Origin of the sequence: Collinsella intestinalis DSM 13280, assembly GCF_000156175.1 — a bacterium.
GTDB classification, from domain to species: Bacteria; Actinomycetota; Coriobacteriia; order Coriobacteriales; family Coriobacteriaceae; genus Collinsella; species Collinsella intestinalis.
The window spans coordinates 856,778-914,045 of record NZ_GG692710.1 but is presented as its reverse complement, the minus strand read 5'-3'; the positions used below and the strand labels follow the sequence as shown (position 1 = coordinate 914,045).

52 protein-coding genes and 8 tRNA genes (1 of these 60 only partly in view) are annotated in these 57,268 nt (G+C 62.9%); 50 read left to right on the top strand and 10 right to left on the bottom strand.

Translation table 11 applies throughout. The features are described 5' to 3' along the window. Nucleotides 1-2,729, top strand: partial view of an AfsR/SARP family transcriptional regulator gene (locus COLINT_RS04260; RefSeq protein ID WP_169302868.1) — the 3' portion only. The gene continues 283 nt to the left of window position 1, outside the view; 2,729 of the gene's 3,012 nt are visible here — the last part of the coding sequence; the start codon falls outside the window, past its left edge; it ends in the stop codon at nt 2,727-2,729. A gap of 99 nt (nt 2,730-2,828) precedes the next feature. Here the strand turns inward: COLINT_RS04260 and yhbY are convergent, their stop codons facing one another. Beyond that, a complete protein-coding gene (gene yhbY / locus COLINT_RS04255; protein ID WP_006723142.1) occupies nt 2,829-3,128 on the bottom strand; it encodes a ribosome assembly RNA-binding protein YhbY in 300 nt (99 codons plus the stop codon). Between the two features lie 259 nt (nt 3,129-3,387). Here yhbY and COLINT_RS04250 point away from each other — a divergent pair, with 259 nt between their 5' ends. From COLINT_RS04250 to COLINT_RS04235, 4 genes are all read left to right on the top strand, one after another. Next, the gene (locus COLINT_RS04250) at nt 3,388-4,752 is read left to right on the top strand and encodes a PFL family protein (RefSeq protein WP_039910347.1); all 1,365 of its coding nucleotides are present in this window, start codon (nt 3,388-3,390) and stop codon (nt 4,750-4,752) included. Between the two features lie 101 nt (nt 4,753-4,853). Further along, a complete protein-coding gene (locus COLINT_RS04245; protein ID WP_039910346.1) occupies nt 4,854-6,944 on the top strand; it encodes a glutamine synthetase III family protein in 2,091 nt (696 codons plus the stop codon). A 25-nt stretch (nt 6,945-6,969) separates the two neighbouring features. After that, a tRNA-Glu gene (locus COLINT_RS04240) sits at nt 6,970-7,046 on the top strand. 64 nt (nt 7,047-7,110) lie between these two features. Further along, complete coding sequence (locus tag COLINT_RS04235) at nt 7,111-7,635, top strand: biotin transporter BioY (protein ID WP_006723139.1); 525 nt, start codon at nt 7,111-7,113, stop codon at nt 7,633-7,635. Between the two features lie 107 nt (nt 7,636-7,742). Here the strand turns inward: COLINT_RS04235 and COLINT_RS04230 are convergent, their stop codons facing one another. From COLINT_RS04230 to COLINT_RS04205, 6 genes are all read right to left on the bottom strand, one after another. After that, a complete protein-coding gene (locus tag COLINT_RS04230; RefSeq protein WP_006723138.1) occupies nt 7,743-9,950 on the bottom strand; it encodes a MurT ligase domain-containing protein in 2,208 nt (735 codons plus the stop codon). Between the two features lie 23 nt (nt 9,951-9,973). Then, nucleotides 9,974-10,771: a 4Fe-4S binding protein gene (locus COLINT_RS04225; protein WP_006723137.1), complete on the bottom strand. Its 798-nt coding sequence runs from the start codon at nt 10,769-10,771 to the stop codon at nt 9,974-9,976. Between the two features lies 1 nt (nt 10,772). Further along, the gene (locus tag COLINT_RS04220; RefSeq protein WP_039910345.1) at nt 10,773-11,225 is read right to left on the bottom strand and encodes an FKBP-type peptidyl-prolyl cis-trans isomerase; all 453 of its coding nucleotides are present in this window, start codon (nt 11,223-11,225) and stop codon (nt 10,773-10,775) included. Nucleotides 11,226-11,279: 54 nt separating this feature from the next. Continuing rightward, the gene (locus tag COLINT_RS04215) at nt 11,280-12,305 is read right to left on the bottom strand and encodes a hypothetical protein (protein WP_006723135.1); all 1,026 of its coding nucleotides are present in this window, start codon (nt 12,303-12,305) and stop codon (nt 11,280-11,282) included. After that, nucleotides 12,305-13,387 (bottom strand): hypothetical protein, encoded by a 1,083-nt coding sequence (locus COLINT_RS04210; RefSeq protein WP_006723134.1) that lies wholly within the window; start codon nt 13,385-13,387, stop codon nt 12,305-12,307. The genes COLINT_RS04215 and COLINT_RS04210 overlap by 1 nt, the downstream gene beginning before the upstream one ends. Before the next feature lie 150 nt (nt 13,388-13,537). Further along, entirely contained in the window at nt 13,538-13,954 is a 417-nt protein-coding gene (locus COLINT_RS04205) for a NusG domain II-containing protein (protein WP_006723133.1), read from the bottom strand. Nucleotides 13,955-14,226: 272 nt separating this feature from the next. Between COLINT_RS04205 and COLINT_RS04200 the strand changes: the two genes are divergently transcribed. The 36 genes from COLINT_RS04200 (at nt 14,227) to COLINT_RS04025 (ending at nt 43,967) form a co-directional block, all read left to right on the top strand. Continuing rightward, complete coding sequence (locus COLINT_RS04200) at nt 14,227-15,441, top strand: iron-containing alcohol dehydrogenase (protein WP_006723131.1); 1,215 nt, start codon at nt 14,227-14,229, stop codon at nt 15,439-15,441. A gap of 301 nt (nt 15,442-15,742) precedes the next feature. Further along, nucleotides 15,743-15,818 (top strand) — tRNA-Val (locus tag COLINT_RS04195). A gap of 240 nt (nt 15,819-16,058) precedes the next feature. After that, the gene (locus COLINT_RS04190) at nt 16,059-16,634 is read left to right on the top strand and encodes a hypothetical protein (RefSeq protein ID WP_006723130.1); all 576 of its coding nucleotides are present in this window, start codon (nt 16,059-16,061) and stop codon (nt 16,632-16,634) included. Between the two features lie 6 nt (nt 16,635-16,640). Further along, nucleotides 16,641-17,324, top strand: coding sequence for a hypothetical protein (locus COLINT_RS04185; protein WP_006723129.1), 684 nt, complete (start codon nt 16,641-16,643; stop codon nt 17,322-17,324). 51 nt (nt 17,325-17,375) lie between these two features. Continuing rightward, on the top strand, nt 17,376-18,299 hold the full coding sequence (locus COLINT_RS04180) for an HAD family hydrolase (protein ID WP_006723128.1): 924 nt from the start codon (nt 17,376-17,378) through the stop codon (nt 18,297-18,299). 27 nt (nt 18,300-18,326) lie between these two features. Continuing rightward, the gene (gene murI, locus COLINT_RS04175) at nt 18,327-19,205 is read left to right on the top strand and encodes a glutamate racemase (protein ID WP_156780322.1); all 879 of its coding nucleotides are present in this window, start codon (nt 18,327-18,329) and stop codon (nt 19,203-19,205) included. 134 nt (nt 19,206-19,339) lie between these two features. After that, the gene (gene rph, locus COLINT_RS04170) at nt 19,340-20,074 is read left to right on the top strand and encodes a ribonuclease PH (RefSeq protein ID WP_006723126.1); all 735 of its coding nucleotides are present in this window, start codon (nt 19,340-19,342) and stop codon (nt 20,072-20,074) included. Between the two features lie 138 nt (nt 20,075-20,212). Continuing rightward, complete coding sequence (rdgB, locus tag COLINT_RS04165; RefSeq protein WP_006723125.1) at nt 20,213-20,875, top strand: RdgB/HAM1 family non-canonical purine NTP pyrophosphatase; 663 nt, start codon at nt 20,213-20,215, stop codon at nt 20,873-20,875. 3 nt (nt 20,876-20,878) lie between these two features. Beyond that, nucleotides 20,879-21,325, top strand: a complete 447-nt coding sequence (gene dtd / locus COLINT_RS04160) for a D-aminoacyl-tRNA deacylase (protein WP_006723124.1) — start codon at nt 20,879-20,881, stop codon at nt 21,323-21,325. A gap of 346 nt (nt 21,326-21,671) precedes the next feature. Further along, nucleotides 21,672-21,968: a Veg family protein gene (locus COLINT_RS04155; RefSeq protein WP_039910343.1), complete on the top strand. Its 297-nt coding sequence runs from the start codon at nt 21,672-21,674 to the stop codon at nt 21,966-21,968. Further along, nucleotides 21,969-22,922, top strand: coding sequence for a 4-(cytidine 5'-diphospho)-2-C-methyl-D-erythritol kinase (ispE, locus tag COLINT_RS04150; RefSeq protein WP_006723122.1), 954 nt, complete (start codon nt 21,969-21,971; stop codon nt 22,920-22,922). A 36-nt stretch (nt 22,923-22,958) separates the two neighbouring features. Further along, nucleotides 22,959-23,035 (top strand) — tRNA-Pro (locus tag COLINT_RS04145). 200 nt (nt 23,036-23,235) lie between these two features. Beyond that, nucleotides 23,236-23,493 carry a twin-arginine translocase TatA/TatE family subunit gene (tatA, locus tag COLINT_RS04140; protein WP_006723121.1) on the top strand — a complete coding sequence of 86 codons (258 nt, stop codon included), beginning with the start codon at nt 23,236-23,238 and terminating at the stop codon, nt 23,491-23,493. 100 nt (nt 23,494-23,593) lie between these two features. After that, complete coding sequence (gene greA, locus COLINT_RS04135; protein ID WP_006723120.1) at nt 23,594-24,064, top strand: transcription elongation factor GreA; 471 nt, start codon at nt 23,594-23,596, stop codon at nt 24,062-24,064. Nucleotides 24,065-24,222: 158 nt separating this feature from the next. Beyond that, nucleotides 24,223-26,208 (top strand): lysine--tRNA ligase, encoded by a 1,986-nt coding sequence (lysS, locus tag COLINT_RS04130; RefSeq protein WP_006723119.1) that lies wholly within the window; start codon nt 24,223-24,225, stop codon nt 26,206-26,208. Between the two features lie 331 nt (nt 26,209-26,539). Next, nucleotides 26,540-27,997: an aminoacyl-histidine dipeptidase gene (locus COLINT_RS04125; RefSeq protein ID WP_006723118.1), complete on the top strand. Its 1,458-nt coding sequence runs from the start codon at nt 26,540-26,542 to the stop codon at nt 27,995-27,997. 218 nt (nt 27,998-28,215) lie between these two features. Beyond that, nucleotides 28,216-30,846, top strand: coding sequence for an ATP-dependent Clp protease ATP-binding subunit (locus tag COLINT_RS04120; RefSeq protein ID WP_006723117.1), 2,631 nt, complete (start codon nt 28,216-28,218; stop codon nt 30,844-30,846). A 227-nt stretch (nt 30,847-31,073) separates the two neighbouring features. Then, nucleotides 31,074-32,138: a DNA integrity scanning diadenylate cyclase DisA gene (disA, locus tag COLINT_RS04115; RefSeq protein WP_006723116.1), complete on the top strand. Its 1,065-nt coding sequence runs from the start codon at nt 31,074-31,076 to the stop codon at nt 32,136-32,138. Nucleotides 32,139-32,263: 125 nt separating this feature from the next. Beyond that, nucleotides 32,264-33,088 (top strand): IspD/TarI family cytidylyltransferase, encoded by an 825-nt coding sequence (locus tag COLINT_RS04110; RefSeq protein ID WP_039910342.1) that lies wholly within the window; start codon nt 32,264-32,266, stop codon nt 33,086-33,088. A 314-nt stretch (nt 33,089-33,402) separates the two neighbouring features. Further along, a complete protein-coding gene (ispF, locus tag COLINT_RS04105; RefSeq protein WP_006723113.1) occupies nt 33,403-33,891 on the top strand; it encodes a 2-C-methyl-D-erythritol 2,4-cyclodiphosphate synthase in 489 nt (162 codons plus the stop codon). Nucleotides 33,892-34,148: 257 nt separating this feature from the next. Next, nucleotides 34,149-35,615, top strand: a complete 1,467-nt coding sequence (gene cysS, locus COLINT_RS04100; protein WP_039910340.1) for a cysteine--tRNA ligase — start codon at nt 34,149-34,151, stop codon at nt 35,613-35,615. A gap of 215 nt (nt 35,616-35,830) precedes the next feature. Next, entirely contained in the window at nt 35,831-36,757 is a 927-nt protein-coding gene (rlmB, locus tag COLINT_RS04095) for a 23S rRNA (guanosine(2251)-2'-O)-methyltransferase RlmB (protein ID WP_006723111.1), read from the top strand. Nucleotides 36,758-36,829: 72 nt separating this feature from the next. Next, entirely contained in the window at nt 36,830-37,519 is a 690-nt protein-coding gene (locus COLINT_RS04090) for an NYN domain-containing protein (RefSeq protein WP_006723110.1), read from the top strand. Nucleotides 37,520-37,566: 47 nt separating this feature from the next. Then, nucleotides 37,567-37,641: transfer RNA gene (locus COLINT_RS04085), tRNA-Thr, on the top strand. Nucleotides 37,642-37,966: 325 nt separating this feature from the next. After that, nucleotides 37,967-38,050, top strand: a tRNA-Tyr gene (locus COLINT_RS04080). A 5-nt stretch (nt 38,051-38,055) separates the two neighbouring features. Next, a tRNA-Thr gene (locus tag COLINT_RS04075) sits at nt 38,056-38,131 on the top strand. Between the two features lie 3 nt (nt 38,132-38,134). Continuing rightward, nucleotides 38,135-38,211, top strand: a tRNA-Met gene (locus COLINT_RS04070). A gap of 96 nt (nt 38,212-38,307) precedes the next feature. Next, nucleotides 38,308-39,498 carry an elongation factor Tu gene (tuf, locus tag COLINT_RS04065; protein WP_006723109.1) on the top strand — a complete coding sequence of 397 codons (1,191 nt, stop codon included), beginning with the start codon at nt 38,308-38,310 and terminating at the stop codon, nt 39,496-39,498. Nucleotides 39,499-39,777: 279 nt separating this feature from the next. Continuing rightward, on the top strand, nt 39,778-39,927 hold the full coding sequence (gene rpmG, locus COLINT_RS04060) for a 50S ribosomal protein L33 (protein WP_039910339.1): 150 nt from the start codon (nt 39,778-39,780) through the stop codon (nt 39,925-39,927). Nucleotides 39,928-39,940: 13 nt separating this feature from the next. Next, nucleotides 39,941-40,016, top strand: a tRNA-Trp gene (locus COLINT_RS04055). A 75-nt stretch (nt 40,017-40,091) separates the two neighbouring features. Further along, nucleotides 40,092-40,346: a preprotein translocase subunit SecE gene (secE, locus tag COLINT_RS04050; protein ID WP_006723106.1), complete on the top strand. Its 255-nt coding sequence runs from the start codon at nt 40,092-40,094 to the stop codon at nt 40,344-40,346. A 4-nt stretch (nt 40,347-40,350) separates the two neighbouring features. Beyond that, a complete protein-coding gene (nusG, locus tag COLINT_RS04045; protein WP_006723105.1) occupies nt 40,351-40,890 on the top strand; it encodes a transcription termination/antitermination protein NusG in 540 nt (179 codons plus the stop codon). Nucleotides 40,891-41,013: 123 nt separating this feature from the next. After that, nucleotides 41,014-41,442 (top strand): 50S ribosomal protein L11, encoded by a 429-nt coding sequence (gene rplK / locus COLINT_RS04040; protein ID WP_006723104.1) that lies wholly within the window; start codon nt 41,014-41,016, stop codon nt 41,440-41,442. A 94-nt stretch (nt 41,443-41,536) separates the two neighbouring features. Then, a complete protein-coding gene (gene rplA, locus COLINT_RS04035) occupies nt 41,537-42,247 on the top strand; it encodes a 50S ribosomal protein L1 (protein ID WP_006723103.1) in 711 nt (236 codons plus the stop codon). A gap of 233 nt (nt 42,248-42,480) precedes the next feature. Further along, a complete protein-coding gene (locus COLINT_RS04030) occupies nt 42,481-42,831 on the top strand; it encodes a PadR family transcriptional regulator (RefSeq protein ID WP_006723102.1) in 351 nt (116 codons plus the stop codon). Next, a complete protein-coding gene (locus tag COLINT_RS04025) occupies nt 42,828-43,967 on the top strand; it encodes a permease prefix domain 1-containing protein (protein ID WP_006723101.1) in 1,140 nt (379 codons plus the stop codon). The genes COLINT_RS04030 and COLINT_RS04025 overlap by 4 nt, the downstream gene beginning before the upstream one ends. Before the next feature lie 198 nt (nt 43,968-44,165). Here the strand turns inward: COLINT_RS04025 and COLINT_RS04020 are convergent, their stop codons facing one another. Both COLINT_RS04020 and COLINT_RS04015 read right to left on the bottom strand, forming a co-directional pair. After that, nucleotides 44,166-44,936 carry a mechanosensitive ion channel family protein gene (locus tag COLINT_RS04020; RefSeq protein ID WP_006723100.1) on the bottom strand — a complete coding sequence of 257 codons (771 nt, stop codon included), beginning with the start codon at nt 44,934-44,936 and terminating at the stop codon, nt 44,166-44,168. Nucleotides 44,937-45,094: 158 nt separating this feature from the next. Further along, complete coding sequence (locus tag COLINT_RS04015; RefSeq protein WP_006723099.1) at nt 45,095-45,946, bottom strand: MerR family transcriptional regulator; 852 nt, start codon at nt 45,944-45,946, stop codon at nt 45,095-45,097. A 291-nt stretch (nt 45,947-46,237) separates the two neighbouring features. On the opposite strand from COLINT_RS04015, the gene COLINT_RS04010 reads away from it, so the two are divergent. After that, nucleotides 46,238-46,930 carry a response regulator transcription factor gene (locus tag COLINT_RS04010; protein ID WP_039910579.1) on the top strand — a complete coding sequence of 231 codons (693 nt, stop codon included), beginning with the start codon at nt 46,238-46,240 and terminating at the stop codon, nt 46,928-46,930. 23 nt (nt 46,931-46,953) lie between these two features. Then, nucleotides 46,954-48,039 carry a histidine kinase dimerization/phospho-acceptor domain-containing protein gene (locus tag COLINT_RS04005; protein WP_006723096.1) on the top strand — a complete coding sequence of 362 codons (1,086 nt, stop codon included), beginning with the start codon at nt 46,954-46,956 and terminating at the stop codon, nt 48,037-48,039. 228 nt (nt 48,040-48,267) lie between these two features. On the opposite strand, the gene COLINT_RS04000 is transcribed toward COLINT_RS04005, so the two are convergent. Further along, nucleotides 48,268-49,080: a tyrosine-protein phosphatase gene (locus tag COLINT_RS04000; RefSeq protein ID WP_039910338.1), complete on the bottom strand. Its 813-nt coding sequence runs from the start codon at nt 49,078-49,080 to the stop codon at nt 48,268-48,270. Nucleotides 49,081-49,216: 136 nt separating this feature from the next. Here COLINT_RS04000 and asnS point away from each other — a divergent pair, with 136 nt between their 5' ends. From asnS to COLINT_RS03965, 7 genes are all read left to right on the top strand, one after another. Beyond that, nucleotides 49,217-50,620, top strand: coding sequence for an asparagine--tRNA ligase (gene asnS / locus COLINT_RS03995; protein WP_006723093.1), 1,404 nt, complete (start codon nt 49,217-49,219; stop codon nt 50,618-50,620). Nucleotides 50,621-50,966: 346 nt separating this feature from the next. Beyond that, nucleotides 50,967-51,971 carry an ABC transporter substrate-binding protein gene (locus COLINT_RS03990; RefSeq protein ID WP_039910578.1) on the top strand — a complete coding sequence of 335 codons (1,005 nt, stop codon included), beginning with the start codon at nt 50,967-50,969 and terminating at the stop codon, nt 51,969-51,971. Between the two features lie 100 nt (nt 51,972-52,071). Then, nucleotides 52,072-53,106 carry an ABC transporter substrate-binding protein gene (locus COLINT_RS03985; RefSeq protein WP_039910336.1) on the top strand — a complete coding sequence of 345 codons (1,035 nt, stop codon included), beginning with the start codon at nt 52,072-52,074 and terminating at the stop codon, nt 53,104-53,106. A gap of 160 nt (nt 53,107-53,266) precedes the next feature. Then, the gene (locus COLINT_RS03980) at nt 53,267-54,187 is read left to right on the top strand and encodes an ABC transporter permease (protein WP_006723090.1); all 921 of its coding nucleotides are present in this window, start codon (nt 53,267-53,269) and stop codon (nt 54,185-54,187) included. Then, on the top strand, nt 54,180-54,974 hold the full coding sequence (locus tag COLINT_RS03975) for an ABC transporter ATP-binding protein (protein WP_006723089.1): 795 nt from the start codon (nt 54,180-54,182) through the stop codon (nt 54,972-54,974). Before COLINT_RS03980 ends, COLINT_RS03975 begins: the two co-directional genes overlap by 8 nt. Nucleotides 54,975-55,162: 188 nt before the next feature. Continuing rightward, complete coding sequence (locus COLINT_RS03970) at nt 55,163-56,428, top strand: MFS transporter (RefSeq protein WP_006723088.1); 1,266 nt, start codon at nt 55,163-55,165, stop codon at nt 56,426-56,428. A 70-nt stretch (nt 56,429-56,498) separates the two neighbouring features. Continuing rightward, nucleotides 56,499-57,002, top strand: a complete 504-nt coding sequence (locus COLINT_RS03965) for an LURP-one-related/scramblase family protein (protein ID WP_006723087.1) — start codon at nt 56,499-56,501, stop codon at nt 57,000-57,002. Nucleotides 57,003-57,268 lie beyond the last annotated feature (266 nt).

The window sequence follows — 57,268 nt, the reverse complement described above, 5'->3', positions numbered from 1 at the left end:
CGATCAAGCGACTGTCGGAGGATCTCGATCCCCGCATGAGGCCGCTTATCGCGCTCGACAACCTGACGACACTGCAAGAACACGGCATCGAGGCGATGGTCGGCCTGCTGCGCTCCATGAGGGGTGAAGGCTTCGAAATAGTGGTGACCTGCCGACCGAGCAACAGGGCGTTTGTGGCGGCCATGGGGGATTCGTACAAGATTACGGCCCAGTCGCTGTTGGTGAAACCCCGTGAATATCCGGCGTGGGCACGCAAGCTTTCGATTGCGAGCGGGTTGGATGTGTACGGGCTGACTCAGGGGGTCCCGCGTCTTGTGGCGATGTTGGGAGATGCGACGTCGATCGACGAGATGTCGGTTGCCTTTGAAAACGCGACAGTCGAGTTGTATCGAGGCGTCGTATGCGAATTGAGGAGGAGCAGGGATTCCCTGTATCGGACCGTGTGCCTGCTCATCATGAGCGGTTTTGGCAGCATTCGAGATTTCGATCGCGCAGGCATGCGTGTGCGTAAGGACAGTTGGCTTCGCCTGGCTCGGGAGTATCCGATTTTCGGGTTCGATGCGAAGGGAGACGCGTACCGATGCATGTCAAACCGCGGAGTCCCGTTTTCTGAGCTGAAATGTGAGCTCGTGCACGCACGTCCGCTGTATGCGGTCCGCGCGGCGAAGATGATGTTGGAAGTGGGCAATATCGACGGAGCCGTTGCGTTGATGCGCATGTTCGAGCGAGAGGGGGATGCGACGGCGCTCATCGCCGAATATCCCACAGCGTGTGCGTTGAGCGGCAATGGGGCGTTTCTGACCGCGTTGGTGGAACGTATGGGCGGCGCTGCGGTTTGTTCGATTCAAATAGGCGTTGTTCTGGCCCTGTACCTGTGCGCGCTGGAGCGCGGGGATTACCGGGCTGCCCGAATTATGGCGGCGGAGCTGCGCAGACGCTCGTCGGAGATTCTGGATGAGGTGAGCCCGAGTGCTTGGCGTGAGTCAACGGCTATGGCCGCAGTCTGGAGCGATTGCTCGGGAGTGGCGCTTCCTGACCTGAATCATGGGAAGGGGCATGATTGCGAGACGGTGGCCTCGCGACAACTGGAGCTCCATGTCCGTGTGCAGAAGCGCATCATGGCCGGAGACGGGGCGGTGAGCATCGATGAGGGCATGGGAATCAATGAGGCTTCCCTCGGCGCGAAGGGTATCTCGATACCAGGAGTCCTCCTCGCGTGCGATCGAATTCTTCTCGACGCATTCAAAGGCGATGTGGGAGATGCTCGCGCGCTCGATAACCATCTGCAGGAAGTGGCCCGGTTGTTGACGGGGCGGCATCTCGACCCAATTGCGTCATATGTCCGCGTGGTTGGCTCGACCTGTCGTCTGATGGCAGGTTTGCCCGTGGTGGACGAGCGCGCGTTCGTTGACGGGGGCACGGCTTCCGTTCGATGCTCCGATTTCGCCATGCAGCTGTATTGCCTGGTCGGTGAGGGGTGGCAAGATCTGGCGGTCGGGCAGATCGTGAGTGCTCAGTTCCGCGCCCAACAGGTGAAGAAGCTCGCGTCCCCCGATCAAGGCTTTGTCCTGGCCTGGGCGAGCTTCTTGGAGTGCGCCGCACATTTGCTCAATTCCTCGCATGTCGTGCTTAACGAGGAGGCTGACGAGCTCGATGCGGGGGAGGGCGAGTGCACGGTCGTGGATGCTTGGACCGTCGCAATGCTGCTCTCGGCGACTTCTCGACTTCCCGAGCTATCGGCATGGTGCTCCCTGCGTCGTCCGCTTCTGCTTGATGAGGGGATTCGCGCGCGGGCACGTCAGCTCATCAGGGCGGTCGGGGAGCGTGCGATGCCCGTGGCGCGTATGCTGCCCGAGAGTTTCAGTGAGGCCGCGCCGGAAGGGAAGCGCTCAGATGCGGGGGCGCCGGCCCTGTTCGACGTGGCGTCGGTCGAATCAGGCCAACGGTTGGGCCGGGTAACGATCAGCTTGTTCGGTGGATTTCAGGCGATGCGCAACGGGCATACGCTCACCGATGCGCTATGGCGAAGGAAGAAGGCGTGCGTGATCGCAGCACGTCTCGCGCTTGCTGGGGGCAATTTCGTGGGTCGCCAGGTGATCATGGAAGAGATGTGGCCGGATAAGGACTACAAGCATGCGCGGGAGTCCATGTATTCCTCGCTGAGCTCGCTTCGCGCTGCGTTTGGGCAGCATGCGGATGGGCCGCAATATGTTCTCACGCAGGGCGAGGGGGTTGCGTTGAACATGGAATACGTTGTGTCGGATACCGCGTGCTTCGACGCGCTCGCCCGCGACGTGCTTCTGAGGAGGACGGGAACCTCATCGCGTGAGATTATCGAGACATGTCTGAAGATCGAAGAGATATATAAAGGCCCCCTTTATGTGCCGGAGAGCGGAAACACATCGTATTACCTGCGAGTTCGTCGCGTCTATCAGATGAAGTTCGCGGATTGCATGGTGCGCGGAATCGAGGCCGCCCTTGAGATGGACGATCTGCCGTCGGCATCCTGGCTCGTGGAGGCGGCGCTGCGACAGGCACCCTTGCGCGAGGACGTTATCAGGTGCGCCATGAGGATTTACGACAAGACGGGAAGGCGCAGGGAGATCGTGGAGCTTTACAACAGCCATCTGCATCTGCTCGAGCAGGAGCTTGGATCGATACCTGAGGAAGAGACGAGGATGACCTATGAGTCGATCATCGGTCGATCGGGGATGCAGACCATGCTTTGATTGCGATGGGAAAAAAGGAGGCGCACCCGATGGTGCGCCTCCTGGTGAGTGAGAGATGGCGAAGGCGGGGCGTTTGTGCGGCCCGCCACCGGCAGCGCTTTAATCGAGCTTGATGTGCTCGATGTCCTTACGGCTGCTCGCACGATACAGGGAGAAACGGTGGCCGATAACCTGGACGACCTCGGCACCCACAAGCTCGGCGAGCTGGTCGGCCGCCTCACGGCAGGAGAGCAGGCTGCCGTCCTGGACGGAGCACTTGATGAGCTCGTGGGCGTCGAGCGCTTCCTCGGCCTGCTTGGCGATGGCGTCGGTCACGTCGGCTTTGCCGATATGGACGACGGGGTTGAGGTGGTGCGCGAGGGCGCGGAGCTGGCGGACCTGCTTGCCGGTGAGAGCCATGTATTCGCTCGCTTTCTGCGGAGGTAATGATTTCAGCAGGTAAACGATAGCGCAGTGGAGGCACGTCGGCAAGCGCGCACGGTACCGGGGAGATACGCCTCCACGAGGCTCTCACGCCGGTGACCGGGGAGGGGGCAAGGACCGCATGAAGGCTCATGTCACTTCTTATGTTTCGTGAGGTATGGGGGCGGCATGGTGGGTTCGGGAACGCTAGAATGGTTGAACACGTGCAAGCATGATATTCGCCAAAGGAGCCGCCATGTCCATCACGCCCCAGGAGATAGCCGAGACGCGCGGTATGGTCTCAGAGCACAATTTGGACATCCGCACGATCACCATGGGCATCTCGCTCATGGGCTGTGCGGATGATAACTTGGAGCGCATGTGCACGAAGGTGTACGACCATGTGACGCGTACTGCCGAGCACCTTGTCGAGACTGCAGAGGGGCTTGAGCGCGAATACGGTATTCCGATCGTCAACAAGCGCGTGGCGGTTACTCCGGTTGCCCAGATCGCATCCGCCTGTTCTGACGAGGACCTCGTCCCGCTTGCCCATGCTCTCGATCGAGCCGCGGAGACGCTTGGCATCGATTATCTCGGGGGCTACTCGGCGCTGGTGCACAAGGGCATCGGCGATGCGGATCGTCGTCTCATGAAGTGCATCCCGCGCGCCCTCGCCGAGACGAGCCGCGTGTGCTCGAGCGTCAATGTGGCGACGCTGCGTGCTGGCATCAATATGGATGCGGTCTTCATGGCCGCCCAGACCATCGTCGACGCGGCTAAGCTCACCGCCGACCGCGAGTGCGTGGGCGCTTCCAAATTCGTCTGCTTTGCGAACATGGTCGAGGACTCGCCGTTCATGGCGGGCGCCGTGCACGGATCCGGTGAGGCCGACGCCGTGATCAACGTCGGTGTTTCGGGACCGGGCGTTATGGCCGCCGCGCTTGAGGAGCTGCCGGCCGATGCCGATATGATGCAGGTCGCGGAGCGTATCAAGCAGACCGCCTTCAAGATTACCCGTGCTGGTGAACTCATGAGCCGCGAGGCCTCGCGTCGCCTGGGTGTCGAGAAGGGCATCGTCGATCTGTCACTTGCCCCCACGCCCGCTGTGGGAGATTCCGTGGCCCGCATTCTCGAGATCATCGGCGTGGGCCAGTGCGGCGGTCCCGGTACGACCGCTGCCCTCGCCCTGCTGAACGACTGCGTGAAGAAGGGCGGCGTCATGGCGAGCTCCAGCGTGGGCGGCCTGTCCGGCGCCTTCATCCCGGTGTCCGAGGACGCCGGCATGATCGAGGCCGCCGAGGCCGGTGCCCTTTCCCTCGAAAAGCTCGAGGCGATGACGTGCGTCTGCTCGGTGGGCCTCGACATGATCGCGGTTCCCGGCGACACGGACGTGGAGACCATCGCCGGCATCATCGCCGACGAGATGGCCATCGGTGTCATCAATAACAAGACCACCGCCGTGCGTATCATTCCGGCGATCGGCAAGGGCGTCGGTGAGTCCGTCGATTACGGCGGACTGTTCGGCCGTGCGCCTGTCATGCCGGTGAACAGCCATGCCGGCACGGTGTTCGCGCACCGCGGCGGTCGTTTCCCCGCCCCCATGAACTCTTTGAAGAACTAGCGCTTTCACCGTCACGTGGTCGCGTCCGACAATCGGCGCGACCTGCGGGCGGACCCCAGGACCCGGCGCCTCGACCGCGCCTTGTATGCGAAAGGATGCACATGGCCGACCTTACCGAACGCTTCGGCACGATGGTTTTCTCCGAAGACGTCATGAAGAAGTGGCTCCCCAAGGACGTGTACAAAAAACTCGCCGCCACCATCGAAGGCGGTGAGCCGCTTGATTTGGACGTGGCGAACGCCGTGGCCCACGCCATGAAGGAGTGGGCAATCTCCAAGGGCGCCACCCACTACGCCCACTGGTTCCAGCCGCTTTCGGGTATCACGAGCGAGAAGCACGACAGCTTCCTCGAGCCCAACCACGACGGCACCGCCATTACCAAGTTTTCCGGCAAAGCCCTGATCAAGGGCGAGTCCGACGCGTCGAGCTTCCCCAACGGCGGCCTGCGCGCCACGTTCGAGGCCCGCGGCTACACCGCCTGGGACGCCACGAGCCCGGCGTTCATCAAGGACGACGTCCTGTGCATCCCCACCGCGTTTTGCTCCTACACGGGCGAGGCGCTCGACAAGAAGACCCCGCTGCTGCGCTCGATGACGGCGCTGGACGAGCAGGCCAAGCGCGTGCTCGCCCTCTTCGGCAAGCATCCGAAGCGCGTGGTGCCTTATGTGGGTGACGAGCAGGAGTACTTCCTCATCAAGAAGGACGCATATCGGAAGCGTCGCGACCTGGTCATTTGCGGCAGGACGTTGTTCGGCGCCGCCCCCGCCAAGGGGCAGGAGCTCGAGGAACACTACTTCGGCGCCATCCGCCCCACCGTCTCGGCCTACATGAAGGACCTCGACGACGAACTGTGGTCATTGGGCATTCCGTCCAAGACCAAGCACAACGAGGTCGCGCCCTGTCAGCATGAGCTCGCGCCCGTATACTCTGAGCTCAACGCCTCGGTGGATAACAACCTCCTCATGATGGAGAAGATGAAGCTCATCGCCAGCCGCCACGACCTCGTGTGCCTGCTGCACGAGAAGCCGTTCGAGGGCATCAACGGAAGCGGCAAGCACAACAACTGGTCGCTCGGCACCGCCGACGAGAACCTGCTCGAGCCCGGCGACACGCCGCTGGAGAACCTGCAGTTCATCGTCTTCCTCACCGCCGTGATCGAGGCCGTGGACAAGTACCAGGACCTCCTGCGCGCCAGTACCGCGAGCTGCGGCAACGATCATCGCCTGGGCGCCAACGAGGCCCCGCCGGCGATCGTGTCCATCTTCCTGGGCGACCAGCTCACCGAGGTCGTCGAGATGATCATGGACGGCGAGGCGAGCGTTCACGCCACCACCGACACGCTCACTTTCGGCACGGTCATCCTGCCCAACCTTGAGCAGGACAACACCGACCGTAACCGTACGAGCCCCTTCGCCTTCACGAACAACAAGTTCGAGTTCCGCGCCGTGGGATCGGAGGCCAACGTCTCCGATGCGAACACTGTGCTCGATACGGCGGTTGCCGAATCTCTGCGCGATTTCGCCGATGCGCTCGAGGGCACGCCCGCCGATGAGTTCCAGGAGGCCGCGCTGGCCTACTGCGCCGAGCACCTGCGCGCGCATCGCCGCATCCTGTTCTCGGGCGACGGGTATTCCGAGGCATGGGAGCAGGAGGCCGAGCGCCGCGGTCTGTGCAACTACCGCACAACCGCCGACGCGCTGCCCTCGTTCGTCGCCGAGAAGAACATCAAGCTCTTCAGCGAGATGGGTGTGCTCACCGAGGCCGAGGCTGTCTGCCGCTACGAGGTGAAGCTCGAGAAGTACAACAAGCTCATGAACATCGAGGCGACCACCATGGTCCGCGAGGCGCGCCGCACGTACCGCCCGGTCATCACCGCGTACGCCACCAAGGTCGCCAAGGGCCTCGAGGCCATCCGCGCTGCGGGGGCCGAGGCCGCCATGGCTTATGAGCAGGCGACGCTGAACGACCTGTGCGACGGTATCACCGCCATCAATGAGTCCATCGCCCGCCTCGATGAGGTTCACGCCAAGGCCGAGGCCATCGCCGATGGTCAGTTGCAGGCAAATTGCTATGCGCACGAGGTCGCTCCCGTCATGGCCGACCTGCGCGCCGCGGTGGACGCCATGGAGGAGATTGTGGCGGCTGATTATTGGCCGGTCCCGACCTACGATGACATCTTGTTCTACGTCTAAGGTCTCTGCTATACTCTAGCGCGCTGTCCCCATCGTCTAGCGGCCTAGGACGCCACCCTTTCAAGGTGGATATCACGGGTTCGAATCCCGTTGGGGGCACCATTGCTGTGTCCGGACCCGCTCGGCTTCGCGCCGGGCGGGTCCTTTTCATAGGAGGGGTCCCGGGATGGAAACGAAGCGCATTGCCCGTGCGGGCGTTATGACGGCGTTGCTGGCGGTGTCTGCTCAGGTGATGCTGCCGCTCGGTCCCGTGCCCTTTACGCTGCAGACGTTGGTGCTCGCCATGGTGCCGGCCGTGCTCGACCCGGCGACCTCGGTGTTCACGGTGCTGGCCTATGTCGTGCTCGGTGCGGTGGGCCTGCCTGTTTTCGCGGGCTTCAACGGCGGCATCGGCGCGCTCGCCGGTCCGACGGGCGGGTTTTTGTGGGGCTTTGTCCTGGGCTGCGCGCTGGCGGGCGCGTTGGCAAAAGTGCTTGATGGCAGGATCGGGGCGTATCCGCGTGCGCTCGTGTGCGCGGCCGCGCTTGTGCTCGTTTCATATGTGTGCGGAACTGTCCAGCTCATGGCGCTCATGAACCTCGACCTTGCGGGGGCGCTCGCCATCGCGGTGATCCCCTTTGTGGTTCCCGACGCGGTTAAGGTCGCAGTCGGAGCGAGCTTGGGCTGCGCTGTGGCGCGCGTGGTGAAATAAGAGCGCCCATCACGTGATCGATATGAATGAAATCGGCCCCCATGGTTGCATGGGGGCCGATTGCGTTCATATCGAGGCATCGCGCGGGCGGTGGTGCCGAGCGTCTCTTAGGGCAGCAGCTTCATTGCGGCCGCGCGGGCCGAGAGCTCGCGATCGTCATTGAGCGGGGACAGCGGCAACAGGGCTTCTGCCTGTGCGTCGCCGGCGGAGTGGCGGCGTTCGAGCGCTCGTTCGATGAGCCAGTCGGCGAGGTCGGGGTTCTTGGAGAGCGCGGGACCGTGCAGGTAGGTACCGATCAGGTTGCGATGCAGGCAGCCTTCGAGCCCGTCCTTGCCGTTGTTGCCCGTACCGGGAACCGTCGAGACGCCCAGCGTGTGCTCGCACTCGTCGAGGAACGTGCGGCCGCCGTGGTTTTCAAAGCCGACGAATGGGTCGCTCGAAAGCTCGGTTTTGACCGCGACGTTGCCGGTCAGGCGCCCGTCGCCGCGGACGGTGTCGGCTGCGATGATGCCCAGGCCTTCGATCTTGTCATCACCCATGTAGTAGGAGCGGCCGAGGAGTTGGTAGCTACCGCAGATGGCGAGCATGACGCCGTCGTCCTCGACGTAGGCGCTGAGCTCGTCGCGCCGCGAACGCAGCTCATGGGCGACGGCGAGCTGGTCGCGGTCGGCGCCGCCGCCGATCAAGATGATGTCGGCGGTTGCGAGGTCGAGCTCATCGCCCATGTGAACGTTGTCGATTTTGGCGGGGATGCCGCGCCATGCGCAGCGCCGTTCGACGACCATGGCATTGCCGCCATCTCCATACAGGTTCAGGGCATCTGGGTAGAGGTGGACGATGCGAAGCGGTCGGTCGAGGACGGCGGGTGCGGGAAGCTCATCGCCTGTGGCAACCGCTGCCTGCTCGCCGTGCGCGGTCTGGTCGGCCTGGGGCGCCGTGATGCCCGTATCTTCCGAGCTCAGGCGTTTGAGGTCGGCTACAACAGGCGGGAACGCCGTGTAGTTGGCGACAGCGAAGAGAACATCTCCGGCGGGTTCGTCGGTGACGGATGCGAGTGCCTGTTCGACGCTTTCCACAATCTGGGTGTCAATGTCGGCGTATTTGAGGCGGACCTGTAGGTCGTTGGCACGCGAGCCGCCCACAAAGGCGCGAATCCCCGGAGTTTCGGCGAGACACTCGAAGTCGACGTCCCAAATCCAGGAGACATCGCGACCGTCGGCTTCGGCATCGTTCAGGAAAAAGGCCATGAGACGGCCGTTCGAGGCTTTGATCTGCTGAATTTGGCGGTCGAAGCCGACCGGGTTCTTGGCGAGATCGCTCGCCGCCGTGCGGCCCATGGCCCGCCAACGCGTCATGCGCCCGCCCGTGGGGACGTAGGCATCGAGCACGTCCTGGAAGCGCGAGGGGTCGGCGCCCAGGGCGCAGGCAGCGGTGCAGGCGGCCATGATGTTGTACACCATGTACAAGCCGTTGTAGGCGGTGGTAAGGGCGAGCTCACGGGCGGGGTCCGCCGTGTTGCCCGGCAGATGCAGGCAGAACGAGTAGCCGTCTCCGGAGAGGGTGACGTCGTGCGTCCACGCCTCGAGTTCGGGGCGCTCCCAGCCGCATGCGGGGCATCGGTAGGCGCCGAGCTGGCCATACTGCAGGTATTCGTATTCGAGCGCCGCATTGCACTTGGCACAAAAGCGCGACTCGGCCATACGTGATGTCTCAGTTCCTGTGGCTCCCTGGATGCCGAACGCCACGCGTGGGTTGGGCACGCGGTCGGCGATGGCGGTGCACAGGGGATCGTCGGCGTTGAAGATGAGGATGGTCTCGGGCGAGGAGGCCAGGGCGCTGGCGATCGCGTCTTGCGTGTGGTCGATCTCGCCGTAGCGGTCAAGCTGGTCGCGGAACAGGTTGAGCAGTACGAAGTGCGTGGGCTTGAGGCGCGGGAGCACGCGGACCGTGTAGAGCTCGTCGCATTCGAACACGCCTACGCGCACGGTGCCCGCAGTGCGACGGCGCTCGGAGCTGGCCTCGAGCAGCGCGCCCGTGATGCCGGTCTCCATGTTGTTTCCCGCGCGGTTGCACACGCAGGTGAGGCCGCTTGCGGCAACGGTGTCGGCGATGAGGTTGGTCGTGGTGGTCTTTCCGTTGGTGCCGGTGACGACGACGCTCGCGTCGAGCAGGTCGGCGAGGTGGGCGATGAGCTCCGGATCGATCGCCAGGCCGATTTTGCCGGGCAGGGCGCCGCCGCTGCGGTGCAGGACGGAGCGGAGGCCCCAGCGGGCGATGCCGGCGGCCGTGGTGGCGATGTTGGAGGTGATGCTCATGGGAGCTCCTGTCGTGATGGTGCCTATTGCTGGTTGGCGGCGGCGTAGCGTGCGCGGCTGCGCTGCTCGGGCGTCATGCGGCTGCGCGGGGAGTAGATGACGTTGGTGCGGCAGTATTCGACGCACAGGTCGCATCCGGCGCAGGCATCGCGGTCGATGCGGAAGATCGGCGGCGTGAACGCGATGGCGGGGCAGCCGGTGATTTGCTGACAGCGATGGCAGCTCGTGCATGCGTACTGGTCGATCTCGACGGGCTCGGCCTGGAACTCGCCGCGCTGCAGCTGGGCACAGGGGGAGGCGAACACGACGGCATGGACGCCGGGCCGCGCAAGGGCCCCATGGAGCACGTCCGAGCTCTTCTGGCTGTCAAAGGGGTCGACGATCGCCGCGTCGTCGCATCCGAGTTCGAGGGCGCGTGCGGCGAGCGCTTCAAGCGCATCGACCGTGAGGAACTCTGCGCTCGAGGCGAGCACGGCGAGGACGGTGACGTGTCCCTCGGCAGGCAGCGCGTGAAGCGCTTCGGCGGCGTTCTCCGCCGCAAGGTCGACATCGGGGATGAAATGGATGACCGCCTCGCACGCCGGTTCCTCCGACGTCCCGCCTGTCGGCACCGCGACCTTGTAACGGTCGAGCAGCGCCTCCTCGCCGCCGGGACAGGCGGTGGCGGCGGGGTGCATGGGGCCGACGTTTGCGCAGCCGGCGTTGCCGCAGATGACTCGCCCGCGACCGCGACCCAGGGTCTCCTTGCAGGCGACGTAGGCGGCGCGGTGCGGACAGCCGGGGCAGGACACGCCGTGCAGGGTCTGGTTCTCCGTGCTCATCCTATGCCTCCTCGCCGGTGTAGGGCTCGCGGCTCAGCAGCTCGAGCTCGAAGGTGAGCGTGTGGCCGGCCATGGGGTGGTTGAAGTCGAACAGTGTGTCGGCATCGTCCGCCACGCGGATCACGCGGGCGAGTTGTTGGTAGCCCTCGTCGTTCATGAGGTAGATGAGCTGGCCCGGGATGAGGTCCTCGTAGTTGGGGATCTCGATGGTGGGCATCGTATAGAGCAGACGCGGGTCGTGCTCGCCGTAGGCGTCCTTGGGCTCGAGGCGCACGGTCTTCTTCTCGCCCGGCTCCATGCCGAGTACGGCGATCTCGAATCCGGGCACGACCTCGTGGTTGCCCTCCACGTAGGTGAGGGGGGTGCGGCCGATGGTGGTGTCAAACACCTCACCGTCCTCAAAGGAGCCGGTGTAGTGCACCGTCACGCGGTGCTTGAGGGAGAAGTCGGTCACGGTGATCCTTTCAGGGTCGATGGTCACGAGGCAAGCCTATCATGCGCTTGCGATCTAAAAGCCATAGCGGCGGGCGAAGTCGTCGGCTGCGGCGCGCACGCCGTCGACGCCTTCCGCCCACAGGGTGAAATCGGGTGTGTCGGCGATGATGCCGTCGGCCTCCCACACGGCCTGGTGGGCAAGATCCCACGTCTCGCGCGCGGGCGGTCGCACGGGCAGGTACGGGTCGTGGTAGGTGGGGTTCAGCAGGAAGAAGGCGCCGCCATCGCAGCGCGTGGCGAAATCCCTGAGGGCGCGACGAGCGCTGCGGGTCTGACCGAGCTTGTAGAGCAGCAACGTGCGGCCGAGGCCGAACCAGGGGAGATCTTCGACGTCCGGACCCGCCTCCTGCACGGCTTGGAAGAACGCGTCCTCGTCCTCAAGGCGTGCGAGGACGAGCAGCAACGTGCCAACGGCGTAATTGGGAAAGCCCTTTGCGCGCATGACGGTTCGGGCATAATTGGCAGCCGACCGGTAGCGGGCGGTGAAGATGGATCCCTGGGCGAGCGCCTCCAGGATGTGGAGCCAGCCGATCAGGTCGGGGTCGGAGGCGGTGAGCTCGCTCGCGCTCGTTCCGTCTGCCAGCGCCTCAGGTGCCCAGAGACCGTCGACGTCCGGATCGAAGCCGGGATGCGTTGAGATGATCATCTCGCGTGCCTCGCGCTCGAGCTTGAGCATGTCGGAGAGGCAGGCGTCGAGGGGGACTTCGGCGAGCTGGATGGAGACGAGTCGGGCGTCCAGGCAGGTGGGGTCCTCGGCGATGATGTTGGCGAGCTGCTCGCGCGCTTGGGAGAACAGCTCGCCACGGCCGTGCTCGAACTCGTCGTCGGGGAGGCCCTCCATGCGCAGGAGCCCGTCGGTGAGTTCTCCGTGTACGCGGGAGTAGGACAGCAGCGCCTGCGCATGCACGTTTGCGGCGTAGCGCTCGGGTTCGGCGGCGATTTGCTCGCGCACGAGCTCGCGTGCGCCCTCCGTCAAGCCGGGGTGTTCTTGGATATAGAGTCGTTCCAGGTATGCGGGAACATAGATACGCGGGTCCATCAGCGTGTACCTCCGATTGGGCCGCCGCCCTCGGCCTGGGCGATCATGGCGCGATCTTGGTCGGTGAGTGCGGCCTGAACCAGCTCATGCTCGGCGACCCAGATGGCGAAGCTGGCGGCGTCGGGCGTGCCCATGCCTTCTTGGAGCAGGGGCGTCGCTTCAGAGAGGGCAAGTATCAGCTCGTCGTCGCTGCCGGGCTGCACGTGCACGCGCGAAAACACACCGTCGGGGAACTCGGCCTGGAGGTAGAGTGCTTGGGCGGGATGGGGGTAGGAGCGCATGAGGGCCTGAAGCAGCGCGGTGGCACGGTCGAAGTCGAAGGCGCGGTAGGCGAGGCTCATCTCGGTGATGAGGGACCATGCGTCGGGCCGATGGCCGCCGAGGCGCCCCGTGCGGGAGGATGCACGGTCTTGGTAGGCTGCGGCGTGGCGTGAGCGAAAGCGCCTGAGCTCATCGGCCTCGACCTCGAGCTTGCCCAGTGCGAGCATACCGGTGTGCCGCGCGCCAGCCAGGTCGAGCGGATTGGCCTCGAGGGCGCGTTCGGCATAGGAGAGCGCCATGCGATAACGGCCGGCGATGAGCAGGCGCGAGGCGAGCGCGGCGAGCCAGCGCTGATGCGCGCGGCGACCGAGGTCGTGGGCGAATTCCTGCTCATAGGGGTTAGCAGCACTTTCGATGAGCGTTTTCAGGTCATCCTCAACGGCGGGGAGGTTTTCGATGAGATAGTCGATGAGCGCATCGTCGGAGATGGAGCGCATGGTTGCGAGCATGCGCTGCGCGTCCCAATTCCGAGGGTCGAGCTCGACGGCCTCGCGCAGGTAATCCTCAGCTTGGGAGAACAGCTGCTCGGCCTCTGCCTCGGAGGGGGCGAAGGGTGCGCGGTAATCTGCGAGCTCGGTCGCCATGGCGACGAGGTGGAACGATCGGTCCCGATCGGTATGGATGAGGGTTGCCGGGTCGAGGCGGTAGGCCTCGCTGGCGCGCTCGATGAAAGCGGCGTCGCTCGCGGGGTCGGCGCCTTCGCGCTCCATGGCGGCGAGGATGAGCCGCAGGCAGTCCTCTTGGACGGGGTCGAATGCCATGTCGCTCCTAGTCGATACGGTATGAATGCGCGCCCGAGGGCGCGTCGATGCAGGTGGTTCGGCGGCGTGTCGCCGCGTGATGAGGCGGCCGCGATCGTTGCGCGGCGCGTCTCGATGACCTTTTAGTTTACCGATTGAAGGGCGGGGAGACTACCGTAGGGCGGCGGCGTCCGATTCTTCCGCAACAACTTCAACGACCAGCCCGTGGGGAAGACATACGATCTGCTCGCCGGCCTGTGAGATGGGCGCGTGCTCGACGCAGACCTGGTTGCCGCAGTTGGCGCTTTTCACCTCGGCGCGACCCTCCGAGATCGAGATGACGTTCTCGCCGCCGTCGGCATCTCGCCCGCTGCCGGCGCCGTTCGTCTCGACGGTGAAGGTAGCGTCGCGCGCGAGCTCGTCGACGCGGCGGAAGCCGTCTTTGGATTGGGTGACGACGACCAGTCCGTTCGCCGACGTATTCCTACCGTTCGCGTAGTTTATGAGCCACCATGCGCCCCCGCCCACAAGAGCGAGCAAAAGCGCGGCTATCAGGCATAAATCGCCGGTTTTGAGGCGGTGTTTCACGTGTTCTTCTTCCGGGTCGCGTAGTCCAGTCACCCATGGTACCAGGTCTTTTGATTGGCTGCGCCCGAGATGGCCCACACGGGTGAGTGCGGTTGACCGGGGCGCGGAGCGATACAATATGCACGTCTGCGGGTACGTTGCCACCCGATGATAAAACGATACATCATCGAAGGCCGAGCAATCCGCCCGCACCCGAATACGGTCCTTACGCGGAGCCAAAAAGGGGGTTCCGCGCGTGAATGCGGGGTGACCCGCGACTTGGGAGGTACGCAATGGGACGTTTTACCAATCCGCGTGATCTGTACTTCGGTGAGGGTGCCCGTCATGAGGTCAAGAACCTCAAGGGCGAGCGCGCCATGATCGTGACCGGTGGCGGCTCGATGCGCCGCGGCGGTTTCCTGCAGGACGTTGAGGCCGACCTCAAGGAGGCTGGTTTCGAGGTTGAAATCTTTGAGGGCGTTGAGTCCGACCCGTCCGTCGAGACGGTTATGAAGGGCGCCAAGGCCATGGAGGCCTTCCAGCCCGATTGGATCATCGGCATCGGCGGCGGCTCGCCCATCGACGCCGCCAAGGCCATGTGGCTGTTCTACGAGTATCCCGAGGAGACCTTCGAGCAGGCCGTCGTACCCTTCTCCTTCCCGGAGCTCCGCCGCAAGGCCCACTTCTGCGCCATCGCCTCTACCTCCGGCACTGCGACCGAGGTCACCGCGTTCTCCGTCATCACCGACTACGAGAAGGGCATCAAGTACCCGCTGGCCGACTTCAACATCACGCCCGACGTCGCCATCGTCGACCCCGAGCTCACCTACACCATGCCCGCTAAGCTCTGCGCTCACACCGGTATGGACGCGCTGACCCACGCCATCGAGGCCTACGTCTCCACCGCCGGCTCCATGTACACCGACGGCAACGCGCTGCATGCCATCCGCGAGATCGTCGAGTGGCTGCCCAAGTCCTATCAGGGCGACCATGAGGCCCGCGCCCACATGCACGACGCCCAGTGCATCGCCGGCATCGCCTTCTCGAGCGGCCTGCTCGGCATCGTCCACTCCATGGCCCACAAGACCGGCGCTGCCTTCACCGGCGATCACATCATCCACGGCTGCGCCAACGCCATGTATCTCGGCAAGGTCATTCAGTTCAATGCCCGTGACGAGCGCGCCAAGAGCCGCTACGCCTTTATCGCCAAGGACGTTTTGCACCTCGCCGGTGAGACCGAAGACGAGCTCGTCGAGGCCCTGGTCCAGAAGATTCGCGACCTCAACGACGCCCTCGACATTCCGCAGGGTATCAAGAACTACGGCAAGTCCGGCGTGAAGGCCGACGAGTCGATCATCGACTACGAGGAGTTTGAGGCCAAGAAGGCCGACGTTGCCGCCAACGCCATCCTCGACGCCTGCACCGGCTCCAACCCGCGTATCCCGACGCAGGAGGAGATGGAGCAGCTGCTCGAGTGCGTCTACACGGATACTCCGGTCACGTTCTAATAACCCGGTGACGTTCTAGCCGCCCCCGGTGACGCTCTTGCCGCCCCGGTGACGCTCTTGCCGCCCCGGTGACGCTCTGGGGCTGCATCGATTGCTCGAAGCGGCTTGTCACTCGGAAGCCCGATGGCCCTCGGTTGCCATCGGGCTTCTCTTGTATTGGGTCGCCGCGGAGCCCCGGCTGGGCCGTCTGGCCTCGAGGTATAACCAAAGTCACGGCATGGGCATCGATTTGGTGTTTTTGGTTATATCTCGCTGGGGAGAGAGGGCCGGGCGCGGGAATTCCGCTATACTTTGCTCCCGCGGGCGATTGGCGCAACGGTTAGCGCAGGTGCTTTACACGCACAAGGCTGGGGGTTCGAATCCCTCATCGCCCACCAAGGAATGTGAACGCGAGGGCCGTGTCGCCCTCGCGTTTTTGTTTATCGTGTGCGGATTCGAGCCCCGTCCGGGGTGCGGAGCTGAGGAAGCGGCGGGATAATCGGGCCGATGTGATCTCGCCATGAATGCAGCGCGCCGTGCACGGTTACATATCTACCATTCGACGATTCGGGCCGAAAGAATCAAATATCGCTGCTAATCTGCAAGTAACGTACACGTTAACAAAAAGGGGCGTCGCTATGTTTAAGCGGTTTTCGCTGGTTTTGCTATCCTTTCTGTTGATTGGACTCGGCGTACTTCCATTTCCGATGTTTGCCTCAGGCAGCCCGGTAGAAGAAGTTATTTCGCTTTCGAATGATGTCACGATTGGGCAAGAGGCTTCCGATGTAATTCCCGAAGATGCGGAACTGCTTTTTTCTGTTTATCAGTATGGCGTTTCGCTGGAAGAGGATATCGGAACTCCATACGCCTGTGCCGACAAGGCACTTGCGAACGTGAGGGCATATCGCGTGCACCGTAATTCTCGCCAGTATATCGATCTGTTCATAGGATTAAGTAGACCTTTGGGTTCTTGCTTGGTCATAAAGGGTGTAACTGACGGAGAGCTTCGAGTGGATGATCTGACAACAGGGGGAGCTTTTGGCGAGGCGATCAACTACTATCAGCCTCAGGCGGGCTCTACGTTAAATTATTACTATGATGGGAACACACCCATTAACCCCGGACATTCATATGATGTGAGCTGGCATTTTAAGTCCTATCTGCTTAACGGAATTGATTCTTACTACAGTGGATCAAAGACCTTTTTTGCGTGAGTCGATATGCGCGTGGATGTTTGTTTTGATGGGAATGCGTATGCGGCGCTGAAGCTCGCTAAAAACGTGTTTCGGCTCGATTTGCCTCATGTAGAGTTGCTTTGCGATGATTTGACATTCGGGTCCCTTGCCGACATGAGCTTCGATGTGCGCAGCAGGGAGCTGAGCAGGCTCCATGTCGATCCGTCATTTCTTTGCGAGCGCAGCTCTCGGGAATTCCCATTGCGCGTTGAGGCTGCGGACGAGCTGAGGCTGTGGTCCACGGGAAAGCCGTCTGATGTGCTGGGGGAATACTATGTAGCGTCGTTGGCGCCGCAAGGTGTGCCGATTTCGCATATCGAAGTCGATGCGGAAGGGGTATTACAGGATATCGATGCAGCCGGTGCTGCAATGCGGGAGCTTCTCGCGAGCGCCTGCCCACTCGACGCCTCTCGTATGCGTGAGATATGGCGTCGCATGCTTGCAGACGATGCCAGTTTGAGGGTGGTCGTCGACGGAATGCCTGCGAGCAGGGATGTAACGTATTTCGACTGCGCCCTTCGTGAACTCGCCACGCACGGCAATTTCGAATCGTCCTCGGATCTTGCCATCGCTGCTCTCGATTCGTGTGCCGCGCTCGCGGGAGGGCCTATAAACCTCGAGTTTTATCGCGGCCGTGCGGAGGAACTCGGCTTGCTCACCTCGCGCTGATCGTTTTGTTTATGATGGTGAGGACGAACCTGCATCGCGAGAAAGGCTGCTATGAGCGACTTCGACCTCTCGAACTACCCCGTCCTTCCCGCCGAGCCCACAGGCGAGCTGCGCGAACAACTCGGCCGTGTGAAGTACGTCTTCACCGACTTGGACGCCACCATGCTGGCGCCCGGCTCGTGCGCCCTCTCGGATAACGAGGGCAACCCGAGCACCGCACTCGTTGAGGCCATAGTGGCTCTCAAGCGCGCCGGCATCGAGATCATTCCGTGCTCCGGCCGCGCTCGTGTGATGATGCACGAGGATTCGCGCATCCTGGGCTTCAACTCCTACATCGGCGAGATGGGCGGCCTGCTCATGCTCGACCTCAAGGCAAACAAGTGGGAGTACTTCACCGGGGACATGCCCTACGACCCCGATTGCGGTCTCACCCCGCATCAGGTGATTGAGCAAGCGGGCGTCTGCCAGGGCATCATCGACCGCTGGCCCGGCCGTATCGAGTATCACAACGACATGGCAAACGGCATCAAATACCGAGAGGTCACGGTCGGCATGCGCGGCGAGGTGCCCGATGAGGAGGCCCAGGCGATGATCGACGTCGCCGGCCTCGGCCTGGTGTGGGGCAACAACGGCTACCTGACCCATGTCTCCAAGCCCACCACGTTGGAGCTTGGTGAGGACGGCCCCGGTCGTGCGTTCAATATCATGCCCGCCGGCCTCAACAAGGGCCGTGGTATCGAGCGCTTTTGCGAGCTTCGCGGTATCGATCGCGCCGAGACGCTCGCCATCGGCGACTCGGAGTCCGATTTCCTGGCTGCCCCGTATGTGGGAACCTTCGCGTGCGTGGAGAACGCCCTCAAGGATCCCGCCACGCCTGCGCTCATCGCTGAGAACGATAACGTCTACCTCACGCGCGGCAAGATCGTCGAGGGCTGGGTGTATATGGCGAAGGCCCTGCTGGCGGCCCGCGCATAGGTGCGAAAGCGCATGACGGGAGGAACCATGAGAGATTGCGAGCGCCCCATCGGCGTGTTCGACTCCGGATTGGGCGGTCTCACGGTTGCGCGGTGCATCGCCACCTCGCTGCCGCATGAGTCGATTTACTACGTGGGAGATACCAAGCGGTGCCCCTATGGCGTGCGTCCCGAGGAGGAGGTGCGCTCATTCGTGCTGCAAGCGGGCAGGTGGCTCGCCGAGCACGAGGTCAAGATCATGGTGATTGCGTGCAACACCGCCACCGCGGCGGGTCTGCGCATCGCTCAGCAGGTGCTGCCCGTGCCGGTGATCGGTGTGATCGCGCCGGGCGCACGCGCCGCCATCAACTCCACGCGTACGCGCAAGGTCGGCGTGCTCGCCACGCCGCTCACCGTTCGAACCGGCGCCTACACGCGCGCCATCCAGGATCTGGATGCGGGTGTGGATGTGTACGGATGTCCCGCCCCAAGTTTTGTCGAGATCGTCGAGCATGAGCTCGCTACTGGCGCCCACCTGCAGGAGCGCTGGCTGCAAAATGGGGACATCTTCGACACGCTCGAGAATCGCGTAGAGGTCGAGCGCACGCTCGCGCCCATCATCAGCGGCGGTGCGCAGGTGGACACCGTGGTGCTCGGCTGTACGCATTTCCCCTTGCTGGCCGGTCCGATTCGCCATGCACTCGGTCCCGATGTGCGTGTGGTGTCCTCGGCGGAGGAGACGACGCGTGAGCTCGAGGACATTTTGAGCCGTCGTGACCTTCTCGCCCCTCAGACGGCGCAGCCGGAGCACCGCTTTGCCACGACCTCGGATAACATCGCCGAGTTCGCTGCTGCGGGCAGCTTCATCTTCGGGCAGCCACTCAAGAGCATCGAGCACATCTCACTCGACGAGCTTCGCGGTCTGTAACGTCTCAATTGGTGCCTGTCCCCCAATTGCTCGTTTTTCTCATCTCGAGGGCAGGCCCCAATCGCCCGTGGGGACCGCGGACGAGAAGCTGGGCCGCCCGGCGTTCAATACCACTTCTGAAAGGAACACGTTCCATGGAACATATGATGATCGACCGCGCCAATGGTCGCGCGGCAAACCAGATGCGCACGGTCAACCTCACCCGCGACGTGATGAAGCACGCCTTGGGCTCTTGCTTGGTCGAGTTCGGCGACACCAAGGTGCTGTGCGCCGCCACCATCGAGGAGGGTGTGCCCGGCTGGCGCAAGGCGAGCCATCAGGGCTGGGTCACCGCGGAATATGCCATGTTGCCCGCTTCGACCAATCGCCGTACGCGCCGTGAGACGAACAACCGCAAGGGCCGCTCCATGGAGATCGAGCGCCTGATCGGTCGCAGCTTGCGCACCGTTGTGAACATGAAGTCCCTGGGTGAGCACACGGTCACCGTGGATTGCGATGTCATCCAGGCTGATGGCGGGACCCGTACGGCGAGCATCACCGGCGCATGGGTTGCCCTGCACGACGCGCTCATGGCCTGGGTTGAGGCCGGCAAGATCGCCCGCCTGCCGCTCACCGGCCAGGTCGCCGCCGTCTCCATGGGTCTGGTGGACGGTTGCGAGCTGCTCGACCTCGACTACTCAGAGGACAGCCACGCCGAGGTGGACATGAACCTCGTCGCCACGGATGCTGGCGAGATCATCGAGATTCAGGGCACCGGTGAGCAGACGCCGTTCGACCGCGCCCGCTTGAACCGCTTGCTCGACCTCGGTGAGCTCGGCATCAAGCAGCTCATCGACCTGCAAAACGAGGTTACTGCTTTCCGCGATTAGCGGGTTTTCTGCCGATGTGCATTTGGGGACGGGTACGTTTTACACATCGGCGAGGCGGCCCGCTTTCAGCCCGCGTGGGTCGCAGCGGGTGTGCAGTTTGCGCCCGTCCCCCATTACACATCGAGAGGAAGGCCCCTTATGGCACTTGAGAAGATCGACATCGAGACACTGGACCCCAAGCGCACCATCGTGGTCGCCACGGGCAACGCGCATAAGCTGACCGAGATCGAGGCGATCTTGAGCCAGGTCTTGCCCGACGTTCGGTTTGTGGCGCTCGGCCAGCTGGGAGATTTCGAAGACCCCGAGGAGAACGGCACCACGTTTGTCGAGAACGCGATCATCAAGGCCGAGGCCGCCGTCGCGGCGACGGGCCTGGCGGCCATCGCCGACGATTCCGGCCTGGTGGTGGACGCGCTCAACGGTGAGCCCGGCGTTTACTCTGCGCGCTACGCCGGCACCCATGGTGATGACGAGGCCAACAACGCCAAGCTCCTCGACAAGATGCAGGAGGTAGCGGACGCCGATCGTACGGCGCGCTTCATGAGCGTCGTGGCGCTCATCGACGCCGCAGGCTGCGTCCTCACGGGCACGGGGGCCTGCGAGGGCATGATCGCGCGCGAGGGGCGCGGGAGCTTCGGCTTTGGCTATGACCCGTTGTTCCTGCCCACCGATACGCCCGGCAAGACCATGGCCGAGCTCACGCCCGAGGAGAAGAACGCCATCAGCCATCGCTTCCATGCGCTCGAAGACCTGTCTGCTCAGCTCACGACTGTGGGCGGCGCTCAGGCGCAGGAGTGCTAACCCATGCGCGCCGTCATTCAGCGCGTTGAGCGCGCGAGCGTGACAATCGCCGGGGACGTCGTGGGTAAGATCGGCGCCGGGTATCTGATTTTGCTCGGCGTCGGCCATGCCGATACCCGGGCTGAGGCGGATAAGCTCTGGGGCAAGATCTTCGCCCTGCGCATCAACGATGACGAGGAGGGGAAGACGAACCTCTCGCTTCCCGATGTGGACGGCGAGGTTCTGGTGGTCTCTCAGTTCACGCTGTTCGCCAATTGCAGGAAGGGCCGCCGCCCCTCCTTTGTCGAGGCCGCGCCACCGGCGCAGGCCACCGAGCTATATGAGTACTTCGTCGACCTCGTCCGTGCCGACGTGGGACGTGTCCAGACGGGCCGTTTTGGTGCCGATATGCAGGTCGAGCTTGTGAACGACGGACCTTTCACCATCGTCCTCGACACCGACGAACTCTAGCTCGAATAACGAGCCGACATCCGAGCCGCTGTGGCGGTTGCTCGCTATCGCCTGTGGCTGCCTCCGAGATTGCCTATGGAATTTTTCCTGTCCGCGGTCCCCAATTGGAAGAAGTCCATAGGCGATTCTCAAAGAGGCATAGGCAGTCTTTTGCCGGTTGTGGGCAATCCGCCCTCGGCATAGGCAATCCCCATCCTCGGGCATAGTCAATCCTGGGCGCACGCCCATGCGCTGGGCCCATGTCCGATGCGGCCTTGAGAAAGACCTCGTCTCCCTGCTATACTCCAACGCGTTTGTCTATCTTGGGCGCATTCTGTCTATACGGCGCCCTGCTGGAGGCCATAGCATGGAAGAGATGGAAGTCAATCACGTCGAGGAGATCCAGGAGAAGCTGTCCGGGATGGTGGGCGACCGCGTGAAGGTCAAGGCCAACATGGGCCGCACCCGCGTCATCGAGCGCATGGGCATCATCAAGAATGTGCATCCTGCCGTCTTCATCATCGAGGTCGATGAGCGTCGCGGCCGCAAGTCCCGTCAGTCGTATCAGTACGTCGACGTTCTGACCGGCACCGTCGAGCTGTTCGACCCCGAGACCGGCGAGCATATCTTCACCCCGCTCGGCACGCAGCTCGAGGAGCACTAAATGCCGGCGCCGAACCCCGCGTTCGACCCGCTTCGCGCGGCGGGCGTCCGCGCCGAGGCTCCCCAGGGCCGTTTCATGCTCATCACCGCCCCGGCGAAGATCAACCTCTATCTGGGCGTTCATGAGCAGACGGATGAGGAGGGCTACCACGGTGTCGACACGGTCATGACGACGTTGGACATCGCCGATACCCTCGCCATCGCGCCGTCCGATCGCCTCATGGTCAAGACGGTCCCGGAGGCCGATTTCCCGCAGGAGAGCAACAGCGCCTATAAGGCCGCCGTCGCGATGGGGGAGGCCTTTGGCCGCGAGCCGAATTTCGCGATCCTCATCGATAAGCACATCCCCATCCGCGCCGGCCTGGGCGGCCCGTCCACCGATGCCGCCGCAACCATCATGGGCATCTGCCGGTACTGGGGCGTCGATCCGCGCGATGAGCGCATCGACGCGGTGGCGCGCTCGATCGGCGCAGACGTTCCGTTCTTCCTTTACGGCCCGCCAGCGCACCTCGATGGTCGCGGCGATACGATGCGCGAGATGTTCCGACCTCTCACCGGCACCCCGGTCGCGCTGGTCAAGCCCATGACGGGCGGTGTCTCCACCGTCGAGGCCTATCGCCGTTTCGACGAGAGCCCACAGCCCGCGGGCGAGCTCGAGCCCATGCTCGACGCCATGCGCGCCCACGACGAGGATGCCGTTTTCTCACACGTCTCGAACAATCTCGCCCCGGTGGCGCGCGAGCTGTGCCCCGAAATCGGCGAGATTCTCGATTGGCTGCGCGAGCAGCCAGACGTCCGCGCCGTCGATGTCTGCGGATCCGGTGCCACTGTTTTTGCCGTTTGCAAAACGCAGATGGCGGCCGAAAAGATCGGCATTGCCGCCATGAAGGAGCATGGATGGTGGGCCCAAGCTGCGAAGATGGAAAAAAGTGGACCTTTTATCGCTGTGGGCTAGCATTGGAAGAAATCTTCTGATACTATAACCGAGCTTCGGGTTGTGGCTCAGCTTGGTAGAGCACCGCGTTCGGGACGCGGGGGTCGCTGGTTCAAATCCAGTCAACCCGACCATTGCATTGCAAAGGGTCGTCTTCGGGCGGCCCTTTTTTGCGTTTAAACCGCTTACCGACTCTTAACCGAACGGGCCCGTTGCCCGTGTAGAATTGTCAAATGTTGTGCAGAGCCGTGATGGCGGGTTATACTCTTTCGAGCTAGCGCGCGGCGCATATCGCGCATGTCACGCCAAACGGAAAGTTTCTGGAGGAAATGGTATGTTCCCTAAAGGTTTTGAGTGGGTTGTCATCCTCATCGTCGCCCTGCTGATCTTCGGCCCCAAGAACCTGCCGAAGCTCGGCAAGTCTCTGGGCAAGACGGTCAAGAACATCCGTGAGGGCATGTCCGGTGACGGCGAGCAGCAGGCCGAGGAGGCCGAGGTCGTCGAGGAGGACGACGAGGTCGCCCAGCTCGAGGCTCAGCTTGCCGAGGCCAAGGCCAAGAAGGAAGCCGCGGCCGCCAAGGACGCCGAGTAACCCGCGTACACAAGGGTTGATCGCGGCCGGTTGACCCGCCAGGGTTCGCCGGTCGCTTTGCTGTTATTTCTGCACGCACACGCTAAGAGGGGATCGTCGCATGGACGTAAGCCAGATCGTACTGACTGCCGAGGGCCGCAAGAAGCTCGAGGAGGAGCTCGCGTATCTCGAGGGCGAGAAGAGCCGTGAGATTGTCGAGCACATCAAAGAGGCCCGTGCATTCGGCGACCTTTCCGAGAACGCCGAGTACGATGCCGCCAAGGAGGATCAGGCTCGCAATGCCGCCCGCATCGCCGAGATCCGCGCCACCCTGGCCAACGCTCAGGATGCCGTTGCCGGCTCCAGCATGATCGTCTCCATCGGCAGCGTCGTCACGCTGATCGACGGCGAGGGCGAGGCCTCCGATTTCACCATCGTCGGTACCACCGAGACCAACGTTCTCGAGCACAAGATCTCCAACGAGTCCCCGGTCGGTCGTGCCATCATCGGTCACGGTGAGGGCGAGAGCGTCGAGGTTGTGCTTGCAAACGGCAAGACGCGCGTCTACACCATTGCCAAGATCTCGCGCTAGGGTTCGTTCGAATCCTAGCGCGCAACTCCGCTCCTTGACGCCGCATGGCGCCAGGGGGCGGTTTTCGTTTGAAGCCCCTTCGCGGTACGCTTGATGAGCGATTGCCGTGTCGAAGAACAGCCGGGCCACGGTCCGGCACCACGAGAGGAGTCACCGAGATGGCCGAGAACCTCGAAGCCGCCGAGCCCGCCAACATCCTGAACGACGAGCGCGCCCGTCGCCTCGCCGACCGCGCCGCCCTGTACGCCGCCGGCAAGAATCCCTACCCGGAGCGTTCTTCCGTGACCGATCACGCCGCCGACCTGCTCGATCGTTATGAGCATCTCGCCAACGAGGAGGTCGCCCCCGAGACCGTCACCATCGGCGGTCGCGTCGTGGCCAAGCGTGGTCAGGGCAAGATCATGTTCATCGTCGTGCGCGATCCGTCCGCCGACATCCAGCTCTTCTGCCGCGTGAACGATGTGGAGGAGGAGTCCTGGGAGGTTCTGAAGGAGCTCGACCTCGGCGATATCGTCCAGGCGACCGGCCAGATGACGCGCACCAAGCGCGGCGAGCTCTCCATCGCTCCGCGAACTGCCCAGCTGCTCTCCAAGGCGGTCCGCCCGCTGCCCGAGAAGTTCCACGGCCTCTCCGATAAGGAGACCCGCTATCGCCAGCGTTACGTCGACCTCATCGTGAACGAGGACGTGCGTGAGACCTTCCGCAAGCGCTCCGCTATCGTCTCTGCCTTCCGCCGCTACATGGAGGACAACGGCTACATGGAGGTCGAGACCCCCATCCTACAGTCCATTCAGGGTGGCGCCACGGCCAAGCCGTTCATCACGCACTTCAACGCGCTCAACCAGGAGAACTACCTGCGCATCGCCACCGAGCTGCACCTCAAGCGCCTGCTCGTGGGCGGCTATGAGCGCGTGTTCGAGATCGGCCGTATCTTCCGCAACGAGGGCATGGACCTCACCCACAACCCCGAGTTCACCACCATGGAGGCCTATCGCGCCTACTCCGACCTCGAGGGCATGAAGGAGCTCGCCGAGGGCGTCATCAAGGCCGCCGCGCGTGCCATCGGGCTGGAGGGCATGATCGATTACCAGGGTCAGGCCATCGACCTGTTCTCCCCGTGGCCGTCTCGCCCCATGACCGACGTCGTCTCCGAGGTTCTGGGCCGCACCATCACCATCGATACGCCCGTCGAGGAGCTTCGCGCCGCCTGCGACGAGCATGACATCGAGTACAAGCCCGAGTGGACCGCCGGCAAGCTCATCGCCGAGCTGTTCGACGAGCTTGGCGAGGCCATCCTCATCAACCCGACCTTCGTCGTGGACTACCCCGTCGAGGTCTCCCCGCTGGCCAAGCGCCACGAGGACGACCCGCGCCTCACGCACCGCTTCGAGCTCTTCATCGCCGCGCACGAGTACGCCAACGCGTTCTCCGAGCTCAATGACCCGGTCGATCAGGCCGAGCGCTTCGCCGCGCAGATGGAGGAGAAGGCCGGCGGCGACGACGAGGCCATGGAGTACGACGAGGACTACGTGCGCGCGCTCGAGTACGGCATGCCTCCCGCGGGTGGCATCGGCATCGGCATCGACCGCGTGGTCATGCTGCTCACCAACTCCACGTCCATCCGCGACGTCCTGCTGTTCCCGCACATGAAGCCCGAGAAGGGTTCCAAGTCCGGTGCCGCTGCTGCCAAGGCCGCCCAGATGGCCGAGGCCGCGGGTGCCGCGAGCCCGTTCCTTACGTCCATGAAGCCCACGAACGACTACTCCAAGGTGGTCGTCGAGCCGCTGTTCGAGGATTTCGTCGACTTCGACACCTTTGCCAAGAGCGACTTCCGCGCCGTGAAGGTCAAGGACTGCGTGGCCGTTCCCAAGTCCAAGAAGCTGCTGAACTTCACCCTGGACGACGGCACCGGCACCGACCGTACCATCCTTTCCGGTATTCACGACTACTACGAGCCGGAGGACCTGATCGGCAAGACGCTCATCGCCATCACCAACCTGCCTCCGCGCAAGATGATGGGTATCCCCAGCTGCGGCATGATCATCTCCGCCGTGCATGCCGAGGCCGAGGGCGACGAGACTCCCGAGCGCCTCAACGTTCTGATCGTGGACGATGCCATCCCCGCCGGCGCCAAGCTCTACTAGATCACCTCAATTTAGGGACAGTCCCTAAATTGAGGTCACCACCGGATGCTTGAGGTTGGCCTGGGTGCCGAATGGCCTCCGAGCGCTGATCGAAGTCAAATGAAAGTCACGTTTCCGCCCTTGGAAACGTGACTTTTGCTATGTCTCGGTGGGGGATGGGGTCGGCTGCAGACGCCCTCTGCGCAGGGTGCGGTCGGTCTAGGGCCGATTTCGCCCGTCGGACGTGAGCGAGGGGCCTCTCGTCGAGTGCGGGCTGGTTTCCTCAACTGAACTTTGGGAATATATAAGTCGTATGCCTAATGTCCGTACCAGATGCGCCAAGGAGGCACCCATGGACTACAAGATCACCGGCTATGAGCCCGCCAAGCTGTTCCATTACTTCGAGGAGATCAGCGCCATCCCGCGCGGCTCCGGTAACGAGAAGGGCATCAGCGATTACCTGGTGGCGTTCGCCAAGGACCGCGGCCTGTGGGTCTACCAGGACGAGGTCTACAACGTGATCATCAAGAAGGCCGCTTCCGCCGGCGCCGAGGGCAAGCCCGCCGTCATGCTGCAGGGTCACATCGACATGGTGTGCGACAAGCTCGGCACTGTCGAGCACGACTTCGAGAAGGACGGCATCGACCTCGTGGTGACCGACGGGGTCCTCACCGCCAACGGCACCACCCTGGGCGCCGACAATGGCATCGCGGTCGCGCTCATGCTCACCGTGCTCGATGACGACTCCCTGGCCCATCCGGCCATCGAGTGCGTCTTCACCACCGACGAGGAGTCCGGCCTCGTGGGCGCTGAGACCCTCGACAAGTCCCAGATCGACGCCCGTACCATGATTAACCTGGACTCCGAGGAGGAGGGCGTGGCCACCGTGAGCTGCGCCGGCGGCGTCGTTGTCACCTACACCCGCCCCATCACTCGCGAGCACAAGTCCGGCAGCGTGCTCACGCTTGAGATCTCCGGCCTGCTCGGCGGTCACTCCGGCGCCGACATTCACCTCGAGCGCGGCAACGGCAACCTGATCATGGCCCGCATCGTCGAGCGCCTCATGATCGCCGGCGAGCCCGCCCTCGTGAGCTTCAACGGCGGCACCAAGGACAACGCCATCAACCGCGAGTGCAAGGCCGAGCTCGTCTACGCCGATCACGCCGCCGCCGAGGCGGGCGCCGAGCTCGCCCGCGAGATCGCCGCGAAGGTCGCCGCGGAGCTCGAGACCTACGACCCCGGCTTCACCTGCACCCTCGCGATCGCCGACGATGCCGAGGTCGAGGCCATCAACGAGGACACCGCGCTGGCTTTCGTGCGTGCCATCCGCCTCGCCCCCAACGGCGTGATGCGTCGCAACCTGGCGGCCGACGGTGCCGTTGACGTCTCCTCCAACATCGGCGTTGTCGCCACGTCCGACGACGAGGCCAAGATCCTGCTGTCTCCGCGTTCCTCCATCACCTCCCTGCAGGAGGAGTTCAAGGACCGCCTGCAGACGCTCGCCGACGTGCTGGGCTTCGACGCCAAGTTCGAGTACGAGTACCCGGGCTGGAGCTACGCCGAGCACTCCCCGGTGCGTGACGTCTTCCTCGAGAGCTACCGCGAGCTGTTCGACACCGAGCTCCGCATCGAGTCCATCCACGCCGGCCTTGAGTGCGGCCTGTTCGCCGAGGCCCTCGACGGCCTGGACGCCATCGCCGTCGGTCCGACCCTGAAGGATGTTCACACGCCCGATGAGTCCATGGAGCTCGCCTCCTCCGAGCGCTTCTATACCCTGCTCGTCGACGTGCTCAAGCGCCTCGCCGCCTAACGTCTCAATTGGGGACAGGTACAAATTGAGCCGTCTTCCCTAGGGATGCGAAAGGCCCGTAGCGATGAAGTTCGCTGCGGGCCTTATTGGATATGGGCACGAGCAGCGGTGCTGTCCCTTGCGTCAGCTGTCGCGTTTTGACCTCAATCGGTTATCATGGTGCGCCATTGGGTACACGTTTTTCGATAACACGCCACGAGCATAAACGAGGTAGACGCATGTTGGACCGATTCACCGATCGAGCGCGCAAGGTCATGTCGCTTGCGAAAGAGGAGGCTCGAGCGCTCAAGACCTCCAAGGTCGGCACCGAGCATTTGCTGCTCGCCCTGGCCAAGGAGCAAGAGGGCGTGGCGGCCGAGGCGCTGCGCGATCTCGAGATCACGTACGACGACATCCTCGAGCAGCTGAACGAGATCCATAAGGCCGCACCTTCGGAGCCTGAGCCCGAGGACGCCAAGCTTGCATTCACGCCGCTCGTCATCTCGGTGATGGAGAAGAGCTTCCGTCTGGCGCGCGAGAACAACCAGACCTATGTCTCCACGGAGCACCTGCTGCTCGCCATCGTGAGCGAGGGCAACGGCCTGGCTGTGGACATCCTGCGCCGCCTGGGCGTCTCGGGCGCGAGCGTCCGCGGCGCCGTGGAGAAGCTCACGGCCAAGGACCAGGGCAAGCAGCGTCCCCTGGCGGGCGCCGGCTCCGGTCGTCCGGGTGCGGGCCTGCCGTTTTTCGGCGGCGGAGCGCAGGGCCAGGCCGGTGGCAAGCCGGAGAGCGTGCTCGCGCAGTTCGGCACCAACCTCACGCAGGAGGCGCGCGAGGGCAAGCTCGATCCGGTCATCGGCCGAGAGAAGGAGATCTCCCGCATGATGGAGATCCTTTCTCGTCGTACCAAGAACAACCCGCTCATCCTGGGTGACCCCGGTGTGGGCAAGACCGCCATCGTCGAGGGGCTGGCGCAGGAGATCTCCGCCGGCAACGTCCCCGAGAACCTCATGGGCCAAAACATCTGGACGCTCGACCTGCCCGGGCTGGTGGCCGGTGCAAAGTATCGCGGCGAGTTCGAGGAGCGCCTGAAGAGTGTGATAGCGGAGGCCACCGAGGCCGACGACATCATCTTGTTCATCGATGAGATGCACACGCTGATCGGCGCGGGCTCCGCGGAGGGCTCAATCGACGCGAGCTCCATGCTCAAGCCGGTCCTCGCACGCGGCGCCTTCCAGATCATCGGTGCCACCACCGCCGAGGAGTTCCGTAAGTACCTGGCAAAGGATCCGGCGTTCGAGCGCCGCTTCCAGGCTATCGACGTGGATGAGCCGAGCGCGTCCGACACCGTGGCGATCCTTGCCAAGCTCGCTCCCAAATATGAGGAGCACCACCACGTCCGTTACACGCAGGCGGCCCTTGAGGCGGCGGCGAGTCTTTCGGCCCGCTATATCCAGGACCGCTTCCTGCCCGACAAGGCGATCGACCTCATCGACGAGGCCGGTGCCCGCGCTCGCATCGCGCGCAACAAGGCGCCCGAGCCCGTGCGCGAGGCCGAGGCCCGCGTGGTCGAGCTCAAGGCCGCCGTCGAGGAGGCGAGCGCCGCGGACGACATGAACCGCGCCGCCGAGGCCAAGGAACAGCAGCAGACCGCCGAAATCGCCCTGGGCGAGGCCCGCGCCGCCTGGAACGCCGAGCTCGACGCGAGCCCGGTCGTCATCGATGTGCCCCAGATCGCCGACATCGTCTCGGTGACCTCGGGCGTGCCCGTCTCGTCGCTCACGGAGGACGAGAGCCGTCGCCTGCTCGCCTGCGAGAACGCGCTCAAGACGCGTATCATCGGGCAGGACGAGGCGGTCGCTGCCGTCGCGAAGGCGATCCGGCGCAGCCGCAGCCCGCTCAAGGACCCCCGTCGTCCCGGCGGCTCCTTCATCTTTTTGGGCCCCACGGGCACCGGCAAGACCGAGCTCGCCAAGACGCTCGCCGAGTACCTGTTCGGCAGCAAAGATGCGCTTATCAGCTTTGACATGTCCGAGTTCGGCAGCCAGTACGAGGTCTCCAAGCTCATCGGTTCGCCCCCGGGCTACGTGGGGCATGAGGAGGGCGGCCAGCTCACCAAGGCCGTGCGCCGCAATCCGTACTCGGTGGTGCTGTTCGACGAGATCGAGAAGGCGCACCCCGACATCTTCAACATCTTGCTGCAGGTGCTCGACGAGGGCCGCCTGACCGACAGCCAGGGCAAGACCGTTGATTTCCGCAACACGGTTGTCATCATGACGAGCAACGTGGGAGCCCGCGAGATCGCACAGGATTCGAGCGTGGGCTTTGGCACCACGGGCGAGGCCGGTCTTACCGCCGACGAGATTCGCGGACGTGCGATGGGGGAGCTCAAGCGCCTGTTCCGCCCCGAGTTCATCAACCGCGTGGACGATATCGTGGTGTTCCAGAAGCTCGCCGGTGAGAGCCTCACACGCATCGCCGAGCTGCTCGTCGACGACCTGCGTCAGCGTCTGATTGCCAACGGGATGAATATCGTGCTGACCGACGCCGCACTCGACAAGATCGTGCGCGAGGGCACCGACCTTACCAATGGCGCTCGTCCGCTGCGCCGTGCCATCCAGCGCCTCATTGAGGACCCGCTGTCCGAGGAGCTGCTGGCGGGCGAGTGGTCCGCGGGCGATACGGTTCAGTGCGACCTTGCCGACGGTGAACTCGTGTTCACCCATGTTGCCGGCGAAATCCCCGCTCCTCGCGCGACCGGTGAGCTCGGTGCGGGTTTTGACGCCTCGGCGCCGCGCCGCTCCACGAGCGCTCCGCGCACCGCAAGCACCTCCGGTGGACTTATCCAATCGGGCGCCGGCGCGCACTGAGTCATCGGCGCGCACTGAGTCATGTGAAATTGCGAGCCTTGAGCGGCCAGTCGGATAGATTTCCGGCTGGCCGCTTTGCAGTCGGCTCGTCTGACCCGGCCGTCAACCGCGTCTGTTTGACCCCTCCGTTCCGCAGGCGTGGCGGCATCGTAACTTTTCTGCAAATCTGAAGAGGGCCCTGCGATTCGTGCGACAATAAAACGAGCGAGAAACAAGGGAGGTCCGCCGTGGAACAGAAAAGCACCGACGAGCGCATGAAAGAGGCCGTTCGCCTCACCGCCCCGGGGCAACCGCTGAGGACCGCCCTCGATATGATCATCGCGGGCCACATCGGCGCGCTCATCTGCGTGGGCGATACCGAGGCCGTACTTGCCGCAGGCAACGATGGCTTTCCGCTGAACATTTCCTTCACGAGCAACCGACTTTTCGAGCTCTCCAAGATGGATGGCGCGATCGTCATCGACGGCGGGCTCAACAAGATCCTGCGCGCCAACTTCCACCTCAATCCGGATCCCTCGCTCTCCACGAGCGAGACGGGCATGCGCCATCGCACCGCGGCCCGCATGAGCGTGCTCACCGACGCCACGATTATCTCGGTGTCCGAGCGCCGTGGCGTGGTGAACGTCTATGTGGATGGCAAGTCCTATCAGATTCAGCCGGTGACCGAGATCATGAGCTCGGTGAACCAGCTCGTTTCCACGCTTCAGACCACGCGCTCCTCACTCGACCGCTCGCTCTTGCGCCTTACGGCGCTCGAGCTGGACGATTACGTCACGCTTGCCGATATCACGAGCATCTTCTCGAGCTTCGAGATCATGGAGCAGGCCAAGGTGGAGCTTCAGAACTGCATCGCCAAGCTGGGCAACCAGGGGAAGCTCGTGCAGATGCAGCTCGAGCAGCTCGCCGGCGCCGGTATGGAGACCGAATACAGCCTTATGATTCGCGACTATGCGGCCGATGCCTCCGAGGAGAATGCCGAGCGCGTGCGACAGGTGTTCTCGTCGATGTCGGCCCAGGACCTCACGAGTCCCAGCAAGGTCGCCAAGGCCCTTGGCTTTGAGGACCTCGACGAGGACTCCGTCATGTCCCCGCTTGGTCTGCGCACCCTGTCGCGCGTATCCGTCGTGCGCGACGGCGTGGCAGAGCGCATCGTGGATGAGTACGGTTCGCTGCAAGATCTTATGGACGACATCAAGAACGATCCCGACCGCTTGGGCAATTTCGGCGTCAACAACCCTGCGATTCTCGCGGATTCGCTCGCGCGGATGCACGGCAGCAAGCGCGAGGCTTAAGGCCCTCGGGTGCCGGGCTGTGCGCTTCGTTGGCCTCGCATGGGGCCGGGGCGCACGGATTTTGATCGATGAAGAGTGCGAGAGGGGCGCGGGTGCGCCTCTTTCGCGTTGAAGGGGAGGGAAGCATGGCCGAGGGCATGGAGCGCGCCTGCGCGATCATCGTGGCGGGCGGTTCGGGTACGCGTTTTGGCAATCCGGGCGGAAAGCTGTTGATCGAAGTTGCCGGTAAGCCGCTCATTACCTGGACGCTCGAGGCGTTTGACGCGGCCGAACGCGTGTCGCGCATCGTCGTGGTGTGCCCGCCCGATAAGTCCGATGAGATGAATCGCAGCGCCGTCGAACCGTATTCGTTCTCGACACCCATCGCGTTCGCGCCCTCCGGCGCCGAGCGGCAGGATTCAACCCGCAACGGCTTGTCTGCAGTTCCGGCCGACTGCGAGATCGCGCTCGTGCACGATGCCGCCCGTCCGCTGATCTTGCCCGAGACCATCGACGCCGCCATCGAGGCGCTCATTGCCGGAGATGATGCGGGGCCGGATGCCCTTGTGGATGCGGGCGGCGCCGAGGCGGCTGGTAGTCCCGCGGGGGAGAGCGCCTGTTCGACGGCGGGCGGTGTTCGTCGGGGGCATGCTCTTGACGGTGTGGTGTGCGGTCAGCCCGCGGTCGACACGCTCAAGGTCATCGATGGGGCCGGCTGCTTTGTGGAGACCCCGCCGCGCGCTCGGTTCTGGACAGTGCAGACTCCGCAGGTCTTTTGGACTAAGTCCCTGATCAAAGCATATGAATGGGTCGATCGCACGGGTTTTGTGGGCACCGATGACGCGTCTCTGATCGAGGGGGTGGGCGGCCGCGTGTGCGGGTTCGAGGCCCCGCGCGATAACCTCAAGGTTACGTTGCCCGAGGATCTGGCGCCGGTCGAGGCGGCCCTGCGTGCCCGACTTCGTGGGTGACCATGGCGATGCGTCCGGTTTTGGCAGACGGTTCCTCCGATGTGGGCCTCTTCCACAGCGTCCGGCGCCGCGCCGGAGAGTCCTTCTTGAGGTTTTTCGTATCGTATTTCGATTTCTCGAAGCAGGCCTCCGATTTTCAGAGCAAAAGCGCAGGTCGTGATTGCTCGAAAAGGAGGTCTATCCGGGGTTCCTCAAAAACGATACGAAAAACCTCATCAAGCAAGATGCGAGCGATCGTCAAGCCCGGATGTGAAGCGAAAAAGCGCCGCAGGGTATATCCTTAGCCCGTGCATTTTGTGAGATAAGGGGGCAGCATGGCATCGAATCTGCGCATTGGCCATGGATACGACGTACACCGCCTGGTGGAGGGGCGCCGCTGCATCATCGGTGGCGTGGATATCCCGCATAGCAAGGGCCTGCTCGGCCATAGCGACGCCGACGTGCTCGCGCACGCCCTAGCCGATGCCATCTTGGGCGCTTGCCGTGGTGGCGACATTGGCAAGCTCTTCCCCGATACAGACCCGGCCTACGCTGGAGCCGATTCGCTTAAGCTTCTCGCCGCGGTGATGGAGCACGCGCGCAGCTTGGGCTACGAGTTCGTCGATGCCGATTGCACTATCGCCTGCCAGGAGCCCAAGATCGGTCCACACCGCGAGGCCATGCGCGAGAATCTGGCCCGCGCCATCGGCTGCCCGGTCGAAAACATCGGCGTCAAGGCCACGACCACCGAAAAGCTCGGTTGGGAGGGCGAAGGCGAGGGCATAGGCGCCTGGTCCGTCTGCCTGCTGGAGCGATGTAGCTGAAAGAACCGTCCGCGGCGGTTCGCTATCCCTCTTTTTCTTTGGAGCGGATCTCCTTGTCCGACGAGGAGGAAGTCCGAGCTTCTGCAAGGTAGCCCGCTCGTATAGACTATGCAAGGAAGACAACGATGTGGTCGAGGCGGGGCATATCGTTCGCGCACAGTTTCCGCATGAGCCGAAGCGTCCTGTGGACGCTTCGTGCGAGCCAGGACTGTTTGAGCACGGATGATATGCCTCGCCCCGCCCCGGAGGAGATACCCATGAAGATCTACAACAGCGCCACTCACCAAAAAGAGGACTTCCGTCCCATCGAGGAGGGCAAGGTCCGCATGTACGTGTGCGGCCCCACCGTCTACGACAACATCCACATCGGCAACGCCCGCACCTTCATCAGCTTCGACGTGATCCGCCGCTGGCTCATCGCGAGCGGCTACGAGGTCACGTTCGCTCAGAACCTCACCGACGTGGATGACAAGATCATCAACCGCGCCAACGAGCAGGGTCGCACCGCCGAGGAGGTCGCCACCGAGTTCTCCGATAAGTTTATCGGCGTCATGCGCGCCGCCAACGTGCTCGACCCGGATGTGCGCCCCCGTGCCACCAAGGAGATCGGCGCCATGATCGGCATGATCAAGACGCTGATCGAGGGCGGTCACGCCTATGCGGCCGACAACGGCGACGTGTACTTCTCCGTGCGCAGCGACCCCTCTTATGGCGAGGTCTCCGGCCGCAACATCGATGACCTCATGGTGGGTGCCCGCATCGAGGAGAACGAGGACAAGCGCGACCCGCTGGACTTTGCCCTGTGGAAGGCCGCCAAGCCCGGCGAGCCCAGCTGGAAGAGCCCGTGGGGCGAGGGCCGTCCCGGTTGGCACACCGAGTGCGCCGCCATGGTGCACCGTTATCTGGGCACGCCCATCGACATCCACGGCGGTGGCTCCGACCTTGCCTTCCCGCATCACGAGAACGAGTGCGCCCAGGCCACCTGCGCCTGGCACGAGGGTTTTGCCAACACCTGGATGCACACGGGCATGTTGCTCGTTGACGGCGAGAAGATGAGCAAGAGTCTGGGCAACTTCTTCACCTTGGCCGAGGTGCTCGAGAAGCACTCCGCCGCCGCCTTGCGCCTGCTCATGCTGCAGACCCACTACCGCAGCCCGCTCGACTTCTCCTGGGAGCGCCTCGAGGGCGCCGAGAACTCGCTCGCGCGTATCGCCGGCACCTGCCGCAACCTCAAGTGGGCGGCCGACCACGCGGAAGGGGAGCCGAACGCCGAACTCGCCGATGCACTGACCGCCGCCATGGAAAAGGCCGCCGCCGACTACGAGGCCTGCATGGATGACGACTTCAATACTGCCGGTGCCGTGGCCGCTTACTTCCAGCTCGTGACCGAGGCCAACAAGTACCTCGAGCAGGCCGCCGGCGCGGTGGACGAGGGCGCCGCGCGCGTCTGCGCCGCCGTGATCAGCGGTGCGCTCGCGCAGCTGGGCGTCAAGCTTCCCGTGATCGAGGAACCGCTGCCCGCCGAGCTCGCAGGTGTGGCCGCCGAGCTCGTGGGCTTTGAGGGCGATGACGTTGACGCGGCCGCCGAGGCCATCCTCTCTGCTCGCGCGGAGGCCCGCGCCGCCAAGGACTGGGGCACCGCCGACGCCATCCGCGATCGCCTGAAGGAGCTCGGCCTCGCCATCGAGGACACCGCCGCCGGCTCCCGCATCAAGCACGCTTAGCCCCCGTCTCAATTTGGGGGCAGGCGCTAAATCACCTCAATTTGGGGACAGTCCCTAAATTGAGGTTGGCGTACGTCAGAAATGTCGCGCCGCATCCGGAGTGCCCGGGTGCGGCGTGCGCGCGTTATGAGCGCGCACGGGCGTGGGGGACGGGTGCATTTTTCGCACCGAGATGTGACAATGTCAGCGAGTGAATCGCTTTGAAAGGGGCCGAGATGGCACAGAAGAAGCGCCCGCAAAGGGGCGGCGATTATCAGGGAAAGCCGAAGCGCGGGACCGAAGGCCGCACGAAGGGCGCACAGGGACGTGGGGCTAGGTTCACGGCCCAGCAGCGCATGCCTCAGGCGTCTCGGACCCAGCAGACCGCAGCGCCCCAGCGCCGCGACGTCCACGCCGCCGAGGGCAATTACATCGAGGGGCGCCGTGCCGCGTTTGAGGCGCTGCGAACCGGCTTCCCCATCAAGCGCGCTCTGATCGCGCAGGGCGTGGAGAACGAGCCAGCCATTCGCGACTTGCTCGGCGGCCTTGGCGAGGCGGGCGTGAGCGTCAAGAGTGTGCCCCGCACTCAGCTCGATGCGATCTCGAGCCACGGCGCACATCAAGGCATCGTTCTCGAGGTTGGCAAGTTCCCCTATGCCGACCTCTCCGACATCATCGCCGCCGCACCGGCCGGCTCGCCCGCACTCGTGGTGGTGCTCGACCATGTCACCGACGCCGGCAACTTCGGCGCCATCGTGCGTTCTGCCGAGGTTGTGGGCGCAGCTGGCGTCGTGATTCCCAACAAGCGGTCGGCCGAGGTCACCGTCGCAACGTACAAGACCTCCGCAGGAGCCGTCATGCACCTGCCCATCGCACAAGTTCCCAACATCGCCCGTGCCCTCGAGGACCTCAAGTCCGCTGGCTTTTGGGTCGGCGGCGCCACCGAGCACGCGGAGGATGTGTGCTGGGATGCCCCGTTTGAGGGCCGCGTGGCGCTCGTCATGGGGTCGGAGGGCGACGGTATCTCCCGACTGGTGCTCGATACCTGTGACTTCACCACCAAGTTGCCGCAGCGCGGGGAGACCGAGAGCCTCAATGTCGCGCAGGCCGCCACGGCCCTGTGCTTCGAGTGGATGCGCCGCAACCGCGACTCACTAGCCTAGGAGCGCCCCATATCGCGGGCGTAAAATTTGCAGACACCGGAGATCTCCGAACGGAAGTAGAGGAAACGGGTCGTGACGAAGAAGAATCGACAGAAGTCAAAGGCCAAGCGTTTTGGCGAGGGTTCGGCCAAGCCGATCGTCGATGCAAGCACCTATGGTGTTGGCAACGCGTTCGCAGGTCTCGGCGCCTCGAGCACGCCCGTGCCGCCTCGCGGCGCCCGCTCGGGCAAGAAGGAGCTGCTCGTGGTCGACGGCTACAACGTCATCCACGCCACGCCGAAGTACGAGCGGCTCATGTTCGACCGCGGCGACCACCCCTATTCCAGCGATGTGTATGAGCGCGCCAGAACGGCCCTGGTCGGCGACGTGGCCGCGTTTGCGGGCCGACAGTACGAGGCGGTCGTGGTGTTCGACGCCGCGGGCAACGTGTCGCCCGATCGCCCGAACCTTCCGCAGGGCGGCGTGCGCATCGAGTTCTCACCCACGGGCGTGACGGCAGATACGGTGATCCAGGATCTGTGCACCCGTGCGCGCGAGGAGGGGAGGGCCTGCTCGGTGGTGACAAGTGACGCGATGATCCAGGCGACCGTCATGGGCCATGGCGTGACGCGCGTCTCGGCCCGCATGCTCGTGGAGGAGATCGAGGATATGAATCGCGATTTCGAGCGCGCCCGCGAGGAGAACGTGGACATCAAGTTGACGCTCGGGAGCCGATTGAGCCCCGAATCCCTCGCCAAGCTGCAATCCTTGCGCGGCCGTTAGAGCTCCGCTATCCTAAACAAGCTTTGCGCGCCTGCGGCGCCCGAAGTGCCAGCGTGGCTCAACGGTAGAGCAACGGATTTGTAATCCGTTGGTTGCGGGTTCGATTCCTGTCGCTGGCTCCATAGAATCAAGAAGCCCGGTTTCCAAGCGGAACCGGGCTTTTTTCAACAAGCGGATCAGAATCGCATTCGATTGCGGACAGGCGATTAAACGGTGCTGCATCACGCAAAAGTAGAACCTGGCGATTTGAGACTTGAAAGAGAAAAGGTCATGTCACCATATGTCGAACATAAGCAGATTAAGCCGTCTACCTGCACTGCGATACGCCCGGGCACGTGTATATAAAACCTTTTGTTGACACGCTTACTCGCCACGTTCTATTATTCACTTCGCTCGAGCACAGAGCACCGCAGAAATGCAGCTTCGTGCGAGAGTTTGACAATGACTGGGGATGTGGCACAGCGGCAACTGCGGCGGACTGTAAATCCGCTCCCTCTGGGTTCATAGGTTCGAGTCCTATCATCCCCACCAGTCAGGCCTGTATAGCTCAGTCGGTAGAGCACTTCGTTGGTAACGAAGAGGTCACCAGTTCAAGTCTGGTTGCAGGCTCCATCTGGCGGTGTAGCTCAGTTGGTCAGAGCGCACGGTTCATACCCGTGTTGTCACTGGTTCGAATCCAGTCACCGCTACCAGGTAACTATGGCGGCTTCCGAGGAAACGAGGAGGCCGCTTAAGTTAAGTAGGGACTTGCTCCAAAAGGGAGCAACCTTTTCCAGAAGGAGGGCTTCATGGCCAAGGAAAAGTTTGAGCGCACTAAGCCGCATGTTAACATCGGCACCATCGGTCACGTTGACCACGGTAAGACGACCCTGACCGCCGCCATCACCAAGACTCTGTCTGAGACTGAGGGCTGCAAGGCCGACTTCACCGCCTTCGAGAACATCGACAAGGCTCCCGAGGAGCGCGAGCGCGGCATCACGATCTCCGTCTCCCACGTCGAGTACGAGACTGCCAGCCGCCACTACGCTCACGTTGACTGCCCCGGCCACGCCGACTACGTCAAGAACATGATCTCCGGTGCTGCTCAGATGGACGGCGCTATCCTGGTTATCGCCGCCACCGACGGCCCGATGGCCCAGACCCGCGAGCACATCCTGCTCGCCCGTCAGGTCGGCGTTCCTTACATCGTCGTTTTCCTGAACAAGTGCGACATGGTCGACGACGACGAGCTCATCGACCTCGTCGAGATGGAGACCCGCGACCTGCTCTCCGAGTACGAGTTCCCGGGCGACGATCTGCCGATCGTCCGCGGCTCCGCCCTCGGCGCCCTCAACGGCGAGGAGAAGTGGATGGACTCCATCCGCGAGCTCATGAATGCCGTTGACGAGTACATCCCCACGCCTGAGCGCGACAACGAGAAGCCCTTCCTCATGGCCGTCGAGGACGTCATGACCATTTCCGGTCGTGGTACCGTCGCCACCGGTCGTGTCGAGCGCGGCGAGCTCAAGCTCAACGACAACGTCGAGATCGTCGGCATCAAGGAGACCAAGTCCACGGTCTGCACCGGCATCGAGATGTTCCGTAAGTCCATGGACTTCTGCGAGGCTGGCGACAACGTCGGCCTGCTGCTCCGCGGCATCAAGCGCGAGGAGATCGAGCGCGGCCAGGTTCTGTGCAAGCCGGGTTCCGTTACCCCTCACACCAAGTTCACCGGTGAGATCTACGTCCTGACCAAGGACGAGGGTGGCCGTCACACCCCGTTCTTCGATGGTTACCGTCCTCAGTTCTACTTCCGTACCACTGACGTGACCGGTTCCGTCCGTCTGCCCGAGGGCACCGAGATGGCCATGCCTGGTGACCACATCACCATCACCGGCGAGCTCATCCACCCGATCGCCATGGAGGAGGGCCTGCGCTTCGCTATCCGCGAGGGTGGCCACACCGTGGGTTCCGGTATCGTCTCCACCATCATCGAGTAACTTCGGTTACCCGCTGATCTAGGCGTACTTGTAGGACCCGGCGCCACAATTGGTGCCGGGTCCTTTTTCTGCCAGCCTTTACGCCGTGATTGGCTTGGCAAGGCGGCATTCCCGTATCTGCGCTGCCCTTGATCGCTCTTCCTCTTCCGAGTTGCGTTCAAGTTGTGAATCTCCTTTGCAGAATAGATACGGTAATACCGTTGGCATTGACATCACATGATGGTCGATGGTAATGTTAGCGACCGTGCCCGTAGGGGCGGTAAATGGAGGTTTAGATACATGCGCACTATGGTTACCCTGGCTTGCACTGATTGCAAGCGTCGTAATTACACGACCACCAAGAACAAGGCCAACATGCCTGATCGCATGGAGATCAAGAAGTACTGCCCTTGGTGCAAGAAGCACACGCTGCACAAAGAGACTCGCTAGTCTCTAAGCATACACGCCAGTAGTTCAATTGGTAGAGCAACGGTCTCCAAAACCGTCTGTTGAGGGTTCGAGTCCTTCCTGGCGTGCCAGTCTGTAATCGTAAGCCTCCTTGTGAGGCTTACGTTTTCTAAAGTCTAGGCGCAAACGCGCGGAGGTAAGCCACAATGGCCAATAACAAGAGCACCAAGAAGTCCGCTCAGAAGAAGACCGAGAAAAAGACCGGTCTGTTCGCTCGCGGCAAGGCGTATCTGGCTTCTGTGCGCTCCGAGATGAAGCGCGTCGTGTGGCCTACTAAGAACGAGCTCGTCAACTACACGGTCGCGGTGTGCGCTTCGCTCTTCGTCGTCGGTGTGGCCATCGCGCTCCTCGACCTTGTCATCGGTCAGGGCCTCGTGCTCTTCGCAAGCCTGAGGGGGTAAGCAGATGTCCAAGCGTTGGTACGTCGTTCACACTTATTCCGGATACGAGAACCGCGTCAAGTCCGATCTCGAGCACCGCATCGAGACCATGGGCATGCAGGATCGTATCTTCGATATCCAGATCCCGACCGAACATGTCACCGAGCTCAAAGAGGGTGGCAAGCGCGACGAGAAGGACGTCAAGATTTTCCCCGGCTATGTCCTCGTCCGTATGGAGATGGATGATGATGCCTGGACGTGCGTCCGCAACACCCCTGGTGTCACCGGTTTCCTCGGCGGCAGCGGCAAGCCCGCTCCGCTTTCCCGCGATGAGTACAACAAGATGATGCGCAAGACCGATAAGGGTTCTTCCGCTCCCAAGCGTGCTGTCGTGGATATTGAGGTCGGTACTTCGATTCGCGTCACCAACGGTCCGCTCGCCGACTTCGACGGCAAGGTCTCCGAGGTTATGCCCGAGCAGGGCAAGGTCAAGGTCACGCTCCTCATCTTCGGCCGCGAGACGCCGGTCGAGCTTGGGTTCGAGCAGATCGAGGTCATCGCCTAGTTTCCGTGTTTGTCCGCGTGCCGCGCTTCGAGTCCGACCGCTCATCGGAACTCGTGCTTCTAACGCGAATGCGCTGACGATATATAGCTTTTTACGTTCATTCGTTGTTAAGGAAGGTGTGACATGGCAGAGAAGAAGATTGCCACCGTCATCAAGCTTCAGATTCCGGCCGGCAAGGCCAACCCGGCTCCTCCCGTGGGCCCCGCCCTCGGTGCCGCCCAGGTCAACATCATGCAGTTCTGCCAGGCCTTCAACGCCGCCACGCAGGACAAGATGGGTGACATTATCCCGGTCGTCATCACCGTCTTCGAGGATCGTAGCTTCGATTTCGTGTGCAAGACCCCGCCTGCGGCTCACCTGATCAAGAAGGAGCTCGGTCTTAAGGGCGGCTCCGCCGTTCCTCAGCGCGACAAGGTCGGCCAGCTCACCGACGAGCAGCTCACCAAGATCGCCGAGATCAAGATGCCCGATCTCAATGCCAACGACATTGATGCCGCCAAGAAGATCGTTGCCGGCACCGCCCGTTCCATGGGCGTCACCATTGCCGAGTAACGCGCATCTCATCGCATTTCAGTAACTCTCGTGCCACAAGGGCACGTGAACGATGTGGGAGGGTTTTCCCGCTTGTACCACAGGAGGTAATGACATGGCTACCAAGCATGGCAAGAAGTTCCGTGAGGCCGCCGCTAAGGTTGACCGCGCTGCCGTTTACACGCCGCTCGAGGCCGTCAAGCTCGTGAAGGAGCTTGCTAACGCCAAGTTCGACGAGACCGTTGAGGCTCACTTCCGCCTCGGCATCGACACCCGTAAGGCCGATCAGAACATCCGTGGCTCCATCTCCCTGCCCCACGGCACCGGCAAGACCGTCCGTGTCGCCGTCTTCGCCGAGGGCGCTCAGGCCGAGCAGGCCGCTGAGGCCGGCGCCGACGTCATCGGTTCCGACGAGCTCATCGCCCAGATCCAGAAGGGCGAGATCAATTTCGACGCTGCCATCGCCACCCCGATGATGATGGCCAAGGTTGGTCGCATCGGTAAGATCCTCGGTCCCCGTGGCCTCATGCCGAACCCCAAGCTCGGCACCGTGACCATGGACGTCGCCAAGATGGTCTCCGAGCTCAAGGCTGGCCGCGTTGAGTATCGTGCCGACCGTTACGGCATCTGCCACGTTCCGCTGGGTCGCGTCTCCTTCGATGAGCAGAAGCTCGTTGAGAACTATGCTGCCCTCTACACCGAGATCCTGCGCGTCAAGCCCGCTTCCGCCAAGGGCAAGTACGTCAAGAGCATCTCCGTGTCCTCCACGATGGGCCCTGGCGTCAAGATCGACTCCGCCGTCCAGCGCAACTTCATGGAGGCCTAAGCGATATTTCGCTTAACTCATTTGACTCGGAAACCCGGTTCGCCTTGTGCGAGCCGGGTTTTTCTTTTAGCTCTTCAAGGATCGGGCTGAATACCTGGAGTGCCCTGTGCGACGTAACAGGAAGAGCAACCTTCTCTGAGTGTTCGTAAATATATATCTGAAAGAGTACATCGACACACATAGTACTCTGTGATACAGTTACCTCAACGTCAAACCATGGGGAGGTGACCGATATGGCGAGCCGTGATGCCGTGAGCGATCTCATTCGAGGCAATATCGATGCCATCATTCTCAAAACGCTGTCGAAGGGTGACAGCTATGGGTATGAGATTCTCAAATCGATTGGCACCGCGAGTTTGGGCGAGTATGAGATGAAGGAGCCTTCTCTCTACACGAGTCTCAAACGTCTCGAAGGTCAAAAGTTCGTTGAGAGCTTTTGGGGAAACGAGACGCAAGGCGCGCGTCGAAAATACTATCGGCTGACGGATGCCGGTGCTCAGGAGCTTGTCGAGGCAACTGAGCGTTGGGAGCGCGTCCGTGGAATCATTGACCGACTGTTGATCATGGATGGGAGCGAACAATGAATGAGCTTCGCATGTACGTTGAGCACCTGTTCGAAGGCAAGGTGCTTACTCCTGAGAACATCGAGCTAAAAGAAGAGATCTACGGCAATCTCGTTGCCCGCTACGAGGATTTGATCGCCAGTGGCTTGGATGAATCCGAGGCGATTGCTCAGACAAAGGAAAGCATGACGAGTATCGATGACGTCATCATCGAGAATCCGACGGACTCCTCGTCGGATGAGTGCGATGGGGACGACATAAGCGATGTTGCCGATGAATCTGGGGATTCGCATGACCCCGATCAAGTGGATCCCGTTGCGAGCACGCCCCATGATGGCCCCACGCCAATTACGGAAAATGTCGCGGTTCTTCATCAACAACCTGAGCAATCATCGCCACGCAAGCGCACATGGCCCTTCGTGCTGGCATGCGTTCTAATCGGTCTTCTGGTTATGGGTATCGGCTTTGCCGGGTGCAGCCTGATGTTTGGCATCAAGGCATTCGATCAGTACGATGGCGAGCAGACCGAGCACGTGGAGAACGTTGATGCCTCCCGGGGCGAGGGTTCTTCCGGATCGGGGTCGACTGCTGCGGGCAATACCAACCCCACCCCTACTAAGAAGAACTCTGAGATCTTCATCGATGAGAATGGCCAGGTCTGGGTCGATGGCGAGCTCGGGGATGAGCTCGCCGAGGAGGTTGTGAATGCCGGCTATGGTGTCGTCGCGGAATATGTCGACACCGATCTCGCTGACGCCGCCAAGGTGGAGGCGCTTCTGCGCTCACTGCCCATGGGAGAATACGCGAGCGATGTCGATGTGACGAAGGGCGTCGATGTGCTGAGTCTCGCGTATCGCGAGCTGCCCGAGACCCTCGAGGGCGATTCGGTCGATGCCGCTCTCGCATACGATGTGACCGCTGTGTTCTGCGCCATGCCGCTCGTCAACGAGATCCAGATTACGCTGACGGAAAGCGATGAGCCGCTCGACGAGAGCTACTATGTCTTCAAGCGCGACGAGGTGCAAAGCCGCTACGGCGTGCGCCTGGATGATCTGCTGGTGAACGAGGCGGGTTGGCACCAGATAAAGGAGGATAACCTGTATCGCCGCAAGTTCGTAGAGAACATGGTGGATGTTGCTGAGAAGGAATGGAAGTAGGGGAGAGCCTTCTCAGTTGAGCTGACGGAAGATGAAGATGGCGCCCGTGGATGCCGATCCACGAGCGCCATTTGTTTGAAGGGGTATATGAGCGGGAAGTGGGGCGAACGGGCCACGATACGCGAATCGCGGCATTCCGATTGCGGTGCTCGAAACGCGGAGAACGGATCGCGGAGGCGACTCGACTGCGAGAAGGACCTATACGAGCGCTGCGATAGCGCGTACGATGGCGTCTGCAGCGGCGGAGGTCTTCGACGTGTCCTCGACCTGCAAGATGATCTTGCCCTTGATGCCGAGCTCCGAGATCTCGGAGAACAGGACGCGCGGGCCGTCGATGACGGGGGAGACGCCCTCGCCGGCTTCGAGCGCCAGGCTGGCGAGCTGCTTGGCGAGATCGTCCATGTGCTGAGTATGGGCACAGCCATCCTCGCCAACGCGCGGTACGGCGAACGGAACAACCACGCGGTTGGCCGGCAGCAGATGCACGAGGGCGGTCTTTGAAATGATCGAGTTGGGGATGATCACCGTCTGCCCCATGGCGTCGCGGATGGTGGTGTGACGCCACGTCACGTCTTGCACGACACCGGCCTCCGCCCCGACCTCGATATTGTCGCCTGGCTTGACGATCCCCATGAAGGTCACCTGCAAGCCGCCGATGAGGTTGGACAGCGTGTCTTGGAAGCCGAGCGAGACGGCGATACCGCCGACGCCAAGAGCAGCTACGAGCGCATTGGCGTTGACGCCAAAACATGCATCCAAGATGACGCTGATGCCCGTCGCCCAGATCACGCCGCGGGCGATATTGATGATGATGCTGGAAGAGGGCAGGGGATTGCTCTCCTGATTGAGGTAGCGCTTGAGGATGCGCGTTGCCACGCGAGCAGCGATGGCGGTTGCGAGTGCAAGGGCGAGTGCCCACAGCGAGCTTTGCACGAGCGGGATTTTGAAGATGGAGAACAGGCCTTCCACGGGAACTCCTCTGGTGCGTACAACGGGTTCGATTTGAATTCTCACACAACTGAGTGTTCCCAATCACGGGCGCTTTATGACGGGCGGCCGGGGCGTGCCGAGCCGGGCCAGAATCCGGCTCGACAAGCCCCAGCCGCCCGGATGCCATGTCGGATGCGTCAGGCCTCGGTCGACGATATGCACCCACCGTGTTCCGCGCGCTCGGCCATGCGTCGCGTGAACCGCGTGAACAGCTCGTCGGACGCGGCAATCTGCGCATCGTTGTAGTGTTCCGAGGCCATGTTCTCGAGTACGAGCTCGTAATCCTTGTCGGGCCGGAGCCAGTTGCGGACGTCGAAGCAATCGTCAATCTTTTCGAGGAAAGCCAGGCCGGCTTCGATGGCGGCCTCACGGCGCTCGGTGCTCGCGTGAGCCGGCAGCGTGTCCATGAGCCGGCTCACATGGAGGTACTCCTGCGTGAGGCCGCGCTCGGGGATGGCGTGGAAGATGCGTTCGATTTCGGCGAGTTCGTCGTCGGAGTACAGGTGCGCCGCCACGCCCATCGCGGTCTTGTCGTTGCCCGTGAGCGCGCAGAGCAAAAAGCCCTGTCCATGGCTCGTGCGTTCGAAGTCCTCGATCGCTTCGAGTGCGCGGGCGGCACGGGCGGGATAGTCGGGCTCGCCCTGGCCGGAGCGGATGCGCACGATGAGCTCGCGCTGTTGCTCGAGCTGGGTGATCTGCTCTTGAAGCTGTCTGTCGAGGTCGTCGAGCAGTCGATCGGACTCGCCGCGGCACTCGTCGCCCTCAGCGCGCTCGGCATCGAGGTCCTGAAGCATAGGACCGATTTGCTCGAGGGAGAAACCGAGTGAGGCCAGCTGACGGATGCGAAGGAGGCGCAAGAGGTGCGTGGGCTCGTAGTCACGATAGCCGTTATCGCCGCGCGGTGGTTCTGGCAGCAGGCCAATGGCGTGATAGTGCCTCAGGGTGCGGACGCTCACGCCTGCCATGCGTGCAAGCTCGCTGCTTTTCATCTGCGCTCCTCCGTGGGGTCGGTTGGATTGGGCTCATCGCGTGTTGTACCCACCGATAGTAAAAACCCAGACGTAACGTACGAGTCAAAGCACCCACAAATGCTCCATGCCCAAACATGTCTCAATTTGTGCCTGTCCCCATGTGAGACCGTCTCGATTGGGGACAGGTACGAATTGAGACGTTTGTCCTGTGCGTCTCTCAGGTTCTTATCAGCTTGCTCGGGTATTCTCTAGGCAACGAGTGGGATGCGCCTCATACGAGAGGCGCTGCGCTCGAAGGGAGGTGCTCCGATGCGCGTGCTGCTGATTGAAGATACACCGCGTCTGGCAGAGGCGGTGGCCGAGATATTGCGCAAAAGCGGTTACGGTGCCGATGTCGCGCACATTGGCGCCGATGGTCTCGCCATGGCGCTTACGGGCGCATACGATGTGCTTCTTCTCGACATCATGCTGCCCGACATGAGCGGTATGGATGTTCTGCGCAAGCTGCGCGAGGCGGGCAGCGTGGTTCCCGTTATCCTGCTCACCGCCCGACAGGGCGTTGGCGACCGCGTGGCGGGGCTCGACGCCGGTGCGGATGATTATCTTCCCAAGCCGTTTCATGCAAGCGAACTGCTCGCCCGCATTCGCGCGGTCACGCGCCGCCCGGCAACCTACCGGCCGAACAATGCGATCGAGGCGTGCGGACTTGTGCTTGATGTGGAAAAGTTGTCTGTGCAGGCCCGTGGGGGCGCAGTTGCCGTTGAGCTGACGCCGAAGGAAGCGTTGCTCCTTGAGGCGTTCATGGGGCGCTCGGGAAGCCCTGTCTCCAAGAGCGATTTGGCCGTTCGGCTTTGGGGACCTCATGTGTCGTTGGTCGACAATCGTATCGAGGTATTGGTTCACGCGCTGCGTGGCAAGCTTGAAAAACTGGAGTCACCGGCGCGGATCGAGACCGTGCGCGGTGTGGGATATCGCCTGATGAACGGACAGCTTGCAGGCTGAGATGCGACGAGGGGAGAAGATTCATGAGCGCCGTGTTCAATAATGGGCAGAAAGACGGTTTGACTGCGGGGGGCGGTGATCTCAGGGCCCTGCGCAAGCGCCTGTGGCTGCGCTCGTCGATGCTTGTTTGCAGCATCCTCGTATTCGCTTTGGCGGCTGCTTGGGTTGCCAGTGCATTTTCGGCGCGAGACGCCAACAACGTGGCGCTGCAAAACGTGATGACCGACTCATTGAATCGGGGCAGTCTGATGGAGGCCTACGAGGGCGCGAAGCCCGACGTCCCTCAAGCGTTCGCTGGCCTAATCGAATCATCGAAAGAGGAGGCGGGCGATTGGAAGCCGACGGCAACGGCGCCGGACACCTACTACTCGCTCTCTGGGCCCGTGCAGAGTCCGTTCTCCCTCGCAGTGTTCGAAGGAGGCTCCATGGCGTTCCTGGTGCCCCCTCATAATGTGATAAGTGGCGATGGCGATCCTTTGTATGGGGCGTTCAATTGGTGTGAATCCGCACTCGAAGAATTGACGAACATTGCTCTGTCCAATCGGGCGGATGCCGGCAAGCGCCCGAAGCCGCAGTACATTAAGGTTCATGGGATGACGTGGAAGTGCGCGACGGAGATCGCAGTGACGAGTCCGCGTTATTCGAAAGACGCGACGGGCGACAGCGGGGTTTCCCTGTACAGCGACGGGCGCCTCGAGGGGTACGAAAAGGATGGGTATTTGGCCGCTCGCGTGTATGCGTTCGTCGATATCACCTCGTCAGTCATATACCTGAGGCGGATGGCTATGTTTCTCGCGGCGGTCGGCGTGGCTGGCTGCGTCGTGCTCGTCTTGGTGTGCCGTAGGATCATCGATCGCGCGCTCGTTCCGGTGGCAGAGTCCCAGGCGCGCCAGCGAGAGTTTCTCATCAAGGCATCTCATGAGCTCAAGACGCCCATGGCTTCCCTCTCGTCAAATCTTGACGCCCTGGTGGCGAATAGTGCAGAGACGGTCGCGAGCCAGGAGCGCTGGACGAAGAACATGCGCGAAGATATCGACGAGCTCGCCGACCGCACGTGCAGGCTGCTCGATTTGGTGGCCGACCCCGAACGCGGAGATTCAAAGGCGTGATGAGCATGCGATGGGCTGAGTATTGGAAAGGCCCAGGGATGCGGATACGGGGAAGGCGGGGCGCCGCGGGTTTTCGCGCTACCCCGCCGAGCGGGCATCGCATCGAGATGGCATGAAAGACACGAATAAGACCCGAAGCTCGTGACTTTGGATATGTTTCAGTGAAATGCGAGGCGGCGACGAGCGGGGAAGGACGAAAAACGCCCGTCTCCGCATGGGTCACTCGATCTAATCTTCGAGGCAGCGCTCGCGGAAGGCGGCGATTTCGTCCTCGGTGATGCCGAGCGTGCCAGTGAGGTAGCCCTTGAACCCGCCGTGCAGCTCGAGCGCGCGTTCGATGGCCTCGAAATAGCAGATGGAGGCGGGAGAATCCAGCGTGAGGTCGATGGGAGCGTAGAGGTTGGTGGCGAGGTAGTCGGCGAGAATATCGTCGCGGCTCACGCCGAGCATGGTCTCGATAAGCGCCGAGCCCATTCCGCAGCGGTCGCGCCCCACGTAGCAGTGCCAGAGAGCGGCACCTTCCTCGACATCGAGCACCGCCCGCACAAAGGAGCGGTAACCGTTGATGCCCGTCTCGTCGATGAGCATGTGCGGGTAGAGCAGCGTCATGAACTCGACGGGGTCTCCCTGGGCCATGGACTCGAGCTTGTATTCGAACGCGGTCTTCTCGTGCTCCTGCGTGACGCCCACCTGGCGGTCGGAAAAGATCTCGGCATGCAGGTAGCGCGCGGCGGGGATGAGATCCATGGGATCGGGCAGCTCGGAGAGCTCGATGAGATTGCGAAAGTCGATCACGAGGCGCAGGTCGTAGTCATCGCGCAGGCGGTCGATGTCGGCGGGAGAGCCAAAACCGAGCGTGCCTGAGCGCAGCAGCAGGCCGTGCTTCACGCGGCGACCGCCGGCGCCCACCATACCGCCCAGGTCGCGGGTGTTGGGGAGCTTGTCGAAGTCGATGCGGCCGTATCCCGGGCGCGCCGGGTCGGCTGCAGGGGGCAGGTCGACGCGAGAGGGGAGCTCATCGCCCCAATAGTTTTGAGCCATCGTGTGACCTTTCTCGTGAGGTTTCTTGCCATTATTCTGCCAGAGGGCCATACGCGGCACACCTGCTAGAATGGACGATTGTGAGAAAAGCGCATCGTGCGCCGCCGTCTTGCGGTGCACGCGGGAAAGGAATGGCATGGATCGCACCAAGATCGCCCAGCTCTACGCCGATGCTGAGACGCTCGGCGGACAGCAAGTGACCGTTGCCGGATGGGTCAAGTCCGTCCGCGACATGAAGAACTTCGGCTTCGTCACCTTGAACGACGGCAGCTGCTTCAAGGACCTGCAGGTCGTCATGAACCGCGAGGCGCTCGCCAACTACGACGAGATCGCCCATCAGAACGTCTCCGCGGCGCTCATCTGCACCGGCGAGCTCAAACTCACGCCGGACGCCCCTCAGCCCTTCGAGCTCGCCGCGACCGAGATTGCGGTCGAGGGCGTTTCCGCTCCGGACTACCCGCTGCAGAAGAAGCGCGCCACCGTGGAGTTCCTGCGCACTCAGCAGCACTTGCGCCCGCGCACCAACTTGTTCCGCGCCGTCTTCCGCGTGCGCTCCGTGGCCGCCGCTGCCATCCATCGCTTCTTCCAGGATCGCGGCTTCGTCTACGTGAACACCCCCATCATCACCGCGAGCGACTGCGAGGGCGCCGGCGAGATGTTCCACGTCACCACCATCGACCCGGCCAACCCGCCGCTGGACGATAAGGGCAACGTGGACTTCAGCCAGGATTTCTTCGGCACCACCGCCTCGCTCACCGTGTCCGGCCAGCTCAACGCCGAGAACTTCGCCATGGCCTTTGGCGACGTGTACACCTTCGGCCCGACCTTCCGCGCCGAGAACTCCAACACCACGCGCCACGCGGCCGAGTTCTGGATGATCGAGCCCGAGATCGCCTTTGCCGACCTGGCCGACGATATGGACCTCGCCGAGGACATGCTCAAGTACGTCATCCGCGACGTCATGGACCGCTGCCCCGATGAGCTCGCCATGCTCAACAAGTTCGTCGACAAGGGCCTCATCGAGCGCCTCACGCATGTGGCAAATTCCGATTTCGCCCGCGTGACCTACACCGATGCCGTGAAGATCCTCGAGGACGCCGTCGCCGCCGGTCATCAGTTCGACTACCCCGTGAGCTGGGGTATCGACCTGCAGACCGAGCACGAGCGCTTCCTCACCGAGGAACACTTCAAGTGCCCGACCTTCGTGACCGACTACCCGGCCGAGATCAAGGCCTTCTACATGCGCCTGAACGATGACGGCAAGACCGTTGCCGCCGCGGACTGCCTGGTTCCCGGCATCGGCGAGATCATCGGCGGCTCCCAGCGCGAGGAGCGCCTCGAGGTGCTCGAGCGTCGCATCGCCGAGCTGGGCATGGACCCCGAGCAGTACAAGTACTACCTCGACCTGCGCCGCTACGGCACGTGCAAGCACGCCGGTTTCGGCCTCGGCTTCGAGCGCCTGGTGATGTACCTCACGGGCGTCGGCAACATCCGCGACGTCCTGCCGCACCCGCGCACCGTTGGTAGCTGCGACTTCTAAAGCCGGGCGTGTTTGACTCGGTTTGATTGATAACCGGCCGCAACCAGATACGGTTGCGGCCGGTTTTCGCTGCGCACGGGTCTTTTGAGCCTTTGAGTCGGCTGTTTCGAGGCCTTGGAGCTGGATTCTCCGAGGTTTTGAGTTGGTGGGGGAGTCAAGTTGCGGGATATCGAGATGTCTGCGACGTTTCTATTGGGCTGCTATATTGCCCGCTTGTTAACACGGCATTAACGCTCTGGCCCCCATGATCCGGGCGGGCTAGTATATCCCTTGCATTGCTTTCACGCGATAAAGCGTCCCGCTGATGGATGGCGGGACCCGTACAGAGGAAACGGAGTTGATCGCCATGCTGAGCATTTCGCGCAGGAACCTTATCGCCCTCGGAGCGAGCTTTTTTGCCGCCGGAGCGCTGGCCGGCTGTGGCGACGGCAAGGCTGCCCCCGGCAGCACCGGTGCTTCTGGGAAGACGGGTTCCGGCTACAAGGTCGGCGTCCTGCAGCTGGTCGAGCACGGTGCGCTCGACCAAACGAACAAGGGCTTCGTCGCCGCGCTCGACGAGTCGGGTATCGCCTACACGATCGATCAGCAAAACGCACAGAACGATCAGTCGGCCTGCCAGACCATCGCGAGCAAGCTCGTGAACGACGGTGACGACCTGATCTTCGCCATTGCCACTCCCGCTGCCCAGGCGGTCGCGGGCGCCACGTCCGACATCCCGGTCGTCGGCTCCGCCATCACCGATTACGCCGAGAGCGGGCTCGTGGACTCCAATGAGGAGCCCGGCGGCAACGTCACCGGAAGCTCGGACCTCACGCCCGTCGCGGATCAGATCGAGCTGCTTCGCCAGCTGCTGCCCGAGGCCAAGAGCGTGGGCATCCTGTACTGCTCCGCCGAGTCCAATTCGACGGTGCAGGTCGAGCTCGCCGAGGAGGTCCTCGAGGACGCCGGCATCGCGCACGAGCGCTACGCGGTCTCCTCTTCCAATGAGATCCAGCAGATGGTCGAATCCATGGTCGGCAAGGTCGACGCGATTTACGCTCCCACCGACAACACCATCGCCGCGGGTATGGCGACCGTCTCCATGGTCGCCAATGAGAATAAACTCCCCGTCATCGTAGGATGCGACACCATGGTCGAGGATGGAGGGCTGGCGTCGTATAGCATCAGCTATTACGACTTGGGTTATAAGGCAGGCGAGATGGCCGTGAAGATCCTCACCGAGGACGCCAATCCCGCCGATATGCCCATCGAGTACCTGTCGAGCGATGAGTGCCAGCTCATCGTCAACCAGGCGACCGCCGATGCACTCGGCGTCGACATCTCGATGCTCGAGGATGCCCAGATCGTCTAACGCGGTCGGTCGGGCGTGAGGCCGCGCGCGATGCGCGATTCGACCTCCCTCAGTCCCATATGCCACCCATGCGCCCTGTGCGCACGTTAGGAGAATCTCCATGAACAACTCCACCTGCTCTCGTCGCTCTCTTGTCAAGGGCATGGCCGGCGCCGCCGCATTCGCGATCGTCGGCGGTCTCGGCCTCGCCGGATGCGGCGACCCCGCCGCCAAGGCCGATGGTTCCGCCCCGTCTGACGCCGCCTTCAAGATCGGCGTCCTGCAGCTCACCGAGCACCCCGCACTCGACGCCGCCAACAAGGGCTTCGTCGCCGCGGTGGAAGAGGCCGGTATCGGCGCGAAGATCAATCAGCAAAACGCCCAGAACGACCAGTCCGCCTGCCAGACCATCGCGAGCACGCTCGTGAACGAGGGCTGCGACCTGATCCTCGCGATCGCCACCCCCGCCGCCCAGGCCGTGGCGGGTGCCACCTCCGACATCCCCATCGTCTGCACCGCCATCACCGACTTCGCCGCCTCCGGCCTGGTCAAGGACAATGACGCCCCCGGCGGCAACGTCACCGGCACCTCCGACATGAACCCCGTCGTCGATCAGATCGACCTGCTCCACCAGCTCGCGCCCGAGGCCAAGAAGGTCGGCCTGCTCTACTGCACCGCCGAGTCCAACTCAAAGATCCAGATTGAGCTGGCCGCCGCCGAGCTCAAAAAGCTCGGTATAGAGGGCGTCGAGTACACCGCCTCCAGCTCCAACGAGGTCCAGCAGGTGGTCGAGTCCATGATGGGCAAGGTCGACGCCATCTACACTCCCACGGACAACACCATCGCCTCCGCTATGACGGTGATCGCCTCGATCGCCAACGAGCACAAGGTGCCCACGGTGTGCGGCGAGGTCGCACACGTCGAGGCCGGCGGCCTGGCGAGCCTGTCCATCAATTACGAGGAGCTCGGCCGCCGCGCGGGCGAGATGGCTGTGCGCATCCTCACCGAGGGTGCCGAGCCCGCCGCAATGCCGATCGAGTCCATGGGAGCCGCCGAGTGCGACCTGGTCTACAACGGGCGGACCGCCGAGGCGCTCGGCATTGACGTCACCTCGCTGGTCGAGGATGGCGCCACGGACGTGAGTGCCGCCGAGTAGCCGCCCCACGGCGCGTTTCAGGCGCATTTTGACCGGGGTGTTCGCTCGGACCCCCTTGTCGGCGTGGTACACTGGCCGACACACTATCTATCGCAATCGCGATGAACCCCGGCGAATCATACCGCCGGGGTTCATTTGGCTCGAACAAAGGAGGGACGACATGAGCGGAGCGCTTCTCGGCGCCGTTTCCCAGGGCATCCTGTGGGGCATCATGGTCCTCGGTGTGTACATCACCTACAAACTTCTCGATATCGCCGACCTCACCGTCGACGGCAGCTTCGCGCTCGGTGGCAGCGTGTGCGCCGTGCTCGTGGTTGCCGGCGTCGACCCGCTCATCGCGGTCGCGGCGGCGATGCTCGCCGGCATGCTTGCCGGCGCCGTCACGGGCTTTTTGCATACGGTGTTCGAGATTCCGGCGATTCTCGCGGGCATCCTCACCCAGATCGCCCTGTGGTCGGTCAACCTGCGCATCATGGGCAAGTCCAACACGCCCCTGCTGCAAAGCGATACGATCTTCTCTCGCATGACCGAGTTGACGGGTCTGTCTTCGGCCACCGCTTCCATCATCGTGGGAGTCATCGTGGCCGTTGCGATTATCGCCGCGCTGTACTGGTTCTTCGGCACCGAGATCGGCAGCGCCCTGCGTGCAACCGGTAACAACGAGCACATGATCCGCGCCCTCGGCGTCTCCACGGCCAAGACCAAGATGATCGCCCTCATGCTGTCGAACGCCCTCGTGGGTCTTTCCGGTGGTCTCATCTGCCAGAGCCAGAAGTACGCCGACATCGGCATGGGCACCGGCGCCATCGTCATCGGTTTGGCTGCCATCGTTATCGGCGAGGTGCTCGGCCGCCTCACCCCCGGCAAGCTCACGGGATTCAAGAGCCGCCTGGTTTCCGCCGTCGCCGGCTCTGTGGTGTACTTCCTCATCCGCGCCATCGTGCTGCAGATGGGCATGGACGCCAACGATATGAAGCTCCTGTCCGCGGTCATCGTGGCCCTGGCTCTGTGCGTGCCGGTGGTGTGGGAGAAGTTCAAGCTGCGTGCGAGCTACTCGAAGGGCGGTGAGGCAGATGCTTAAGCTGTCCCACGTGAAGAAGACGTTCAACCGCGGTACCGTCACCGAGAAGCGCGCCCTCACCGGTGTTGATCTCACCCTGGCCGACGGCGATTTCGTGACTGTCATCGGCGGCAACGGCGCCGGCAAGTCCACCCTGCTCAATATGATCGCGGGCGTGTATCCGCTCGATTCTGGCACTATCGAGTTGGACGGCGAGGACATCTCGCGTCTGTCCGAGCCCAAGCGCGCAAAGTACCTGGGCCGCGTGTTCCAAGATCCCATGCGTGGCACCGCCGCTGACATGCAGATCGAGGAGAACCTTGCCCTTGCCAAGCGCCGCGGGCAGCGCCGTGGCCTGCGCTGGGGCATCACCAAGGACGAGCGCGCCGAATACGCTGAGTTGCTCAAGCGCCTCGATCTTGGCCTGGAGACGCGCATGCAGGCAAAGGTCGGCCTGTTGTCCGGCGGTCAGCGCCAGGCGCTCACCCTGCTCATGGCAACGCTCACCAACCCGCGCGTGCTGCTGCTCGATGAGCACACCGCCGCGCTGGACCCCAAGACGGCCTCGAAGGTCCTCGAGCTCACGGAGCAGATCGTCGCCGAGCGTCAGCTCACCACGCTTATGGTGACCCACAACATGAACGACGCGATCCGCCTTGGCAACCGCCTGATCATGATGCACGAGGGCCACGTGATCTACGACGTGGCAGGGGAGGAGAAACGCGCGCTCACGGTGCCCGACCTGCTGCAGAAGTTCGAGGAGGTTTCCGGCGGCGAGCTCGCCAACGACCGCATGCTGCTGAGTTAGCGCCGGCGATACGCACCGGAGTTCATATCTACGCACGCCGAGGGGCGACCGTGTTGACAGGCACGGCCGCCCCTCGTTCTATGGAACCACAATGGAGGCGGGCGCAACGCCATAGCTGGCATTTGACCCAGACGTAACGTCATAGTCTGTAATGCACCTCGTTGATAACCACGACGAAGGGTGCATATATGAAGCTGAAGGGTTCGGTTCTTCGATTTTTGATCAGCGACGCGCTGTCATTGCTGGGCAACAGCATCGCCGGTGTCGTGCTGCCGCTCGTGTTGCTTGCGCGTACCGGTGACGCGCTTGCGGCGGGTTCGCTTGCCATCATCTGCGCGGTGCCGCAGTTCATCTGCGGCCTTGTGGGTGGCGCCGCGCTCGACAAGCTCAACCGCCGCCGCGTGTGCATGGTCTCGGACCTCGTCTCCGCCCTGAGCGTCGCTCTGCTGCCCATCGTGGACGAGATCTGGGGTCTGAGCTTTGGCTGGTTCGTGGTGCTCGGTCTGCTCGGCGCCGTGGGCGATGTCCCCGGCATGACCGCCCGAGACGCGCTGCTGCCCGAGGTCTGCGGGCGCGACGGAGCGAACCTCCAGCAGTTCGTGGGCGCCAATCAGTCGCTCAAGGCTATGGTGAACATCATCGGACCGGCCGCCGCCGCCCTGCTCATGGGCTTTATGGGCGATGTCGATGCGCTCTGGGTCACCGGCGCGTGCTCATGCGCCGCCGCGCTCGTGACTGCGAGCCTGCCGCGCGAGGTCGGCGTCATTGCCGTTTCCGCTGCCGAGTCCACCGAGATGGCCGCCCCCCACGAGAGCGCGATCAAGCGCATGGCCCGTGCCTCCCGTTCGGTCCTCGTCGACGGCCTGCATGCTCTGTTTGGCACCGACTCGCTGCTGCGCGCCTCGACGCTGCTGTCCTTCGGCATCTCCATGGTGATGGGAAGCTGGCAGGGCATCGTGCTGCCCGCTCACTTCACCGCCATGGGTGCGCCCGAGCTGGTGGGTTACGTCGTGTCCTCCATGGGCGCCGGCCTGCTGTGCGGCTCCTTGCTCTATACCGCATTCTCTCCGCGCATGCCTCGTCGCACGTGGTTCGTCATCTCTTTGTCGGGCATGGCGCTCGGCATGGTCGTCATGGGCACGCTGCCCTCTGTTCCCGTGCTCATGCTCGCGGCGGGCATCGTGGGGCTCTTCGCCGGCCCGGCTTCGGCGCTCCTCGGCTTCTTTGCCTACGATCGCGTGCCTGAGTCTCGCCGCGGAGCGGCAATGGGCGCTCTGAACGCTCTGTTCCTCGTCGTCGCCCCTGCCGGCGCGTTCTTTGGCTCCGTGCTCGTCTCTCTCATGGATATCGGGTCGGCCTGCCTGGTCATGACGGGAGTCTGGATTGCCGTGACCCTGTGCGCGCTCGTCGCCCGCGCGCTGCGCGATCTCGACGCGCCCGCGCCGACCGAGTGATGTTCGCCCTGCCATCGCTGAAAATGGGTATACAGCGTTGTATCTAAGGGGTACGACTAGGGGAGGGGCCATGAAGCTCCGCATATCAGCCAAGCTTGCCAGCGTGCACAGCGAGGTGAATGTGACCGATCTCGAGGAAAAGACGGTGTTCACCACCAAGACCGACCCGCTTTCGGCGCCTCGGTGCACGCGTCTCTACGATGCCGAAGGCGCCGAGCTTGCGCATTACGTGACCACGCGCACGGACGAGAAGGACCGCGCCTATTCGGTTTCGATCGACGGCGGCGTCTCCTTCACGACCAAGCGCTCGTTCCGCGTCTCCAGCAGTACGTGCGAGGCGATCATCAAGGCGGGCCAGACGGGTTGGACGGTTCTCACGCAGCGTGCGTGGAGCAGCCGGTTCGAGGTGCATTCCGAGGACGGCAAGGTGCTCGTCCGTGCCAAGCAGGTCCCGGCTCTGCGAGGAGATGCGTACGATATCGAGGTGCTTGACGAAGACCATGTGATTGAAATGGTCCTACTCGCCCTTATCGCACGTTCGGTCATTCGAGATGATGCGCCGATCCCGGTCTAACAAGCGCATCGATTTATCGCATAGATAGCTATCGATATGAAAGAGGCGCCGGCCCCGCGGTGAACTGCCTCCCATTTCTTGGACAACGAGAAATGGGAAACTTTCTTCATGCAAAACGCTAAAAGGTTAAGGCACGGTATTGAGGTCAGGGAAAGGGCTTTGGAGCTCTTCGAGGCGGGGTTCGGCAAGCGCTCCGTCTCATCTTCGCTCGGCATTCCCGTAGGCACTGTGGAAAAATGGCTCTATGCATACAAGGCCGTCGGACC

Coding starts and splice junctions, on each gene's coding strand:
- ispE (WP_006723122.1), top strand. CDS start 21,969: ATGCCGGCGCCGAACCCCGCGTTCGACCCGCTTCGCGCGGCGGGCGTC.
- COLINT_RS04230 (WP_006723138.1), bottom strand. CDS start 9,950: ATGAGCATCACCTCCAACATCGCCACCACGGCCGCCGGCATCGCCCGC.
- secE (WP_006723106.1), top strand. CDS start 40,092: ATGGCCAATAACAAGAGCACCAAGAAGTCCGCTCAGAAGAAGACCGAG.
- COLINT_RS04120 (WP_006723117.1), top strand. CDS start 28,216: ATGTTGGACCGATTCACCGATCGAGCGCGCAAGGTCATGTCGCTTGCG.
- COLINT_RS04005 (WP_006723096.1), top strand. CDS start 46,954: ATGAGCGCCGTGTTCAATAATGGGCAGAAAGACGGTTTGACTGCGGGG.
- COLINT_RS03990 (WP_039910578.1), top strand. CDS start 50,967: ATGCTGAGCATTTCGCGCAGGAACCTTATCGCCCTCGGAGCGAGCTTT.
- rplA (WP_006723103.1), top strand. CDS start 41,537: ATGGCTACCAAGCATGGCAAGAAGTTCCGTGAGGCCGCCGCTAAGGTT.
- asnS (WP_006723093.1), top strand. CDS start 49,217: ATGGATCGCACCAAGATCGCCCAGCTCTACGCCGATGCTGAGACGCTC.
- rph (WP_006723126.1), top strand. CDS start 19,340: ATGGAACATATGATGATCGACCGCGCCAATGGTCGCGCGGCAAACCAG.
- rdgB (WP_006723125.1), top strand. CDS start 20,213: ATGGCACTTGAGAAGATCGACATCGAGACACTGGACCCCAAGCGCACC.
- tatA (WP_006723121.1), top strand. CDS start 23,236: ATGTTCCCTAAAGGTTTTGAGTGGGTTGTCATCCTCATCGTCGCCCTG.
- COLINT_RS04110 (WP_039910342.1), top strand. CDS start 32,264: ATGGCCGAGGGCATGGAGCGCGCCTGCGCGATCATCGTGGCGGGCGGT.
- COLINT_RS03975 (WP_006723089.1), top strand. CDS start 54,180: ATGCTTAAGCTGTCCCACGTGAAGAAGACGTTCAACCGCGGTACCGTC.
- COLINT_RS04250 (WP_039910347.1), top strand. CDS start 3,388: ATGTCCATCACGCCCCAGGAGATAGCCGAGACGCGCGGTATGGTCTCA.
- rpmG (WP_039910339.1), top strand. CDS start 39,778: ATGCGCACTATGGTTACCCTGGCTTGCACTGATTGCAAGCGTCGTAAT.
- rlmB (WP_006723111.1), top strand. CDS start 35,831: ATGGCACAGAAGAAGCGCCCGCAAAGGGGCGGCGATTATCAGGGAAAG.
- rplK (WP_006723104.1), top strand. CDS start 41,014: ATGGCAGAGAAGAAGATTGCCACCGTCATCAAGCTTCAGATTCCGGCC.
- COLINT_RS04000 (WP_039910338.1), bottom strand. CDS start 49,080: ATGGCTCAAAACTATTGGGGCGATGAGCTCCCCTCTCGCGTCGACCTG.
- COLINT_RS04185 (WP_006723129.1), top strand. CDS start 16,641: ATGCGCGTGGATGTTTGTTTTGATGGGAATGCGTATGCGGCGCTGAAG.
- COLINT_RS04015 (WP_006723099.1), bottom strand. CDS start 45,946: ATGAAAAGCAGCGAGCTTGCACGCATGGCAGGCGTGAGCGTCCGCACC.
- COLINT_RS04010 (WP_039910579.1), top strand. CDS start 46,238: ATGCGCGTGCTGCTGATTGAAGATACACCGCGTCTGGCAGAGGCGGTG.
- COLINT_RS04235 (WP_006723139.1), top strand. CDS start 7,111: ATGGAAACGAAGCGCATTGCCCGTGCGGGCGTTATGACGGCGTTGCTG.
- COLINT_RS03970 (WP_006723088.1), top strand. CDS start 55,163: ATGAAGCTGAAGGGTTCGGTTCTTCGATTTTTGATCAGCGACGCGCTG.
- COLINT_RS04200 (WP_006723131.1), top strand. CDS start 14,227: ATGGGACGTTTTACCAATCCGCGTGATCTGTACTTCGGTGAGGGTGCC.
- COLINT_RS04215 (WP_006723135.1), bottom strand. CDS start 12,305: ATGGACCCGCGTATCTATGTTCCCGCATACCTGGAACGACTCTATATC.
- COLINT_RS04025 (WP_006723101.1), top strand. CDS start 42,828: ATGAATGAGCTTCGCATGTACGTTGAGCACCTGTTCGAAGGCAAGGTG.
- COLINT_RS04125 (WP_006723118.1), top strand. CDS start 26,540: ATGGACTACAAGATCACCGGCTATGAGCCCGCCAAGCTGTTCCATTAC.
- COLINT_RS04225 (WP_006723137.1), bottom strand. CDS start 10,771: ATGAGCACGGAGAACCAGACCCTGCACGGCGTGTCCTGCCCCGGCTGT.
- dtd (WP_006723124.1), top strand. CDS start 20,879: ATGCGCGCCGTCATTCAGCGCGTTGAGCGCGCGAGCGTGACAATCGCC.
- COLINT_RS04155 (WP_039910343.1), top strand. CDS start 21,672: ATGGAAGAGATGGAAGTCAATCACGTCGAGGAGATCCAGGAGAAGCTG.
- COLINT_RS04190 (WP_006723130.1), top strand. CDS start 16,059: ATGTTTAAGCGGTTTTCGCTGGTTTTGCTATCCTTTCTGTTGATTGGA.
- COLINT_RS03980 (WP_006723090.1), top strand. CDS start 53,267: ATGAGCGGAGCGCTTCTCGGCGCCGTTTCCCAGGGCATCCTGTGGGGC.
- cysS (WP_039910340.1), top strand. CDS start 34,149: ATGAAGATCTACAACAGCGCCACTCACCAAAAAGAGGACTTCCGTCCC.
- COLINT_RS04210 (WP_006723134.1), bottom strand. CDS start 13,387: ATGGCATTCGACCCCGTCCAAGAGGACTGCCTGCGGCTCATCCTCGCC.
- nusG (WP_006723105.1), top strand. CDS start 40,351: ATGTCCAAGCGTTGGTACGTCGTTCACACTTATTCCGGATACGAGAAC.
- murI (WP_156780322.1), top strand. CDS start 18,327: ATGAGAGATTGCGAGCGCCCCATCGGCGTGTTCGACTCCGGATTGGGC.
- yhbY (WP_006723142.1), bottom strand. CDS start 3,128: ATGGCTCTCACCGGCAAGCAGGTCCGCCAGCTCCGCGCCCTCGCGCAC.
- COLINT_RS04180 (WP_006723128.1), top strand. CDS start 17,376: ATGAGCGACTTCGACCTCTCGAACTACCCCGTCCTTCCCGCCGAGCCC.
- ispF (WP_006723113.1), top strand. CDS start 33,403: ATGGCATCGAATCTGCGCATTGGCCATGGATACGACGTACACCGCCTG.
- COLINT_RS04030 (WP_006723102.1), top strand. CDS start 42,481: ATGGCGAGCCGTGATGCCGTGAGCGATCTCATTCGAGGCAATATCGAT.
- lysS (WP_006723119.1), top strand. CDS start 24,223: ATGGCCGAGAACCTCGAAGCCGCCGAGCCCGCCAACATCCTGAACGAC.
- tuf (WP_006723109.1), top strand. CDS start 38,308: ATGGCCAAGGAAAAGTTTGAGCGCACTAAGCCGCATGTTAACATCGGC.
- greA (WP_006723120.1), top strand. CDS start 23,594: ATGGACGTAAGCCAGATCGTACTGACTGCCGAGGGCCGCAAGAAGCTC.
- COLINT_RS04245 (WP_039910346.1), top strand. CDS start 4,854: ATGGCCGACCTTACCGAACGCTTCGGCACGATGGTTTTCTCCGAAGAC.
- COLINT_RS03965 (WP_006723087.1), top strand. CDS start 56,499: ATGAAGCTCCGCATATCAGCCAAGCTTGCCAGCGTGCACAGCGAGGTG.
- COLINT_RS03985 (WP_039910336.1), top strand. CDS start 52,072: ATGAACAACTCCACCTGCTCTCGTCGCTCTCTTGTCAAGGGCATGGCC.